We start from the raw sequence: 53,268 nt of genomic DNA on the forward strand, positions 1-53,268 counted from the left end.
CACTTGGGGATAACCTTGCGAAAGTAAGACTAATACCCAATGATATCTCAAGAAGACATCTGAATGAGATTAAAGATTTATCGGTGATGGATGGGGATGCGTCTGATTAGCTTGTTGGCGGGGTAACGGCCCACCAAGGCGACGATCAGTAGGGGTTCTGAGAGGAAGGTCCCCCACATTGGAACTGAGACACGGTCCAAACTCCTACGGGAGGCAGCAGTGAGGAATATTGGTCAATGGGCGAGAGCCTGAACCAGCCAAGTAGCGTGCAGGATGACGGCCCTATGGGTTGTAAACTGCTTTTATAAGGGAATAAAGTGAGTCTCGTGAGACTTTTTGCATGTACCTTATGAATAAGGACCGGCTAATTCCGTGCCAGCAGCCGCGGTAATACGGAAGGTCCGGGCGTTATCCGGATTTATTGGGTTTAAAGGGAGCGTAGGCCGGAGATTAAGCGTGTTGTGAAATGTAGATGCTCAACATCTGCACTGCAGCGCGAACTGGTTTCCTTGAGTACGCACAAAGTGGGCGGAATTCGTGGTGTAGCGGTGAAATGCTTAGATATCACGAAGAACTCCGATTGCGAAGGCAGCTCACTGGAGCGCAACTGACGCTGAAGCTCGAAAGTGCGGGTATCGAACAGGATTAGATACCCTGGTAGTCCGCACGGTAAACGATGGATGCCCGCTGTTGGTCTGAATAGGTCAGCGGCCAAGCGAAAGCATTAAGCATCCCACCTGGGGAGTACGCCGGCAACGGTGAAACTCAAAGGAATTGACGGGGGCCCGCACAAGCGGAGGAACATGTGGTTTAATTCGATGATACGCGAGGAACCTTACCCGGGCTTGAATTGCAGAGGAAGGATTTGGAGACAATGACGCCCTTCGGGGTCTCTGTGAAGGTGCTGCATGGTTGTCGTCAGCTCGTGCCGTGAGGTGTCGGCTTAAGTGCCATAACGAGCGCAACCCCTCTCCTTAGTTGCCATCAGGTTAAGCTGGGCACTCTGGGGACACTGCCACCGTAAGGTGTGAGGAAGGTGGGGATGACGTCAAATCAGCACGGCCCTTACGTCCGGGGCTACACACGTGTTACAATGGCAGGTACAGAGAGATGGTGTTCTGCAAAGCGCATCTAATCCTTAAAGCCTGTCTCAGTTCGGACTGGGGTCTGCAACCCGACCCCACGAAGCTGGATTCGCTAGTAATCGCGCATCAGCCATGGCGCGGTGAATACGTTCCCGGGCCTTGTACACACCGCCCGTCAAGCCATGAAAGCCGGGGGCGCCTAAAGTCCGTGACCGTAAGGAGCGGCCTAGGGCGAAACTGGTAATTGGGGCTAAGTCGTAACAAGGTAGCCGTACCGGAAGGTGCGGCTGGAACACCTCCTTTCTGGAGAGACGAATTTCCTATGAAGATATAGGAATCTGATTAAAAGTTCGCTTCTCTTCTTGTACGCACCATCTGTTTAATTAAATAAGAGATAGAGAATGTTCGGCAGAGATGCTACTCTTTACCAACACAGTCCTATAGCTCAGTTGGTTAGAGCGCCACACTGATAATGTGGAGGTCGGCAGTTCAAATCTGCCTGGGACTACTTCTCAATTGATATCTCGACTTGGGGGATTAGCTCAGTTGGCTAGAGCACCTGCTTTGCACGCAGGGGGTCAACGGTTCGAATCCGTTATTCTCCACCAAGTCAACAACCTTTTTGGTTATGAATTGACATAAGATCTTTGACATATTGACACAAGCAAAACTGTAAGTAATGAACTTTAGTTCAGACTAAAGTGAATCAAATCGCAAGATGAGATTTCACAAGTTAGAATACAGCTGAAAGTATGAGCTACTTATTCGTTATCCGGAAACGAGTAACAAGAATACAGTCGTAAAGAAAGTAAGAAAGGGCGTATGGCGGATGCCTAGGCTCACGGAGGCGATGAAGGACGTGATAAGCTGCGATAAGCTTCGGGTAGGTGCAAATAACCTTTGATCCGGAGATTTCCGAATGGGACAACCTAGCCGTCTGAAGGACGGTTACTAGCACTTAAGTGTTAGAGCTAACGCAGGGAACTGAAACATCTTAGTACCTGCAGGAAGAGAAAATAAATGAATGATTCCCCCAGTAGTGGCGAGCGAACGGGGAACAGCCCAAACCAGTGGCGTCGCAAGGCGTTGCTGGGGTTGTAGGACCGCGACATTGTATGCAAATCGTGAACAGAACACTTTGGAAAATGTGACCATAGACGGTGATAGTCCAGTATGTGAAGCGAAATGCAGCATAGCGGTATCCTGAGTAACGCGGGACACGAGGAATCCTGCGCGAATCTGCCGGGACCATCCGGTAAGGCTAAATACTCCCGTGAGACCGATAGCGAACGAGTACTGTGAAGGAAAGGTGAAAAGAACCCCGAGCAGGGGAGTGAAATAGTTCCTGAAACCATGCGCCTACAAGCGGTCGGAGCATCTTACGATGTGACGGCGTTCCTTTTGCATAATGATCCTACGAGTTACCGTCACTGGCGAGGTTGAGTGTCACGAGACACGTAGCCGCAGTGAAAGCGAGCCTGAATAGGGCGCACAGTCAGTGGGGGTAGACGCGAAACCAAGTGATCTACACTTGGCCAGGATGAAGTCCCGGTAACACGGGATGGAGGTCCGCACCAATAAGCGTTGAAAAGCTTCTGGATGAGCCGAGTGTAGGAGTGAAAGGCCAATCAAACTTGGAGATAGCTCGTACTCCCCGAAAGGCATTTAGGTGCCGCGTCGGATGGTCACCGTGAGAGGTAGAGCGACCGATAGGACAAGAGGGCTTCACCGCCTATCGAGTCCTGACGAACTCCGAATGCTCACGGTCTGCAGTCCGGCAGTAAGGGGGCGGGTGCTAAGGTCCGTCCCCGAGAGGAGAAGAATCCAGACCGCCGTCTAAGGTCCCGGAGTTCTGCCTGAGTTAGTCTAACGAAGTCTGGTCCCTATGACAGCTAGGATGTTGGCTTGGAAGCAGCCATTCATTCAAAGAGTGCGTAACAGCTCACTAGTCGAGGGTCCGGGCATGGATAATAATCGGGTATAAGGCAGACACCGAAGGCGCGGGATAGCAATTTTAAAAGTATCGGTAGGGGAGCATACTCACAGCGTCGAATGGTGTACGTAAGTTATCCTGGAGCGGTGAGTAAAGCAAATGTAGGAATAAGTAACGATAAGGAGGGTTAGATTCCCTCCCGCTGTAAGACCAAGGTTTCCCGGGCAATGCCAATCAGCCCGGGGTCAGTCGGGTCCTAAGTCTAAGCCGAACGGCGATGGCGATGGCAGAGACGGTTAATATTCCGTCACTGCCGCATGGGGCGACGTGGAGACGGAGCAGTGAAACCACCGCGGGGCGACGGAAGTCCCCGTTGAAGGGTGTAGGTGTTGAGGATGGCAGGCAAATCCACCATCCGAGCTGAACTTGAGAGTACGGAGTCCTCCTCGGAGGAATCTGATAGTGTGGGTAATCATACTCCCGAGAAAATCCGCTAAGCTTAACCCATGCGGCACCCGTACCGCAAACGGACACACGTGGTCGGGTAGAACATACTAAGGCGTTGAGAGATTCATGGTTAAGGAACTAGGCAAATTGACCCTGTAACTTCGGGATAAAGGGTCCTCGTGATGAGCGAGGCGCAGAGAATAGGTCCAGGCAACTGTTTAACAAAAACACAGGGCTGTGCAAACTCGAAAGATGAGGTATACAGCCTGACACCTGCCCGGTGCCGGAAGGTTAAGAGGAGATGTCACTCGCAAGAGGAAGCATTGAATTGAAGCCCCGGTAAACGGCGGCCGTAACTATAACGGTCCTAAGGTAGCGAAATTCCTTGTCGGGTAAGTTCCGACCTGCACGAATGGTGTAATGATCCGGACGCTGTCTCAACCATGAGCTCAGTGAAATTGTAGTATCGGTGAAGATGCCGATTACCCGCGATGGGACGAAAAGACCCCGTGAACCTTTACTACAGCTTAGCATTGACCTTGGTCATCCGATGTGTAGGATAGGCCGGAGGCTTTGAAGCGGGAGCGCCAGCTTTCGTGGAGCCATCCTTGAAATACGGCCCTTTGGCTGTCTGAGGTCTAACGCGTGATTACGCGGACACTGCTTGGTGGGTAGTTTGACTGGGGTGGTCGCCTCCAAAAGCGTAACGGAGGCTTCCAAAGGTGCCCTCGGGTCGATTGGTAACCGACCTCAAAGAGTGCAATGGCATAAGGGCGCTTGACTGGGAGGCAGACATGCCGAGCAGGCAGGAAACTGGGGCATAGTGATCCGGCGGATGTGTATGGAAACTCCGTCGCTCAAAGGATAAAAGGTACTCCGGGGATAACAGGCTGATCCCCCCCAAGAGCTCATATCGACGGGGTGGTTTGGCACCTCGATGTCGGCTCGTCACATCCTGGGGCTGGAGAAGGTCCCAAGGGTTGGGCTGTTCGCCCATTAAAGTGGCACGCGAGCTGGGTTCAGAACGTCGTGAGACAGTTCGGTCTCTATCTATCGTGGGCGTGGGAGTTTTGAGTGGTGCCGTCACTAGTACGAGAGGACCGTGATGGACAGACCTCCGGTTTACCAGTTGTGCCGCCAGGCGCACCGCTGGGTATCTGAGTCTGGATTGGATAAGCGCTGAAAGCATCTAAGTGCGAAGCCAGCCGCAAGATGAGAACTCCATTGAGGGTCGTCAGAGACGATGACGTTGATAGGATGCAGGTGTAAAGACAGCGATGTCAAAGCCGAGCATTACTAATTGCCCGAACACTTTCTTTAGAAAGTTCATAGTTTCAGCTGTTGACTCCCGATTGAATCGAGAGGGACGGTGGTTCTTTACGATCAAATACAGTTTGCTTGTGTGCAAATACGTCATACCCCATTATCAGGTGGTTATTGCGGTGAGGTCCCACCTCTTCCCATTCCGAACAGAGAAGTTAAGCTCACTTGCGCCGATGGTACTGCAATGCAATGCGGGAGAGTAGGTAGCCGCCTTCTTTTATTTATTTTAACCTCGATTACGTCCTGTAATCGAGGTTTTTTGTTTATTCACCTTCTATTTAACATAATAAAGAGGCTCATATTTCTCGTATTTTTGGCGAACTGTATGATTGCCTGAAAATATGAAAAATATGAGCCTTAAAAAGCGCAACAATTTTGCTCTTTAGGTATAAGTATATTCCATTTTCTCTTGGGTATTAATTCTCCTTGATGAATACCAATTTCTTAGGAATTTTAACCCATTTACGATTTCGCGCAATCTTGATGCTGCTTCCTTCTTTTTGCTGGAGCTCGTAAGTGCCATCTGAGAGTAAAACTAGGTCAGCCACAAGATCTTCGCTTCCATAATCATTAATAATGGAGAGGTGAGCTATCTTGCCATCTACATCCGCATCAGTGATCAGCCATTTTCTGCTATCCAGTCTATCTCCAAAGTAACCAGGCATCTCTCCAAACACTTCCTGCCCCGGAACTTTGAGATTCTTGTGGTAGAAGTCGATGCTCATATAGACGTTCAACTCCTTGTTAGTCAGTTTACCTTTGAATAAAGTACTATCGTTTTGTGCCATGCATACTATGCTGATAAGGCACAATAATGTTATTAAAAATCTTCTTTTCATATATAAAATTCTATTAACTGCACAAAGTTATTCATTTAAATCAAGAAAATATTATTTTTTTTATGATTTTAATGAGATATATTTGTTTTTTTGCAAATATTTACCTATATTTGCGGTGTTTTATTGATATTTATATGGAAAAGAACAGATTATTTCCAGATTATATATTTGAGTCTAGCTGGGAAGTGTGTAACAAAGTTGGTGGTATATACACTGTTTTGTCGACACGAGCTTTGACTCTTACGGAAAAGCTACAGGACCGACTCATATTTATTGGTCCTGATTGTTGGGGAGAGAAGGTAAATCCTTATTTCTCTGAGGATGATACGCTTTATGCGGAGTGGAAAACAGAAGCTCTTAAAGAGGGCTTGAATGTAAAGGTAGGTAGATGGCAAATCCCTGGTGAGCCTGTGGCAGTCTTGGTAGATTTCCAACCTTATTTTGAACAGAAAGACCAAATCTATGGCCAGCTTTGGAATGATTATCAAGTGGATAGTCTTCATGCTTATGGTGATTATGATGAGGCATCCATGTTCTCTTATGCTGCTGCATTGGTTGTAGAAAGTTTCTATAAGCATGTTGTGGGCAAGGGTAAGAAGGTTATTTATCATGGAAATGAATGGATGACCGGTCTTGGCGTGCTCTATGTGAATAAGTATTTGCCAGAAGTTGCTACTGTATTTACTACACATGCTACTAGCATTGGTCGCAGTATTGCAGGTAATAATAAGCCTCTCTATGACTATCTTTTTGCCTATAATGGCGATCAGATGGCACAGGAGCTCAATATGCAGAGCAAACATTCAATTGAAAAGCAAACCGCAAAGTATGTTGATTGCTTTACTACGGTAAGTGATATTACAGCCAATGAGTGTAAGGAACTCTTGGATAAGCCTGTTGACTATGTATTACCTAACGGATTTGATAATAGTTTTGTACCTAAAGCTTCTACATTCACCAAGAAACGTAAGGAGGCAAGAAAGCGTTTGCTCGATGTAGCTAATGCATTGATGGGTACCGACTTGGACGATGATACACTTATTGTTTCCACCAGTGGTCGTTACGAGTTCCGCAACAAGGGCATTGATGTCTATATCGAGGCGATGAACCGTTTGCTTCGCGATAGCAATTTGAAGAAGAATGTTTTGGCATTCATCGATGTACCTGGTTGGGTTGGTGATCCACGTCAGGATCTTCTTGAGCGTTTGGAAAGTGGAAAGAAGTTTGATACTCCACTTGAAGTTCCGGAGATTACCCATTGGTTGCATAATATGAGTCATGACAATGTCTTGGGTATGTTGAAGTACTTCAATATGCATAATAACAAGGAAGACAAGGTTAAGTTGATATTCTTGCCTTGCTATTTGACTGGCGATGATGGTATCATCAACAAGAGTTATTATGATGTCGTTTTGGGTAATGATCTCTGCATCTATCCTTCTTATTATGAGCCATGGGGTTATACTCCATTGGAGGCTGTTGCATTCAAGGTGCCATGTATCACCACCGACTTGGCTGGCTTTGGTCTTTGGGCGAACTCAGAGAAGGGAAGTTATAGCGAGATAGAGGATGGTGTGAAGGTAATCAAGCGTACCGACTACAATTATTCAGAGGTAGCTGATGCTATCAAGGATACTGTAGCCAAGTATTCTGGTATGACCAAGACTCAGGTGAACAAGTGCCGCAAGAATGCCGAGAAACTCTCTGAGAAGGCATTGTGGAAGCATTTCATCGAGTATTATTACGATGCCTATGACTTCGCATTGCGTAAGGCAGAGAATCGTATGAAGCAATAAGAATTCTCTCTCTTAATAGGGAGAAATCACAATATAATTAATGAGATATAAATAGTTTAATATAAATCGAAACACAATGAAAATTAAAGCAGACTATGCTAATGCTCCTCAATGGAAGGAGACTACTATTAAGTCTAGCCTTCCTAAGGAATTGAAGTGCTTGGACGAGATTGCTCACAATATGTGGTGGGCATGGAACTATGAGGGTCGTGACTTGTTTAAGAGTCTCGATGCTGATTTGTACGAGAAATGCAACGCTAACCCAGTATTGCTTTTGGAGCGTTTGAGCTACGATCGTAAGGAGGCTATTGTTAAGGATAAGGAGACAATGGCTAAGGTTAAGAACGTCTACAAGATGTTCCGTGAGTATATGGATGTGAAGCCAAACTCAAAGCGTCCTTCTGTAGCATACTTCTGCATGGAGTATGGTATCAACCAGGTGGTTAAAATCTACTCTGGTGGTCTTGGTATGCTTGCTGGTGACTACTTGAAGGAGGCATCTGATAGCAACGTGGATATGTGTGCCGTTGGTTTCCTCTACAGATATGGTTATTTCAAGCAGTCTTTGAGCATGGATGGTCAGCAGATTGCCAATTATGATGCTCAGAACTTTAATTCTCTTCCATTGGAACGTGTTCTGGATGAGAATGGCAACCCTGTTGTTATTGATGTACCTTATACAAACTATCAGGTTCACGCTTATGTATGGCAGATGAACGTAGGTCGTATCAAGTTGTATCTCCTGGATACAGATAATGATATGAACTCAGAGTTCGACCGTCCTATCACTCACTCACTCTATGGTGGTGACTGGGAGAATCGCTTGAAACAGGAAATCTTGCTTGGTATCGGTGGTATCTTGACTTTGAAGAAACTCGGCATCAAGAAGGAGATTTATCACTGCAATGAGGGTCATGCTGCACTCTGCAACCTGCAGCGTCTCTGCGATTACATCGAGGAGGATGGCTTGAACTTCAACCAGGCTCTCGAGTTGGTTCGCGCTTCTTCTCTCTATACTGTTCATACTCCAGTTCCAGCTGGTCACGACTACTTCGACGAGGCTCTCTTCGGTAAGTACATGGGTGGCTATCCACAGCGCCTTGGTATCTCTTGGGATGAGTTCATCGGTATGGGTCGTGAGAATGCAGACGATCACAACGAGCGTTTCTGTCTCTCTACCTTCGCTTGCAATACTTGTCAGGAGGTTAACGGCGTAAGTAAGCTCCATGGTTGGGTAAGCCAGCAGATGTTCTCTAACATCTGGAAGGGTTACTTCCCAGAGGAGAACCACGTAGGTTATGTAACCAATGGTGTTCACTTCCCAACTTGGACAGCAACAGAGTGGCGTAAGCTCTATGATACATATTTCGACAAGAACTTCATGAACGACCAGAGCAACGAGGAAATCTGGCATGCTATCTACAATGTTTCAGATGCAGAAATCTGGAATACCCGTATGACATTGAAGAAGAAGCTCGTAGCTTACATCCGTGAGAAGTTCACACAGACATGGTTGAAGAACCAGGGTGATCCTGCTCGTGTAGTATCTTTGCTCGAGCGTATCAATCCTAACGCTCTGATGATCGGTTTCTGCCGTCGTTTCGCTACATACAAGCGTGCTCATTTGCTCTTCACCGACTTGGATCGCTTGGCTAAGATTGTTAACGACCCAGAGCATCCAGTATTGTTCTTCTTCTCAGGTAAGGCTCACCCAGCTGATGGTGCTGGTCAGGGCTTGATTAAGAGAATCTTCGAAATCAGCCAGCGTCCTGAGTTCCTTGGCAAGATTATCTTCCTCGAGGACTACGATATGACTTTGGCTCGTCGCCTGGTTTCAGGTGTTGATATCTGGATGAATACTCCTACACGTCCATTGGAGGCTTCTGGTACATCTGGCGAGAAGGCTGAGATGAACGGTGTTGTCAACCTCTCTGTACTTGATGGTTGGTGGGTAGAAGGTTACCGCGAGGGTGCTGGTTGGGCTCTTCCTGAGAAGCGTACATACCAGAACCAGGGTTACCAGGATCAGCTTGATGCTGCTACTATCTACAACCTCTTGGAGAACGACATCATCCCAATGTACTATAACAAGAACAAGGAAGGCTTCAGCAAGGAGTGGATCCAGGTAGTAAAGAACTCTATCGCTACTATCGCTCCTCACTATACTATGAAGCGTCAGTTGGATGACTACTATGATAAGTTCTACAACAAGGAGGCTGCCCGCTTCAAGAAGTTGAGCGCTAACGACAATGCTTTGGCTAAGGAGATTGCACTCTGGAAGGAAAGCGTTGCTGAGCGTTGGGATGGTATCCACGTAGTATCTAAGGATGACAGCAAGTTGATGGCTGCTGAGACAGGTCAGAAGATCAAGGTTCAGTATGTTATCGATGAGCAGGGGTTGAACGATGCAGTAGGCTTGGAGCTTGTTGTATTGAAGGATCAGCCTGAGGATGGCAAGCAGATTTATGCTGTTTATCCATTCAAGATGGTTGGTCATGAGGGCAACAACTTCACATTCGAGGCTGAGATTGAGCCAATCAATGCTGGTTCATTCAAGACAGGCGTTCGTATGTATCCTAAGAATGAGAAGTTGCCACATCGTCAGGACTTCTGCTACGTTAAGTGGTTGGACTAATAGGATAGCGGATTTCTATTCGCATCATATAAATATAATGAATCCTGCATCTCGCATAGAGGTGCAGGATTTTTTTTGTTTCTTTTCTCGGATTAGAAAGAAAACCGGGTATTCTTTGTAATCAGAAAATAGAAGAAGAATCAGAAAATAAACAAAAGAAAAGGAGCCTTCCCGCTCAAGAAGAGTAGGGAAGGCTCCTTTTTTTGTTTATATATAATAATGTGGGAATTATTATACGAGATACTGAGAAGAAATACTCTCGTTGTCCTCTACGCGGCGGATAGTCTCAGCAAACATATCAGCGATGGTGAGCTGCTTAACCTTGTCGCAACGCTTGGTGTAAGGGATTGAATCTGTGAAAACAATCTCCTCGAGAGCAGAATTCTGTACGCGTTCCGAAGCAGGACCACTCATTACGCAGTGAGAAGCACAAGCGCGAACAGTCTTAGCACCAGCCTGCTTCATAATATCAGCAGCCTTTGTGATAGTACCTGCGGTATCAACCATGTCATCGATGATGACTACGTTCTTGTCCTTTACATCACCAATGATCTGCATGCTGGCAACTACATTTGCACGAGCACGAGTCTTGTTGCAAAGTACGAGAGGGCAACCGAAGTACTTGGCATAAGTGTTGGCACGCTTAGAACCGCCTACGTCTGGAGAAGCAATTACCATATCCTCGAGGTGCAAGCTCTGCAGGTATGGCAGGATAACGCCAGAAGCATAGAGGTGATCTACTGGAACATCGAAGAAGCCCTGAATCTGGTCTGCATGGAGGTCCATGGTGATGAGGCGGTCGATTCCGGCAACGCTAAGCAAGTCGGCAACCAATTTAGCACCGATGCTGACACGTGGCTTGTCCTTACGATCCTGACGAGCCCAACCGAAGTAAGGCACAACAGCGATGATGTGGCGAGCTGATGCACGCTTGGCAGCATCGATCATCAAAAGTAACTCCATCAAGTTGTCTGAATTAGGGAAGGTGCTCTGCACGAGGAATACATCGCGACCGCGGATAGATTCCTCGAAAGAAACGCCAAACTCACCATCAGAAAACTTGGTTACTACCAAATTACCCAGTGGGCAACCTAAACTAGCGCAGATTTTCTCTGCAAGGTATCTCGAGTTAGTACCTGAGAATACCAAATAAGAGTTCTTGTCACTCATTTCCTTTAGTGTTTACGTGTATTAATAGTTATGTATTATTCTAGATGATATATATATGAATCATTGCGAACTGGTTTTTAGCTGATAGCTTTTCTCAGTCTTTCGAAATGCTGAATCAGCTCCTTGAAGTCAGTCTCATTATGGATATCAAAGCGGTTCCAGATGTCTCCGCAGATTACCACGCCTCCAAATCCCAGGTCTTTGGCCATTTTGAGATTTTCCAGGCTCATGCCTCCCAGGGCGTATACCTTTTTGTCTATGAGACCAGCCTTTGCAGCCATCTCTAACTGCTGTGTAGAGAATGAGGATTTCTCGTCCTTGAATTCGATGCAGTCGAATATGTTTTTTAGAAAAACATAGTTTGACTTCTTCTTCATCTCCTTCAGCTTTAATAGGTCAGTACAGGTGCGGCTGTATTTGCCCTTGTAGCCATCAGGGACAGGAGCAAGAGGATCATCGATGTGTATTCCCGCCAAGTCGTATTCCTGCTTGAGGTAATAATGGTCGTGAACCGTAACCTTGCGTCGGTAGTCTTCTGGCAATAAAGTGAGCAAGCGCTCAGAGTATATGGGCGATGAACCTGGCTTGAAGAGATGCAGGTTGTCCATCCCCTCGTCGAACAACGAGGTGAGTATTTTATCTTCCTCCACAAAGAATGTGGACTTGGTCATTATTGCTAATTTCATTGTCAAAATGCATTTTATACTGCAAAAGTATTAAAAATTTCGCAATCCTGCAATTATATCGGGATAAAAAGCTATCTTTGCACCATAAAATTAATATTTATCAAGAAATGAGAGTAAATTTATCGACTTTTTGTGAGATTCACACCCCAATTTATGTTTTGGAGGAGGAGAGACTGAGACGCAACCTGAGTCTTATCAAAAGTGTGGCAGAACGTGCCGATGTGGAGATTATTCTTGCCTTCAAGGCTTATGCACTGTGGAAGACTTTTCCGATTTTCAGAGAGTACATTCATTCTACTACGGCGAGTTCTTTGAGTGAGGCGAAACTGGCTTTCGAGAAGTTTGGAAGTCCGGCGCATACATTTTCGCCGGCTTATACGGATTATGAGATTGATGAGATAGCCCGCTGCTCGAGTCATCTTTCGTTCAACTCGCTTTCTCAGTATGAGCGTTATCATGAGCGTGCCCGATTGGCAAATCCGGAAATCAAGTACGGATTGAGAGTGAATCCTGAATATTCTGAAGTGGAAACCTTATTGTATAATCCATGTGCTCCGGGAACCAGATTTGGCGTATCGGCAGATAAGTTGCCGGAAACCTTGCCTTCCGACATAGAGGGATTCCATTGTCATTGCCATTGCGAGAGTGGGGCAGATGTCTTCGAGCGCACATTGGCACATATCGAGGAAAAGTTTGCTAAATGGTTCCCGCAGTTGAAGTGGATTAACTTTGGAGGTGGTCACTTGATGACTCGCAAGGATTATGATGTTTTACACCTTATTAATATATTAAAGGGATTTCATGCCCGTTATCCTCATCTGAAGGTTATCCTGGAGCCTGGTAGTGCCTTTGGATGGCAAACTGGTCCGTTGGTAACCCAGGTAGTAGATGTGGTAGAAGATAAAGGTATCAAGACTGCGATTATTAACGCCAGTTTTACCTGCCACATGCCAGATTGTCTCGAAATGCCATATATGCCGGCAGTGAGAAATGCTGAAACTTTGGAGGTTGAAGACCCGATGAAGGCTCCGGAGGGCGAACATATATATAGAATAGGTGGCAATAGTTGCCTGAGTGGTGACTTCATGGGGTACTGGAAATTCGATCATGAACTGGAAATTGGCGAAAATGTCATCTTTGAAGACATGCTCCACTACACCACAGTGAAGACAAATACCTTTAATGGCATCACTCATCCGGCTATCGGAATCGTACATTTGGACGGAAATTTGGAAATTTTGCGCGAATTTGGATATGAGGACTATCGCGACAGGATGGATTGATGACTGGTTATTTGATGAAGTTTGTCCCTAAAATGGACGAATAATGCTTGAAATACGCCTAAAAATGCACGTTTTTCCTCTAAAATGAAGAAAAATGTGCATTTTTTATAAAAAAAACGCTGAAAAATTTGGTGGGTTCAAAAAAATGTAGTACTTTTGCACTCGCATTCAGAGGAACGCTCCTATGATAGTTAGGAAATAAGCGGAAATAGCTCAGTTGGTAGAGCACAACCTTGCCAAGGTTGGGGTCGCGGGTCCGAGTCCCGTTTTCCGCTCGAACATTTTGGACAACATGTCATTCTGTATTAGGTATGGAATTTCAAGACAATGGAGAGGTGGCGGAATTGGTAGACGCGCTACTTTGAGGGGGTAGTGACAATTGTGTCGTGGGAGTTCGAGTCTCCTCCTCTTCACTTCTTGAAGTTGTACAAGCGGAAATAGCTCAGTTGGTAGAGCACAACCTTGCCAAGGTTGGGGTCGCGGGTCCGAGTCCCGTTTTCCGCTCCATTCTTTTACATATCTAGTTAGAAGGGTGTGTATTTTTGAGCCCAAGTGGCGGAATTGGTAGACGCGCACGTTTCAGGTGCGTGTGTTTCACAACGTGCAGGTTCGAGTCCTGTCTTGGGCACTGATGTTCAAAATGGCATCTAAATGTTGGAGAGGTGGCGGAATTGGTAGACGCGCTACTTTGAGGGGGTAGTGACAATTGTGTCGTGGGAGTTCGAGTCTCCTCCTCTTCACCATTTTCATTATTTTTGTTAGGCGGAAATAGCTCAGTTGGTAGAGCACAACCTTGCCAAGGTTGGGGTCGCGGGTCCGAGTCCCGTTTTCCGCTCTATTTTATTTGAAAATAGAGAAACATACCTATTATGAATTTATATTTAAGATATTTCGATCAGGAGACATTAGTAAATAATGTCGATGAAGCAATAGATTTTTTGAAAGGTATCCCGGAAATTGGTATGGATGCTGAGCTGGAGGCTGATATTAGAGATTACGCCGCTAGCGATGTTTGCTATCCTAAACGTTATAAAGTTCGTCCTCGTATTTATTTCATTGTTATCAAGACGGCTGCTGCTACGATGCAGGATTTCAAGGATAAGAAGGCCTTGCGTTCGTCTGCGCCTGCAGAACGCCAGGAGAATCCTGTGATGCTGAATCTTACACAGGAGTTGGCTGGCTGGTACGAGGGATCTTTGGATTTCAAGCGTGTTGTGATGGTGCCTGCTACGGGAAAGTTTGAATACCGAGATACTCACTTCGTGGCTCATGTCAAGGCTATGTCGGGGTTGGATTGCTACACTCGTATTGTAGAGCACTTGAAGGAGAGAGTTGACTCTCGTAGTCAGTTCCCTTCAGCTAAGGGTAAGAATTTCCATTTCCGCTATCTGGGAATGTGGAAGTAAAAAGATAATTATTAGAAAACTATGAATAAGGTAATGTTGATTGGTAATGTGGGCAAGGAACCTGTTGTGCATTATTATGATGCAGATCAGGCGGTAGCTCAAGTGTCTTTTGCGACAACGGAGAAAGGTTACACCCTGGCTAATGGTATGCAAGTACCAGATCATACCGATTGGCATAACCTCGTGTTCTTCCGTGGTCTTGCAAAGGTGGTGGAGAAGTATGTACACAAGGGCGACCGACTCTATGTGGAAGGCCGGATCCGCTATCGACTCTATGATGACAAGCAGGGTAAGCGACATAATATCACCGAGATATACGTTGATAATATGGAGATGCTGACCTCGCGGTCGGGAGCTTCAGCTCCAACTTCAGCTCCTGCTTCATCTTCAACCCCATCTCCTGCAGAGACTACTGAGAACAAAGATTTACCATTTTAAATTTTAAGCTCAGAAATTGGATATATCGACCATAACGGATGCTTTTAGTGATGTGCTGCTCTTGCAGCCATCTACTGGTGTTTTTGTAGCTGCTATATTGGCAGCTATCCTGCTTGGTATGTCAGCTTTTGCCAGTGGTTCCGAAATCGCTTTTTTTAGTTTATCACCAGCTGATATTGCGGAACTGGAGGACGAAAAAACTGACTGTGACAAGAAAATTCAGATGTTGCGTGAGGATTCAGAACGTACATTGGCTACCATTCTGATAACCAATAACTTTGTGAATGTCACCATTATCATGCTCCTCAACTATGTTTTTGCCGGAATCGTGGAGTTTGGTCCTAAAGCTTATTGGCTTCAGTTCCTTATTATCACGGTAATCCTTACATTCTTGCTTTTGCTCTTCGGAGAGATCATGCCTAAGGTTTATGCCCGACAGGATCCTCTCAAGTTTTGCCGTAGATGTGTGGGCGGCATTATGTTTGCACGCAAGGTGTTCTGGGCATTGGAGAATGTACTGCTGAAGAGTGGAATCGTTGCTGAAAAGATTATACAGAAAGAAAACCATGTCCTGAGTGTGGATGATTTGGAACAGGCTCTGGAACTCACCGACAAGGAAGATATCAAGGACGAACAGAATATGCTGAAGGGTATCATCCGATTTGGTGATGAAACAGCCAAGGAGGTGATGACCACCCGTCAGAACATCGTTGACCTGGATATTCGCAGCACCTATCCTGAGGTGTTGAAGTGTATTGTAGAGAACAACTACAGTCGTATTCCGGTATATCAGGATAATACGGATAATATTCGTGGTGTATTGTATATCAAAGACTTATTACCACATCTTTCAAAGGCATCCAACTTCCGTTGGCAGAGTCTGATCCGTCCTCCTTACTTCGTTCCTGAAACCAAGAAGATAGATGATCTGCTTCGCGAGTTCCAGGAGAATAAGGTTCATATCGCCATTGTGGTAGATGAGTTTGGCGGTACTTCCGGTATCGTAACCCTGGAGGATATCCTGGAGGAAATCGTTGGCGAGATCAATGATGAATATGATGAGGAGGAGAAGTTCTATTCGAAATTAAATTATAATACATTTATCTTCGAAGGCAAGACCTTGCTTTCAGACTTCTGCAAGATTCTGAATGTAGATGATGAAGAGTTTGAGGAGGTTGAGGGCGATGCAGATTCCCTGGCAGGTCTGCTCTTGGAAATCAAGGGTGATTTCCCAAGCATGCACGAGAAGATAGATTATAAGAATTATACTTTCGAGGTGATGAATATCGAGGAGCGCCGCATCAGCAAGATTAAGGTGACGGTACATCCGGTAAGAAACGAAGAGGAGAATTCCTCCAAGTAATTCCTCCTCCTTATATTTGTAATATTTTGATTATATAGTATGGCAGTTGTCAATATACGAGAAGTTTATCCGGGAGTGAGTCTCGGCTTATGGCAGATGGATGAGACTGTAGAACAGTTGTTTGAAGCATATCCTCTTCTGCAGGCTTACCGTTCCCAGATGGAAGAGAAATATAAGAACGATGGCAGGAAACAGGAGTTTCTTGCCATTCGTGCATTAATGTATGAGATGCTCAAGACGAACGGGGCTTCCAAGGGCTTGCTTTCTCATGCAGGTGACATTACCCACAACGAGGCTGGCAAGCCATTGTTCCGTGGTTATCATATCAGCGTTTCGCATACCAAGGGTTATGCTGCGCTTATCCTTTCCAAGAATCAGGAAGTGGCGGTAGATATCGAATACTTCAGCGATAGGGTAGAGCGCATCGCTTCCAAATTCCTGCGAAAGGATGAGAAGGCGGAAGATCTGGATGCCAAGCTGGTGCATTGGTGTGCCAAGGAAACGGTCTTCAAGTTATTCTCAGAGGAAAAACTGATGTTTGAGGATATGCGGGTAAAGCCATTTGATACGATGGCAGACTGGTCGTGTGATGTGGAGAATCTCAAGAGCAGAAAGACGGCGCATGTGGATTTCGAATTAACCATGGAGTTTGTTCTTACCTATGCTGCGTTGTAGTATCCTGACCATCTTCCTGGCATTCAGTCTGTTGGCTGGAGCACAGGATTGGAAAGTAGTGAGAGAGAATTCCCAGAAGGCTTTTCCTAAGACAGTGGCTGCGGGTAACTACAGTGGCATTGCTCATCTGCATGATGATATCTATGCGGTGGTAAGCGACAAGTCGGATAGTGCTCTGTATTTCAACTTCCGAATTCAGGTGAATCCCAAGACCGGCGAACTGGAACAGGTAGAGAACCTTGGGTTTATCGAGAGAACAGATGGAACTCTGAACGACGGTAAGCCTTGGCAAGGGCAGGAGAAAGGCTTTGACCACGAAGCCGTCGTGAAGGTTTCTGATTCTACCTTGGTGATAGCAAGCGAAGGATATTGCCGTTTAAAGGAGTATCCTATTCTGCCTATTTCGGCGGATGCTGCCAAGGTTGGCTATCCGCAGAACCTTTGGGAAAGCAGATGGCCTTCTTCTGAATTTTATCCTAATTATAATTTTGAGTCTCTGGCTTTTGATTCCGTCCATCAGTATCTCTGGACAATACCTGAGAGCACGCTTCGCAAGGACGGACAGCCTGCTACTCCTCAAAACGGATTGGCCAATCAGCTTCGTTTGATGAGGCTTGATTGGGGAAAGATGAAGGAAGATAGTAACAAGGAAGAGTATAGCGAGCAAGTGAATAGCAAGAAAGACTCTCGTTATATGATGACCTATGCCTATCAGATGGATCAACCTTCTACCCATAAGAAAGCAGATATCTATGTGATGGGTGTGAGTGAGCTTTGTGCCTTGCCCGATGGACAGCTTCTGGTTCTGGAGCGTGAGGCATTTATTCCTAAGATCAAGATAGGTGCTTTCTGCAAGTGTAAGCTCTATCAGATTAATCCTTTGAATTCTGAGAATTTTTCTATGAAAGAGAATATTTCATCAGATACTCCTTTCTTGAAGAAGAAATTGCTCACGGAATGGAAAACCGGCTTGTCTCTTTCCAAGCGTTCCTTTGCCAATTACGAAGGCATGTGTCTGGGACCCAAGCTGGAAAATGGTTCCCAGGTTGTCATCCTGCTGTCTGATTCGCAGGATCAATACGCTGGAGTATTGAAAGACTGGTTCAAGACGATTGTCATCAGAAAGGAATAAAGTTGTTATGTTGTAATCCTCAATCTCGTCCATAACCATCTAGGAATGAGTCGCCAGAGGAAGACGAGGATATCATATCTCCAGTCTATCACCTTAACTTCCTTTCCGTTTTCGATGGCATTCACGATATGCTTTGCCACATCTTCCGGTTTGAGCTGCAGTGGATAACTGCTGCCTGCGATGAGGTCGGTCTTTACGAAACCTGGTCGGATATCTGTGATGGCGATGCGGAGATGACGCATCCGTGCCTGCTGCGACAGGCATTCCAGATAATGGTTCTGGAATCGCTTGGTGGCAGAGTAGGCAGGGGCTGCACCGAGACCTTTGGTCCCGGCGATGGAAGTGATGCAGGCAATGCGGAAATTCTGATAGGCATGGTTTGACTTCTTCTTACTTTCAGGAACAGAAAGCTTACTCTTATTGGTTGGAGTAGAAGACTGGGCGGCAAACCAGTTGAATGCCGTATCCACCATTCTTGTGAATCCCAAGCCGTTTGTTTCCACGGTCTTCAATTCCTTTTCTATATCCAGCGTATTATTCTGCCAGCCAATGCCGGAACTGTGGAAGTAGAGATCCATGCCTCCCAACTTATCGATGAGTTCGAGAAGTTGGGCAGGAGCATCGGTAGAAGTTACGTCTATTTGCTGATAGCAGGTAATGCCGCCCTGCGAAATCAGAGCCTGCAATCTTTCGATTCTTCTTCCGGCTATTCCTACCTGCCATCCTTTTGCTGCAAGCAGTTTCGCCACTTCCATTCCGATGCCCGATGTGGCACCCATTACAATTGCTTTCTTTGCCATATAGTCCTATTATTATATAAGGTGAAGTCTTGATATTCCTATTTTATAAAGGTGAAGTTTTGTCTAACTCTATCTAAATATCTAAATTACGTTTACTCTTCAGCAAGTCTTCCGCCTTCTTCACGCTTCCTGCTTTCAGTATCAGTTGCTTCACTTTCTCGTAATCCGTATATTCCGGATTGCGTTCCATGAAGATGCGGCAGGCGCGGTCGATGAGTTTATGATTGATAAGCTTGGCGTTCACCATCTTGTTGCCTTCCACCCGTCCTTGTCTTATCTGAAGAGAAGTACTGATCATATCCAGAATCATCTTCTGCGATGAACCGGCTTTCATGCGGGTACTTCCTGTCACGAATTCCGGTCCCGTGATTACTTCTACGGGATAATCGGCAGCCTGGGCGATGGGAGCGTGGGGATTGTTGACGATGCACCCCGTAGGAATGCCTTCCTCCTTGCAATGTTTCAGGATGGCGAGCACGAAGGGAGTAGTGCCGCTTGCCGAGAAGCCCAGCACGAAATCACGCTTTGAGATATGCTTGTCGCAGAGCTGATGCCAGCCATTCTCCAGGTCGTCTTCTCTTGATTCCCTGGTTTGGGTAAGGCAGCCGATGCCTCCCGGGAAAATGGCCTGTATCTGTGAACCGTCGATGCCATAAGTGTTCTGCACCTCGATGGTATCGAGTGTAGCCAGTCTTCCGCCTGTTCCGCAACCGGCATAGAAGAGTCTTCCACCCTTCTTCAGCTGCACTTCGATGGCGGAAATCAGTTGGTTAATGGCAGGCAATGCTTGTTCTATTGCCACAGCCACCTTCTTGTTTTCAGCATTGATATGGGCGGTGAGTTCTTCCACGCTCATCTTTTCCAGATGTTCGTAGAGCGAGCTTTGCTCAGTTATTCTTTTATCTACTTTGTTTGACATATTACCAAAATCTTTAGATTGTAGAATGTCTTGGAGTATCCTATGTATAATTGCTGATCATATTTTATAGCCATCGTTCTCTTCTTTCTGTTTAGCGATACAAAGGTAATCTTTTATTCTTAAACTACCAAATAAAAATGGCACTAATATGGATGAGTGGTGTTATTGATATAGATCGACCACTCTACCATCTCTTCAAATTCGGTCTGATGACTATAGCTTGGTTTTCTTAAGCGGGTGCAAAGGTACTACTTTTTTGAATCCACCCAATTTTAGGGGGATAAATTTGCTGAAAATATTTAAGGTAGATAATAAATCTCCTTTCACGGAATGCGGATTGCGTTGAAAATGAGAGAGTTAAGTGTGAAAGGAAAAACTTCTTTATTTTGAGATGATAATTGATGGCTAAGCTTAAATTTGGCGATGTGCCTTGCTTTTTATGAGTATGGTATAGGTGGGGCAAGGATCTGGTATAGTCAATAATAGATGTTTTGATAATGAATAATGAGCGTCTTGATAGTGAATAGCAGGTATTTTGATAATGAATAGTGGGTGTCTTTGTTATGAATGTTGGGATGAAGCATAGTAACTAGAAGGATGAGGGATAGATATTGGCAGGCGAAAAGAGGCGATTTATCGGCTGGATGACTAAGGTCGTCTATATGGATGACTCGGGTCATCTATATGGCTCACTCCCGTCATCTATATGGATGACCCGGGTCATCCGATACAAAGAAGCCTTTTCTATTCCTTTTGTGATAGTTGCTTTCTCCTTTAGACTAAGTTGCCTTCTCCTTATATTAATAGTCCTTTCGGCTGATTATTATTGTTGTTTCAGCTCAAGGTAAATGGTGCGGTGGTAAGCGCAGTTGGTTCTTTTGTCGTTTCCCCTGATTGCAGTAGTTCTATTGGAGTGCAGAATTCTCCTTTCACACTTAAGTAACTGATTATGAGTATACTATGATAATTGTGAAAGGAGAATGGAATTTTAATTGCTGTTTTGTTTGCAGGCATCTAAAGAAGAAAAAAGCATGATTTAATAGAAGTTTTTCGATGAAAGATGCGCTCGTTTCAATAAATTGTTGTATCTTTGCAAATGGATTTGGCTACAGCCATTTCCAAGACATCGTTGGTAAACAAAAGCATTCGCTATTATTTCGCGTTCAGCCAAAAGCCTCGGAAACTTATTGGAAATAACGTAACAAGGAATAATTGTGATAAGGCATTCGGTATGGGGTGCCTTAATCAACCGTATATTTAGCAATGCATCTACGCCATAGGCGTGGTGCATTCTTATGGGTTGATTGAGGTTTCCATTCCGAGGCTGCCTCATAGCTGAACGCAATAAGAGCATCACGCCCTTTTTGCGTCTTGGCGTGATTGATAGTTGTATGCACTTATTGTATCGTATAACTAACAATCAAGCATTATGGCAAACAAGAATTTGAATGCCGCTAAGGTGGCAAAGAAAGATGAATTCTATACTCAGCTTTCTGATATAGAACGAGAGTTGCAACATTATTGGAAGCACTTCCGTGGAAAGGTGGTGCTCTGCAACTGTGACGACCCTTACGAAAGCAACTTTTTCAAGTATTTCGCTCTTCGATTCAATCAGTTAGGATTAAAGAAACTTATCTGCACCTGTTACAATGGTTCGCCTGTAACAGGCAATGAGCTGGCAATTCATTTCGATGGCTTCGATGATGACGAACCAAAGAAGATTGCCTATAAGGTGGAGATTACGGAAGTGAAAGACGAGAATGGCGATGGGGCTGTCGATTTATCAGATGTTCAATATCTCTTGAAGAGTGACAGGAATGTATTGTCGATTTTAAAGACAGGTGATTTCCGTTCGCAGGAATGTATAGAATTATTAAAAGAAGCTGATATTGTCGTTACCAATCCTCCTTTCTCTTTGTTTCGTGAGTATATTGGACAGTTGATGGAGTATAAGAAAAAGTTCTTGATAATTGGTAGTCAAAAATCAATAGGTTGTAAGGAGATTTTTCCTTTATTTCAAGAAAATAAAATTTGGTGGGGATATGGTTTTAAAGGAGCCGCTGCTCATTTCTTTTCTCCTTATGAAGATACGGCTACGGCTGGAGACCACAAAAAGGATATGATTCGGGTTTCTGGTGTTACTTGGTTTACAAATTTAGAAATACCAAAACGTAGTGAAGAAATGGATTTAGTATGCCGATATTCTCCAGATGAATACCCTCGTTATGAAAATTATAATGCAATAGAGGTTGGAAAAACTACAGACATTCCATTTGATTATCCCGGAATTATGGGCGTACCTATTACTTTTTTGGATAAGTATTGTCCAGACCAATTTGATATAGTTGGCTCTAATAGCAGTACAGATTTATGTAAAATGTTAGGTGTGCAACCTTTGGGGCAGGATTGGATAAATCGGTATAGAGCGGCAGGTGGTACTGGGCACAATACAGCAAATATGGTAAGAATCGTATATAATGACAAAAGTGGCAAGCCAAAAGTCGCTTTCCAAAGAATATTCATCCGTAACAAACATCCGCAAGCATCATGTTAAAGATAGAAGAAATGAAAATAACCGTTGGCGAAATCACCAAGGGTTACATTAATAATGACGAACAAGGAGTAAGAGGATATAATGGCCTCTTGGATATTCGTCCACCTTATCAGCGTGAGTTCATTTATAATGAGCAAGAGCAATGTGCAGTTATTAATACCGTCTTGCATAATTATCCCCTCAATATCATGTATTGGGTAAAAAGGAGCAATGATGCAGAATGCCCATACGAGGTGATGGATGGTCAACAGCGTACTTTGTCTCTATGTGAGTATGTGGCAGGAAAGTTCTCTTTTGATTTCAAGAACTTCTTCAATCAACCTGCAGATATTCGGAAGAAGATTCTCGACTATAAATTGACCGTTTATGTCTGCGAGGGAGAAGAATCGGAGAAGTTGGAATGGTTCAAGACTATAAATATTGCCGGTAAGCCTTTGAATGAGCAAGAAATAAGGAATGCCGTCTATGCAGGCCCATTTGTGAGCGATGCCAAGAAGCATTTCTCCAAGACCAATTGTGCTGCATATCGTTTGGGTAAAGACTTGGTGAATGGTTCGCCTATTCGCCAAGACTTTTTCAAGAAAGCCTTGGAGTGGATGGCAGACCACGAAACTCGCAATGGCAAACCTCAGTCTGCCGTTGGTTATATGAGCCTACATCAGCATGACATCAATGCCATGCCTCTATGGACTTATTTCCAGAGCGTATTGCGTTGGGCTATGGATACCTTCAACATGAAGAAATTTAAGAAAATCATGAAGGGCTTGGATTGGGCAAAATTCTATGACGAATATCATGAGAAGGTACTCGATATCAAGGCGATGGAAAAGCAGATCATCGACTTGATAGGAGATGATGAAATCCAAAAACAGCAAGGCATCATCCCGTATGTTTTGACAGGTGATGAGCATTACCTCGACCTCCGTGCTTTTCCCGACAAGATAAAGCTTGCCGTATGGGAAAAGCAGAACCATAAATGTGCCATTTGCGGCAAAGAGTTCGATTACCAATTCATGGAGGGCGACCATATTACGTCTTGGCGTGAAGGTGGAAGAACAGAGGTTAAGAATTGCCAGATGCTTTGCAGAGAATGCAACCGAAGAAAAGGTAGTAAGTAACGATCTCTAATACAAATATCCTTCACCATAAATCTTTGATTTCGTTGAATATCAAAGGCTTATGGTAAGGGATGTCTTTATTTGTTATATCATTTTATCCATCAATCCAAATGCTTAAAGCTTTTGATAGCTTGAACTCTGGCAGTTGTGCTATGATGCAACGACGCAAGAATTTGAATACTCCGTTATAACATTCCATTATTATCTTGCCATCCAAACTCAAAATGGCATAAGTATTATAGATTGGTACTTCGTGGTTCCAACTACCATTTACCCGATGGTAGTCATTATCGCTTCCTATTTGATAAGTTTGGAAGCTTTTCTTGCTTAGTAAAGCTAAGCGAGATGAAGTGTTAGGAATACTATTAAGTTCTTCCAATACATCAGGAGCATCATAGTTGTTGCCATCTTGGTAACGCAATTGATAGAACTTCTCCAAGAAAGGGATGAACTCTTTGTCTAACAACTTTTCGTCAAGTGTGTAAACATAATAATCCTCTGTTTCTTGGCGAACGTAAATGTCTTCAAGGTGATACTCTTTTTCTATCTCCTTGAAAATGTCTTCGAGTGGCATCTCGTCAAGATGCTTCGATATTTCTTCCTTTCCAATGGCTGTTTTTATCTTCAGCCCGATTGCTAAATAACATCCCATGATTTTGTATTTTTAAGTTGTGTTAATAAGATAAAGTTGTCACCTTGTCATATTGCAATTCCTTCCTTATTTACGTTATGATTGAATAAGGTATAATGGTTCTTCTCCCATTCTTTTTGGGAGAAGAGTACAGGGTTGATGATTTCATCAATATCCCAGCCTAATTCTCTTAGTGGATAAGAGTACTTATCGTAATCTTGAAGCGTAACTTTTGGTTTGTCTAGAAGAATCAATACATCCCAATCACTTCCTTCATGTTCTGTACCTCTAGCGTGGGAACCAAACAAGATAGCTTTTGCATGAGGATCAATCTCATGCAATCTATTGTGCATTGCTTCTATAATTCGTTTCTTCTCCATATCTATCAATATTAATATATATGCTGCAAAAATACGAGTTTTCTTTCTAATCACCAAATTTTTAACATAAAATTCTGTCTAATATCTTAAAATAAGTGTTTGGTGAGTTTTTTATATCTATGGTATCTGTGGCTTTATCTGCTTTCATGGTTAATTATCTGTAAATAAACAATCCAATAGAATTGTAATCAAATAAAAATATGTACTTTTGTATCCGAATAGCGTATTTAAAAAGAGATCCGATGGCTTGATGAATCGGAGAACAGATAGAAAGAGTAATATTCAGAATAGCTTATGAATAAAGAAAAAGACGATTTCTTCCTCCATTCCAACGAGGTGAATCATATCAACAGAGAAGATTACGATAAGATTGAATTATTGGTGAATGCGGCAAAGGCCTTTGCCCGCAGCACCTACCAGTGTGTCTATATCATCGACTATTTTCATCAGGACTTCATCTATGCATCAGACAACCTCGCTTATCTCTGCGGATTGGAACCGGAGCAGTTGATGGAGGCTGGTTATCAGATGTATATCGACCATGTTCCGGATGCCGACCTGCAGATGCTGCTCGAAGTGAACAAGAAAGGTTTTGATCTTTTCAATGAATTGCCTGTGGGCGACCGTCTGGACTATACCATCTCGTACGACTTTCATCTTACCAATGGCAGGCATAGCCGATTGATTCATCATCACCTTACTCCGATACTTCTTTCTGATGATGGAAGAATCTGGCTTGCCCTCTGCACCGTATCATTGGCAGCAACCGATGAACCGGGACATATCATCATGCAGAAGAATGGTGAGCGTAGCTATTTTGAATATTCCACATTGCGCCACAAGTGGGAAAAGAAAGAAGGCATAACCTTGAGCGAGACAGAGAGAGATGTTTTGAGATTGTCTGCCCAAGGTTACACGATGAATGATATTGCCGACCGACTATGCAAGTCGGTGGATACGATAAAGGCTTGCAAGCGCAACCTTTTCGCCAAGATGGGCGTGAAGAACATTGCCGAAGCGCTGTTTCATGCCACAAACTATCAGATGATATAATCGCAATCATATCTCTTCCAACAAAGGCGAGAGATAGAACTTGGGGAAGTATTTCACCTCCTTGCCTTCCAAAAGGTTTACGAGGATGTTGGCACAATAGCCAGCGGCAATGTATGCCCCGATGCCCAGTTGCGGGAAAGACTCCTTGGAATAGTGCCTGATGGCTTCATCTATCCAAGGTACAGGCATCTGCCAGAACATACCGTACTGCGAGATATACTTGCCCAGTGAGCTCCGGAAATCATCCGTTCCTTTTTTCATTACTTCGCTGAATGGATAGCCTTTCGGTTTCTCTACAGCGAGAAAGGCAGCCTTGCCAAGATTGACGGCATGGATAACTGTAATGCCCCGTTCCTTGCATTTCTCATCGAAAGCGAAAGAGGCTTCGTTGTCATGCAAGGTTGCGTTCACCGCATACCGGATGCCCGACAAGTCGTATGCATCCACATCTTCCATCGTCAGCGTATCCTTTTCTATGCGATAGATTTGAAATCTATCTTCCTGCCGAGAGCTTTTATGGAAGTCATGGTGCAAGGCACAGGAAGCTATCAAGCCTCCCATGTCTGCGCCACTAATCAACAATTTTATTGGGTTGTTCATTTATAGAGAGATTTTTTGTCATTACACCATTACCGGATGCTGCAGATAGACAGATTACATTCTGTTCTTCTGACTTTCTCCAGCACCCGTACCCTTATATTTGCTTCTTGTAGTGTTGAACTTATATCGTACAGTAAGCGACACTTTGCTTGTTGACAGTCCATCATACACCATTTCCTTTATTTTGCCAAAATGAGCAATCATATGGCTATCGTTTGTCCCGAACAAATCATAGATGAAGAGCTGAAACGACAAACGATCCTTCAAGAAAGCCTTATACGCGGAAACATTCATGCAAAACATTGGCTTGTACAGATACTGGTTCTTCTCATGGCCTTTCGTGATATACGACATCATCCACGTAAACATTCCTAATTTGGTGTTGAGGGTGTTGTCAAAACGGAATGAAGCCATTGGCTTATTGAGCGATTTCCCATCGTGCGTCTCCATATCAAACCATTGCTTGTCAATGGATGCGGTAAACGAAGGATACCAAATGCCAAACGAAGGGCGCAAGTTGATGGATGCCTCTACGTCATTATACGAATTCCCATTCACAGGCTTCATCAAGCCTATTGCAGGATTATCCTTATAAGTCTCCACTGTGGATATAATCGGATTGGAAGTATGGCTGTAGGTCATGTCGAATGTCAACCATTTGTAAGCCAACTCGTAGTTGAGATTTCTACTTATCTGAGATACCAGAAATGGATTTCCCGTTTCATACGTGTATCGGTTATCATACTGAATGCCACTGCGTAAATTATGATAGGAAGGACGATTAATGTCGGCTGCATAGCTCAGCTGCATCTGTACCTTGCCCACAGGCATCGATAAGCTGAGCGATGGGAACCAATTGCCATACGACTTGCTTTGCCCAGGCACATACTTGCCATATTCATAGTAATTGAAGTCGATGTACTCGTATCTCATACCTGCCTCCAAACTCAGATTACCGAAATCTCTTGAATAGGTCAAGAATGAGGATGTCATGCTTTCTGTAATACGGCTGTCGTCATCCGATACCAAGTTGGTTGGCACAACCTGATACTTTGAGGTACGATGGGTATTGGAATATTCACCACCCAAAGACAGATTTCCTCCTAATAATGGGTAAGAAAGCACCAGCTTGGAAGCGAGCAGATGATAGTCCTTGTTAGTCAAGCTATGAGCCGTTTGGCTTTGTGCATTCATCTCCACTTCCTGGTATTGCTCTTTGGTAACATCGTTCTGGTATTCCTTCGACCATAGCCAGTCGGTATTGAAATCGATGCTGAGCTTACCAATCTTTCCTACATAGTAAATATTGCTTGAAAGATTATTCTTCTGCCAAAAGAAATCAGCATGACTATCAGAACTTTCAGACAATTCTTCGTTTTGCAATATCAAAGAACTCATATCGCCGTTCCATGTTTGTTTAGGATTTCTAAGAAAACCAAAGTTGGCGCCTATCGAGTTGTTGGCATCCAACTGATAGCTGGCATCCAAGCGGAAGTTCATGGCTTCGAGAATACCTACTTGTCTGATTTCACTCTTCTGGTTCCAAGCCTTGTCAAGATAAGTCTTCTGCTGCAAGTCTTTGTTGTCGGGTTGATATTGTCTTGCCCCAAAGGCGTATGCGCCCAGCTCCAAGCCATTCTTGCGATAGCTCATATTCAATCGGCTATATCCACCTAAGTTTTTCTTTTCATCATATTCACCTGCGGTTGAGGCATCAAATCCGAAGCCCTCGCCTTGTATCTTCTTAGTTGTGATACGGATGACCGCCTTGGTGCTGGCTGCGTAACGAGCACCAGGGTTAGTGATGACTTCCACCGACTTGATGTTGTCGGAATGCAAACGGTCCAGCTCGCTCTTGTCTCTCATCTGTCGTCCATTGATATAGATAACAGGCTCACCGCGACCGAATATCTTGATGCTGCCATTCTGGGCAGAAACGTTAGGGATGCGGTCGAGCAGGTTCTCCATGGTTCCTGCCTTCTCAAGTACGGATCCGACAACGGTTGTCGTCATTCCGCCATTCTTCAGGATAGTCTTAGGCAGGGATGACTTCACGACAACTTCGCCGAGCATCTTACTGTCTTCTTCCATCTTGATAATGCCCACATTCTCGCCAGTGCAATCCATGCAGATAGTCTTATAACCTACGGATGTCACCTTGATGATTCCGCTGTTGCAGGAAGAGTCGATGGCAAAGCTGCCATCCTCTCCACTCACAGCACCCTTGACGAAAGCTGAGTCAGTTCTATTCAATAATACTACATTGGCAAACGCCAAAGGTTCTCCCTTGGTATTCATCACCTTGCCGGTGATATTCTGCGCCATCATCGGAGTCATAGCCGAGAGGCACAACGCTGTGGTAAAAATTACTTTTTCCTTCATATTGCTACAGTTTTGCTTGATTCATTTATTTTCTGCTGCAAAAGTATAGCTTTATAGGAAAAAGCCTTTGACACAAAAGTGTATTTCTCAAGAGTGCGGCTTAAGAATTACACTTTTGTGTATAAAAAGAAAGGATAAATAGCGTTTGGTGATAGGGGATAAATAAGGTAAAAGCATTTTTTATCTTATGCTTTTTCGATTATCCAATTTTCGATATTCCCAGTTTTACTGTCGAAGTTGATGCCGACCTTGGTCATTGGCTTGCCGCTTAGCGCAAATCGTTTGTGATAGTTCTTCAGGTTGATTTGCCGCATTGCAGACTTCGCACTCCTGTCCAACTTAATCTCCAACAGGAAAAGGTCTGTATGGGTGAGCAATACGATGTCAACTCTGCCGTTGGGTGTATGAACTTCAACGTCCACCTGATAGTCTGTAAGCAGAGAGAATATGATGAAGAGCATTTGCTGGTAATGTCCCTCATAATGAGCGTTGTTGCAGTAAGGAACGGTTCCCAGAAATGTCTGGAGTAAGGTTAATGCCTCCTCCATATTCTGCTTATCCAATGCCTGTGCGATACGACGGGCAGTATTGGTTGTTGCAAGTGTATTTTGTGTGACGTATGATGGAATCAGTGCCTTGGTCAGTCCCATTTTCACCTCCTTGTTAGGAACATCAAGAACGTAATAGTTGTAGTCTTCATGATATTCCTTGATTGTGATATATCCACTTTGGTAAAGCAGCGGCATGATGGTTGGCATATTCTCCGTAGGAGCATCAAACTCACTGGCATCAGCCTCCACTCGGGTGATGATATCTGTAGGAACTACCTGATATTTGCGCATCATATTGATGAGATAAGTTGGAGTGCCGGAAGTAAACCAATAGGATCCGAACTTGTTTTCAGCAAAGCAATTCAGCAGGCTATATGGATTGAAGATATCGGGTGAGAATCTTGTAAAATGATAGCCGTCATAATTCTCTTTTAACTTGTCGATGACTTGTTCTTTCGTTATGTTTCTTCTTCGGGCAAGTTCGTCAATATCTTCCGACATCTGCATCAGAAGTTCTTCTTTGGTGATGCCACAGATACCAGCATAATCATCATTCATGGATATGTTGGTGATGTTGTTCAGTTCGCTGAAGATGCTGACTTGCGAGAACTTGGTGATGCCCGTCAGGAAGACAAAGCGCAGTTTAGCTTCGCTGTATTTCAAAGGACTGAAGAAGTTGCGCATGATATTGCGTAAGGTATCCAATTGTTCTTGCTCGTGAGCCACATCCAGCATGGGTGCATCATATTCATCAATAAGTACGACTACCTGTTTTCCGGATTTCTCGTATGCAGTATTGATCAGTTCTGTCAATCGGTTATTGGCATCAATTTGTGGCTGTGTGATACCCCATATCTTCTCTTCTGTTTCCAGAATGAATGCGAGATATCTCTCCAGCTGTTCTTTATTCATGTGTTTGCCTCCGCTCAAATCAAAGTGGAGCACAGGATATTCTGTCCACTCCTTTTCCAGCTTTTCGATGGCAAGACCATTGAATAAGTCTTTCTTGCCTTCAAAGTAACTCTGGAGGGTGGTGAGAAATAGGGATTTTCCAAAGCGGCGTGGACGTCCCAAGAAGAAATAGGTACCGCTGGTGTGAGTCAGGCGGTAAACGTATTCCGTCTTGTCGATATAGAGCTTGTTTTCCTTGCGGATTCGCTCGAAAGTCTGTATGCCTAATGGATATAACTTAAGTGCCATAATCTTCGATGTTTATATTTCCACCGCAAATTTACAATTAATATTTGATATATGCAAATAATCAAGCGCTTTTATGTTCTTTAACGATTTTTCGTGCAGTATTCATGCTGGTTTCATATCTATATATAGATAAATTGTGCAAAATAATATACTCATGGATTCAAATATACAAACTTTAGTATTTAAAGCAAAACAAGGAGATAATAGTGCTTTCAGCACATTGTATCAGATATATTATCCTAAAATGAAAGGTATATGTATCAATATTCTTAAAGAGGACAAGGATGTCATTGATGACCTTGTCCAAGATGCATTTATACTAGCGCTTGTATCTTTGAAAGATTTGAAGAATCCTAACAGATTCGGTCAATGGCTTACAAGTATAACTTCTAATCTTGCATTAAAATACAAAGAAAAGGGTAATACATTTAGATATATTTCTTTATCAGACATAGATGAAAGTGTGATTGACAGCTGTGATGATTGTAGAAATACAGTATCTTCTATCCAATACGAGGATATTATGGCTGAAATCGATAAATTACCAGTTGGATACAAAAAGGTTTTCAAGCTTTCTGTGCTAGATGGTTTGTCTCATCAGGAAATTGCAAAATTGCTTGATATCGCTCCACACAGTTCTTCTTCGCAATTAGCGAGAGCTAAGGCTTTGTTGAGAAACAAATTGAGCCAGAGAACAATACTAATTATGGTATTGGTTCTCATCATTATTCCTGTATATAAGCAACTTATAACCAAAAAACAGCTTATTTCAGAAAATGATACCAATATAACACGCAGACGTAAAATAAAAGGTCCAGTTAGTCCAGCATCAAAGAACGATGTTGACTCTACAAACTGTACCCCAAAGCAGAATTCATGTACTCATTATCACAAGATACTAACCATAGAGACTATAGCAGCAATGCGTGATGACACAACGGAAATAAAACATAATATAATTGCAAATATAACAGATACATTGCGAGATGAAAAGCAGTTTGCTGTAAATAGAACTGATAGTATCTTGGTAAAAGATTCTATCATCGCCCCTAATCTCTATAAGGAATCATGGATTACAGAAAATCTTGAGGTTCACAAAAGGAATAAGTGGCAATTACTGGCTGCAGGTTCTTTGGGTACGACTCTTGTACAGAGTGTATGTAAGTTTATGAAAAGTAACGATATTACTAATGATTTGCCTTCTGGTCCGGACCAGCCAACAGACCCAACCAACCCTTCTGGGAAGTATTTCACGACATGGGAAGACTATGCAAAAGAGCTACATCGCATATCCCAGGCAGACCCTACTACAGAAAATGTAGCCATGGCAGATATTGCAGACCACAATAGTGGAAAAATAGTAGAAGTAGAACATCATGACAAGCCAATAACATTGAGCATTGCTGTAAATAAAAACATAGGTAAAAGATGGAGTTTAGAGACAGGACTTCAATATTCTTATCTGAAATCATATCTCATTCTTGGTACTGGCAGCTATCGTGTTGACAAGGAACAAAAGCTCCACTATCTTGGTGTTCCTTTCAAACTGTCTTATCAATTTATGAAGTTCAAGAGATTGTCAACTTATGGTTCTGTAGGCACTGGTATTCTGATTCCTATATATGGAAAAACGGATGCAGATTATATCGTCGGAGATAAGTCTGCATACACAACAGATTGGAAACTGACGCTCCCGATACAGTGGTCTGTTAATACAAACATCGGAATCCAATATCAGTTTGCACCAAATCTGAATCTGTTTATAGAACCAACCATGAATTGGTACATTCCAAATGGTAGCTGTATTAAGAATGCTTGGACAGAACGTCCATTCACATTTACCGTTCCGTTTGGAATAAGGTTCTCTTGGTAAAAAGTCTCTTTTCGCATGCAGTCTTTTTGGCAAATTTGTATCTATATGATAAAAGGTCAAAACATTATATAGATATGCAGAAAAGACATACAGATAGAAAGATGTACTTCCATGACTTGGAAATTACCTCTAAAGAGTTTTACGTCAGCTACTTATCAACTTTCAAAAAGTTGACTTCGAAAAGTAGAGTATTAGAGGTGGGTTGTGGCGAAGGAGGCAATTTAGTCCCTTTTGCCCAACTTGGCTGTAGAGTTACAGGAATAGACATAGCAGAATGCAGAATAATAGATGCGAAAGCATACTTTTCGGAAATCTGCGAAAATGCCACATTCGTGTGTTGCGACTTTATGAAATACCATGCGCCAATCAATGAAGAGGAAAAGTTTGACGTGATACTATTACATGATGTAATAGAACATGTTCCAGCGAAAGGAGAATTTCTGTTACACCTCAAAAGTTTTCTAAAGTCAACAGGCGTTCTCTTTGTCGGATTCCCTGCATGGCAGATGCCGTTTGGTGGACATCAACAGATTTGCCGAAGCAAACTCTGTTCGCACTTTCCATTCATACATTTGCTACCAAACTCTATGTATAATTCATTATTGAAACTATGCAAAGAGGAAGAGGGTACTATAAGCGAGCTGATGAGCATAAAAGAGTGCAGGACAAGTATAGAGTTATTTGAAAAATTGATAAAAAGATGTGAATTCTCTGTTGTTGACAAGAAGTTTTGGTTTATCAATCCTCATTATAAGCAGAAGTTCCAGCTTACTCCATCGCTGTTGCCTCGTTTTGTTTGGAAAATTAAGTATGCAAGAAATTTCTTCACTACTTCTTGTTGGTACATATTGAATTTGAGCAATACGTAAAAGTAATACTCTCTTGTAGAGTGATAGAATATAAAAAAGTAAAAAGAGAAATCTCATGCAAGTTTTGAAAACTAGTTGCGTTTATTAATTAGTTATAACCCTTTAATATAAAGAAGCGTATGAAAATTAGAATGATTCTTATGGCATTAGCAGCTTTGCTCTGTTTGACAAGTTGTAGCGATGATGATTCTGGAATTCAGCTCACTGAAGACGAAGTAACCGGTGATATAATTACTGGTAAGCAGATTGTTATTAACACTCTTACAACCTATACCGATAGTGGCAGCAAGGTGAATGTTAATGGAGCTAAAGGTAAAGTATCAGCAACTTCTTCTGATGATAGTGTTGCCAAGGTTTCGTGTTCTTCAAATGAGTCTGAGAAGGAGATATACGTAAGTGGCGTTTCTGAGGGAAATGTTACTATAACCGTAACCGACTCAGACGGAAACTCTGCTATCTTAAAGGTAGAAGTAAAAAATTGGACTGCCCGTTGGAAGATATATAGAACGATGTATGTGGTAAATAGAAAATGTTTAGTTGAAGGCGTTTCTTCCGAGGATTCCGCAGCTATTGCAGCCGATGCCATAGAGAACGACAAGTTCTATAAATATTATACTTTCCGTACTCCTACTAATAATCCTTTTGGTGTTATAACCAAAAGACTTACCATAACTGATAGTGAAGGAAATACTCGTATGGAGGGAGTTCTTAACATCCAACAAAATGCTGATAATACAGAAGTTTGGTATTTGTTGCCTTTCAAAGATTATAGAGCAGTTGTCTTGGCTACATTCTATAGTGACGGTGAGAGTATCTTTAAAGATGTGACAGATAATTATAAGAAGACTTATCCTCACATTAAAAAGGTCGAGCTACAAGCCATTTGTGCAATAGAGGAATTGGAGCCGGACAAATAAGTAAGAGTGTTTCTTGTAACATTTTTGTGGATAAATCCCGAGGAAAGATTTCTAAAGATACGTTTCCTCGGGATTGTTGTATTTATACAATCCCAAGAGGCTTACGAGGATATCTTCAAGGCAGATTAATATGCACCTAAAACCTTCCAGTCGTCTATGAGTTTGAATAGTCGGGGCATGGCTGGCTTGTAGCTGTCGGGATAGGTGAGGGAATAGACGAAGAGTATTCTGCCACTTTTGATGAATTTATCGTAATGACTGTAGCCATCTACTCTTACTCCGTTTTCATAGACAGGACCGGAGAGGATGAATGCCTTATTCGATGCCTGCATCGTCCTTTCCGAATGAAGCTTCTGGGCTAGAGAATCGGCACAAGCCTGGAGGGTGTTGCTATAGTTGGGGGTAACGTAACTCTCCAGGATGATGTTGGCATGATTAGTGAATGAGAAGCGGGCATAGCCCGGGTATCCCGATACCGAAGTATCCTCCTGCTGGAAGAAGCAAGGATACTTGACAACGTAGCCGAAGTCAGGGTCATTGTATTCCTTCATGGGCGCCATCTCTACCTTGGTCTTGAAATCCGCCATCGGTATATGCTTCTCTTTCGTAACCTCATGATGATAGTTGATGATGAAGTTTATCATCATCAGCAAGACAACTGCTATCAAAAAAATCTTCTTCATATCTTTGCTACTTTTATATTTTAGATGCAAAGGTATGAAGAAGATGAGAAACTGCCAAATAATAAGTATGACATTTGGCTGACATTTCTGAACTTATCTGATTGTCAGTCGGTAAGACTTGCCTCTTTCCGATTCTATCATGAGGTTGCTATTCAGCTCAATCACCGGTTTGATACGGCGAATCAAGGTATAGAGCGTTTCGCTGGCATCCGGTTTCTTGGGCCAAAGAGCATCACAAATCTCCTGTTTGGAGAGTTGGTGATGCGTATTGTCGAAGAAGAGTTGCATCAGCTGGTGCTGCATCGGAGTAAACTTGATGGCTTGTCCGCTTTCCTGATTGTAGAAGGAATCCTCGTCTTGAGAATAGCACATGGTGCCGAACATATCAGTCTCATGATTCCAGGGTTGTTTTCTGCGATGATAGTATAGCGATGCAATAGCCCAAATCATAGCCATGAGGGTAAGCGTCAAAGATGTCCGCTGGTTGCTCATACTCAAAACATCTGCCATCGAACAGTTAGCATAACTTTGGATAGAATGCTCGTTGAGAAGCATCTCTTTGCTGCTGAGCAGGTTGGCGCTATTTACCAACTGGGAATTGTTCTTGCCTCTTCTTCTGTCTTCCATCACATAGCAGAGATTACTGGTCGATTTCAGCAGGTCGATGCTGAGATGTGAGCGGTAGCTCTGGATGGTATCAGGCGTAATCCATTGATATTTATTTTCCTGAAGAGTCAGAGCCAAAGCTTTGTTCATATCTTGTACAATGGCATACTGTGCCTTGCGGTAGTTGCTTACGCTGGAGAATGCCGCAGACATCACAAGGATGGCGAAGATGAGGATGGAATGATATGCTTTCAGTTTCATATTATCTATTCTGTTTAAATGATATACTGTTTAAAGATTCAAATGCAAAAGTACAGAAATTCTATGAAAGATGGTATAAAACTAGATATAATATTCGTTAATTGATAAATGTCAGACTCATGTCAGTCATATTTTTCGCTTCGGTCTTCTCTTTTTAATACCTTTGCAGCAGAAAACAAGTTTTAGAAAAAGTATATGATGACAATGAAGAAAAGTAAATTGTTAACAGCTATGGTGATGCTGTGGGCATTGATCTCTTGTGTAGAAATACGTGCCCAGGAGATCCAGAAGGTATCGAATGATTCTATAGCCTTGCAAGAGGTTGTTGTGAAGGCGGCACGAGTAGTCAACAAGGAAGATGGCAAGTTGATATTCCCAAGCGATATTCAGAAGCAGCGTTCTTTTTCTGGTTTTTCGCTTTTGGGAAAGTTGGCTTTGCCTCATATTAGGGTTGATGAGGCTGGCCGTTCCATTTCTGCTACCGATAATAAAGGAGAAGTGCAGATTCGTATCAATGGCATTCTCGCCAATATGCATGACGTGCAGATGCTGGATGTAGCTTCTATTATGAGTGTAGATTATATCGACAGCCCTGGCGTAAGATATGGAAAGAATATTGCATACGTGATAGATATTCATACCCGCAGGGCTTCATCGGGTGGCAGTTTAGGCTTCAACCTGACCAATGCGCTAACTACCAAGCTCGGTTCGAACGATGTCTATGCATCTGTCAATAGGGGCAAGAGCCAATTGAATATTTTATATGAGCAGACTTATGTGGATAATAAGGCATCCGAATATAATGAGGATGCTCAATATCTTCTACATGATGGTTCTGAGTATCAGATATCTCGAAAAATCATGAATGGGGCAACTCGAAATTATGATAATACATTGCAGTTGAAGTATAATCTGGCTGATTCTGCCTTATATGTATTCCAGACAACGCTTATCACGGATTTCAGCAATCAGCCTTATATATCGAATGAGATGTGGTTTTCTGAATCTGGAAAGCCTGCGTATCCTGTTTACAGAACCAGCAAGGGTAGGGATTTTACTCCTGCTCTCGATTTGTATTTCTATCATCAGTTGGGCAAGCATCAGTCTTTGTCGGCAGATGTTTTGGGTACTTATATCCACACCAAAGGAGCCTATTATGAATGTGAGGGCGAACCCTATCAATATCAGGTAGATGGAAAGACCTATTCGCTCATAGCCGAGGCTATCTATGAAAACCGGTTGAAACCCTTTACTTTTTCTGCAGGAACCAACTTGAACTGGAAATATATGGATAATCAGTATTTGGGTGATGTGATTAGCGAGAATGGTATCCGTTCATTGGGGATTTATGGTTTTGCACAAATCAAGGGAAGTTTGGGACAATTCAAGGAAGGAACATCCCGTTTAACTTATGTAGCTGGCTTCGGGTTGAGTAATCAGTCTTATCGACAGGGAGATGAGGATTTTAGTTTTTGGCTTTGTCGTCCGAAACTCACATTGGCTTATTGCTTGACATCTTCGTTTCAGATCCGCTTGGGAAGTGAATTATCACAGCATATTTCGCAGATAGCTATGATTTCGGATATCCGTATTCGAAAGAACAGTATGGAATGGACTGTGGGTAATCCTTCGCTTAAGCCTAACAGTAGATATGAGAACTGGGTTGCGTTCTCTTTCAGTAAACCAAGGATTAATACTGATTTTACCTTGAATTATCGCATCAATCGTCATTGTAATTTGGCGAAATACACCCGCACGGATAATGATCAGTTTCTTTATACCCAGGCGAATCAGCCTCATTGTAATATGTTGTATCTTACGAATGATACCCGGTTTGACATTATCCCCGACCACCTTATATTATCTGTGAATGCAGGTATTTACCGTTTTTTCAATAAGGGCGATGAGTACAGTCATTGTTATACCGCTTATAATTATGGTGGAACATTACAGGGATATTGGGGAAAATGGACTGTGATACTGTATGCTGATAACGGTTGGAACTTTATGGAGGGAGAGCACATCGGGCATAATCCTCCTTCATTGGCTGCCTCAGCCAGTTATCATATGGGTGATTTCGATTTTACGCTCTATATGCATAATCCGTTTATGGCTCATCCGAAATCCTATTCAGCAGAAATCGTCAACGCATTACTCCGTAAGCAGGTTTGTGGTTATGACAATTCGGGAGGTAATTTGTTCCGTATCGGTGTTGCCTGGAATATCAATCGGGGAAAGGAATACCGTAAGATACAGCGGAATATCAACAATGAGGAGCGCGAAACGGGTATCTTGAAATAGGTGGCTTTGCTTTCTATATGGGTTGCATGGGCAACAGCCGGAATTTATTTCTTCCCTTTATTGATGATATAAATTCCGGCAGTAGCCAATGCGCCTGCTATCAGATACTTCCAGTAGAAGGTTTCGCCCAGACAGAGACAGGAGGTGATGGCTCCTACTACGGGGATGAGCGAATTGTATATCGCTACCTTTCCTACGGGATTGCAGCTCAATAGTTTATTGTAGAGAGCGAAACTGATGGTTGAGATGGCGATGAGTAGCAGAAGGATTGTGATGCCCCAGAGGCTGATGACTGGCAGATAGCCACCCATTAACAATGCAGGAATCACCAGCAAGGCTCCACCGATGCTCAGCGAATAACTGGTTCCTACGAAAACATCCACTCTTTTGCTCAATCCTCGGGTCAGCAGGGAAGCACTGGCTCCACACAGGGCATTGAGGATAATCATACCATCGCCCAGGAATGTGAAACTTCCGCTTTCCTTTCCGCCAAGGTTCAAGGCTAGGATACCCAGGAATCCGATGATGCAGCCCAATGCCTTTCGCCACGTCATCCTGTCGCTCTTGAAGAAGATGCAGGCAAGGATAATCACCGTGAAGACGCTCATAGAATTGAGTATCGCCGAACGTGCTCCAGCATTATGCGAGAGTCCGAAATAGAAGAAGGCATAATGAAGGGTGGTGTTGAGGAGTGCATAGAGGAGAAGGAACCAGACATTCTCTTGAACAGCTTTCTTCTTGAATCCGAATTTACGGTGCGAGCTTCTGGCGATGGCCAGGATGATGATGCCGGAGATGAAGAAGCGGATGCCGGCAAAAAGCATCTTGCTTCCGGTCATGTCTGCTGTAATCTGATATTCCTCCATTCCCATTTTGATCAATGGGTAAGCCCATCCCCACGAGATTGCAGCCGTAAGGGCGAACAGGCTTACCCATACCGGGCGCTGAAATATACTGAGTGTATTTGTTTCTTTCTTTTCCATTTATATTTATTGTAGGAGTCTTGAAGGGCTATTTTACCTCTTCAAACTCCCAGTCTTCTACTGTTCTGGTTTGAGTACTGAAGCTGATACCTATTTTATATATTTTTCTTTCATCTGCGGAGTAAGGAATCATATAACCTTTCTCGTCTATTTGCTCCAAAGCCTCTTGGGCAGGTTTGTTGATCTTTATCTCAAAGACAAAGATTGCTGTAGGAGCAAACATTACTGCATCAGCTCTTCCCCTGCAACTTTTTACTTGTGTATAGGTTGCCACATTCATCATTGAAAGAACGATGTAGAGAATAGTCTCATAATAATATTCGCTCTTTTGCATATTCTCCAATACGCTCTTTCCACCCTCTGGGTATGGAATAGAAGCAAAGTAAGCCTTCATCTGTTCCATGGCTTGGTCTATGTTACCCGTCAGCAGGTCACGATAGAAGAGTGCTGCAAAACCTAAGGATTGGCTATCGCTCTTGCCGGAATAGATGGGAAGGAGATTCTCCATTAATCCTGCCCTTACCTCTTTGTTTGGAATGCCTAGATAATATCCATTGCTCAGCGGGTCATACTTTTTGATGGTAAGATAGCCGCTTTGGTAGAGCAAAGGCAAGGCATCGCTCATCTTTTCCGTAGGACGGTCGAAGGATGAGGAAAAGGCAAACATATCGTCAAGTGTTGTGACATCTGTATGGAAATGTTGCATCTGATGAATCAGGTAGGTTGATGTACCCGAAGCATACCAGTAGTTGTCGATGAATCCTGCCGCAAAACTTCTCATGAGACTGTATGGATTGAAGATATCTTCACCTTCCCGGCTGAAGTGGTAACCATCATAGTTTTCTCTTAGCAATTCTCTCATTCTTTTGTATGATACATGATTTTTGCTAGCCAGCAAAGCAATATCTTCTTTCAGAACGGTGTCCAGTTCATCCTTGGTGATGCCGCAGATGGTAGAAAACTCCGGATCCATACTGATGTTGGTAAGATTATTGATGGTGCTGAAGATGCTGAGTTGAGAGAATTTTGTGATTCCCGTGATAAAGGCAAAATGAATATGCGAACTGTTGGCTTTAATAGGCGCATAAAACTCCTGCATGATAGTTCTTACAGCTTCCAGTTTGGTCTCATCATGCAACACATCAAGTAGAGGAGCATCGTATTCGTCAATAATGATAACGACTTTTCTGCCGGTCATCGATTCTGCCTGTTCTATGAGCTGGGTTAAGCGGTTACCGGCACTTTTCCTCATATCTTCTATTCCGAATTGCTTTTCGAACCTGCGTAATTGCATGTCGAATTTTTCAGGAAAGAGAGATAAATCGCAGTTCTTGAAGGTTGACAGATCGAAATGGAGTACAGGATATTCTGTCCATTCTTTCTCCAAAGTTTCGATAGCGAGTCCTTTGAAAAGCTCTTCCCTTCCTTCAAAGTAAGAGTGCAGCGTACTGCTTAGCAGGGACTTACCAAAACGGCGTGGACGGCTGAGAAACACATATTTGTATTTCTTTGCCATATTGTAAATGAGGGCGGTTTTATCTACATAGATCATACCTTCCTCTATGATGTCGCTGAAGGTTTGCACCCCAACGGGATAGATTCTTTCCTTTGCCATAATCATCGAAGTTTATATTTCCACCGCAAATTTACAATTATTATTTGATATATGCAAATAATCAAGTGCAATATTTGAAACAGCAAAATAAATATCCTCCTTATCTTTTCTTTTTTAGGATAAAATGAGTACTTTTGCAAAAAAAAGTTGGATTCATAGGTTAGCATTTTCTCTACTCGAGGGTAATAGCTAGTAAAAATCGTGATGGAAAAGAAAGAAATATCAACACTGTTCAGGCAGAATTACGGGCGGATGTATGGGATGGCTGTCAGCATCCTCTACGATGAGCAAGAGAGCAAGGATGTGGTTAGCGACATCTTTGAACGATTGCTCGAATCTGATACCGTATTGTTGCCAGATACCGTCGAGCACTATCTGCTAACGAGTGTTCGAAACAGTTGCCTCAAGCGCATTTCACAAAAAACGAACCGGCAGCGTATCGCTATGCTTTATGCCAGCGAACAACAGATGACTGCATCTCCAGAAGAAGATGAACTCCAATTGGAGCAGATGCTGCATTTTGCCAAGACCCATCTCACCCCACAACAGCAGTGCATTTTCAAGATGCGATTCCTGGGAGGGATGAAGTATGGAGAGATAGGAGAGGAACTGGGTATCAGCCGAGTGGCAGTCTGGAAACATCTTTCCAGCATTACGAAGATGATTAAAGAACAATTTAAAAATTCAGAGTTATGACCAACAAGAGTAATGACGATCAGTTAGTTCTGCTGAAGCGGGCTTTTGCCTATGAGAAGGCGAAAGACTCTGTGGATGTGGATAAAGCTTGGAAGGAGTTTGAGGCAAAGCTTGCTGATACTGATTCCAAGCAAGGGGATGAGGCTTTGGATATTTCCGAAAAAGCGTATCATCCGATAGAGCAATCTTCCTGGTTGAAGATAGCAGCCGTCTTTATGGGATTGCTGATGCTTTCGGGCATTTCGTATGCGGCTTATCATATTGTGAACCGTGCAGAAAAGAACGAGACGGCTTTGGTGACAGATAGCGTGAAGACACCGCAAAAACAGAAGGCAAAGGTTGCGGTAGATGACGCTTGGCTGAAGATAGAACCAACCAAGAAAGCCCCTGTTATCTTTGAGGATATTGAGTTGTCTGGCATCTTGGAGTATATTGCCGATAAGATGCAGGTAAAGGTGGAGTACCGCAACCAGGCAGCAGCACATATCCGTTTTTATCTGCAATGGGATAGCAAGGATTCCCTGCAGGATATCATCGACAAGATCAATCACTTTGATAAGGTACATCTTTCCTTTGATGAGGCTAATCAGATGTTGATTGTAGAGTAAATACGCATGATTTGTTCCTATCCGACAGGAACTGTGAAAAAGAGAGAAACTATGAAGAGAATCATATTTATGATATTTCTGTGTATGGCGCTTATGGCAGGCTATGCACAACGCTTGTCGCATACTTTCGACAAGGCTTCGTTCAGTAAGGTCTTGGTCTGGCTAGACAAGGCTCAACCCCAATATAAAATCAATTTTATCTACGATGAGTTGGAGGATTTCACCGTCAGTACTTCTTTCAAGAACAAGGATGTCCGTGATATCGTAACCCAGGTAATTGGCTTTTATCCCATCCGTGCCACCTTCGACAAGGATGAGATCTATTTCGAGTGTGTCCAGAAGGAACCCCAGAAGCTGATAGGAAGGGTGTTGAATGATAAGGGCGCACCGATGGAATTTGTCAACATCGCTCTTCTGGATGTCAGGGATTCCAGCTATGTGAATGGGGGTGTGAGCAATCTTTCTGGCGACTTCGTGATTCCTGTTCATCAGAAGCAGGTCATCGTCCGTTTCTCCTATGTTGGCTACAAGACCCAGTATAAACGGGTGAATGTGGGCAAGATGGGCAGTATCCGGTTGTTCCGTGATGCCTATACATTAAATAAGGTGGTGGTGAAAGCCTACAAGCCTTTGTTCCAACGCAAGGAAGACAAGACCGTTTTCAATGTGAGTGAACTGAAGAATATCGGGGCTATGAATGCCACGGATGTGTTGAAGTATGCTCCAAAGGTGATGGTGCAGGATGATGCTTCCGGAGGAGTGAATATCAAGGTGAATAATACAGAGGCAACCATTTTCGTAAATGACAGAAAACTGGCAGGAACGGAACTGAAGTCTTTCCTTTCAAGCATCAAGGCTGATGATATCCAAAGCATTGAGATACAAGATACGCATGGTGCTGAGCATGATGCCGACATTAAGGGTGGTATTGTTCATATCAGGACAAGGATTCGGGCTGGTTTTAATGGAAGTATCACGGGATATGTGGGAAATCTAAGCCCAGAATCGAGTAAGTTTTATTCCTATTATCCATTATTGAATTTTAATTTGGGAACGGAGCGTTGGAATGTTTATGCCTCTACTTATTATATCTGGGCAAGAAATGCCCTATATGGTGAGACGCAACATCATTTTATGGAGACAGATACCCATCATCTTGTTGCTCAAACGTATGATAATAGGCAAAAGTTATATTTCTATCGTGTGGGTAGTATCTATGCCATTGATAAGAAGCATCATCATCTCTTTGGCGCTGAGCTGAATGGAAATATCAATAATGGGCATGCTGTTAGTGCGGGTGATTACTGTAAGTTTACTGATGCCAATAAGATGACGTATCAAGGTGTTTCTGATATGAACGACCATAATAAAACGGATTATCTGAATGCGGTGCTTTCTTACAATTGGAAAATAGATGAGAAAGACAGTTATCTAAAGGTATTAGGCAACTATAATTATAAGCATGCCAATAAGGGCAATAGTTTCGTAGCATCTTATGAAGATTATGAGCCTTTGCATACGGATGAGTATAATCAATCAACCTCGAATGCCAATACAGGAAGTTTGCAGACGGATTTCCGTTATAATTTCCCTAGCAGTTTGGCGCTTCGCTTAGGTTCTAAATATGAGAATAATATCAGAACCACAGGATTGAACATCAGGAACAATCTCGTGGAGGGAGATTTGACTTCAAGCGATTGGAAGTATCAGGAACAGGTTGCGGCTGCTTATCTCGGGTTGTCGAAGAACTTTGGAGAGAAGGTGTTTGCTTATCTGAGTATGCGAATGGAGAATACTTGGCAGAAGGGCATCAATCGCTTGACTGATAAAACAGAGGTGGATAAGCGATATACCAACTGGTTTCCTTATGCATACCTGTCTTATAAGTTCAATAACAAGAGCAGTATGAGTCTTACTTATAGCAGCAGTATCAACCGTCCTTCGTTTGGTGATCTTACCAATAACAAGGAACGTATTTCAGCCGTTCTTTATACAACTGGCAATCCGAATGTGCAGCCATCTATCAGTAACTCCCTTATATGGGAGTTGACGCATGGTAACCATTCTCTGTCTTTCTCGTATAAGCATAGGAAAGATGTGATAGCTGAGTATTTTGAGACGATTGGTGACAAGACTTATCGTGATATAACCAATTTTGGCTCAGAGACCATCGTGGGGGCTGATTATGCTTTCAATGGGAAAATCTTGCCTTGGTGGAATCTCAACATGGGGTTGGCTGGCTATTATGACGATATTCCAAAGAGTTATAATGTAAAGCACATTTGGGTGGTAAAAGGCAATTGCGTCAATTACTTCACCTTCAAGAAGATTGGTAGTATTTCTGTGGAGGGAAAATATTCTACGAGCACGATAGATGCAAACTATAAAAGTCATCCTCTTGGCTACGTGTGTTTAGGGTATAATCGAACATTCTTGAAGGATGCCTTGTCGCTGGGTTTCAGCGTATTTGATGTCTTCCATACTTTTCGTCAGAAAGGCTATCAGCTCAATCCTGTCCTCGACTATGAGTTCTATCAGAAGGCATACTCCCGTTATAGCCTGACATTGACTTATAGCTTCCACAATAAGTATAAGGCTCGTAAAGGTCAGATTCAGAATGATAACTCTATTATCAATCGACTATAAAAAATGGGGAATCTGTTTTTGCAGGTTCCCCTTTTTCCTCTTTATCAATTCCTTGTTTTTCTATCTTGCAATTTCTTCTACAAGTCCCCCAGATGCCTTTCTATCGGAATACCGCGGTTCTTGTCCTTGTCATCCTTGTTGATGTCTATCCAGTTGCGCAGGGTATCCATGGCGATGCGGGTGGCATGGCGAAGATGATCGCCATCCTTCAGTCTGCCCACGATGATGCTGGAGAAGATGTCGCCGGTGCCAGGGAACTGAACGGGGATTTCTTCGTAGGGCAGGAGGAAATACTCTTCTGTAAGATGATTGAAACCTACCACGGCATGCTGACCCTCTACGATGCATGAGGTGATGAGTACGGAGTGGGAACCGATGGCTCTCAGTTTATCTATCAGTTCATAGGCTTCCTTCTCCGAGATTCCCTCTTCCTTGTATTCCGAATCCGTCAGCAGGCAAGCCTCGGTATAGTTGGGAAAACAGAGATGCGATACGCTCAGCATCTCCTTCATGCATCTCACGGTACTCTCACTGGCTCCACCATAGAGTTTGCCGTAATCGCCCATCACGGGATCCACATAGATGTCGGTGCCCAGTGCTGCCTGTTCTCTGCAATAGCGTGCCACCAGCTTCGCCTGACGCTCCGAAGCCATGAAACCCGTGGTGATGGCATCGAAGTGAATGCCCAGTTCGTTCCACTTCTGCAAGGCTTCCTCGATATACGAAGTGCATTCCAGTATGGCGTACTTGCCGTATGGGAAGGTGTTGCTGATGAGCATGGTGGGCAGATTGAACACATCCAGTCCCATATAAGAGAGGATAGGCATCTGAACTGCAGCAGATACCTTTCCGTAGCCACACATGTCGCTGATAATAAGGATATTACTTTTCGCTTTCATTCTTTCTTTTTTCTACTTGCTTTTCTTTCTTATCCTGATTATCTCTTAATAGCTGGCTGTACACTTGATGCCCAATGCTTCTACACGGTCCTTGATGGCATCGAGTACTTCCTTTGGTGCCTTTTCCAGCAACTTGTCTGGTGTTTCACGGGCGATGGTATAAACCATTACCTGCTGAGGCTGGATATCTTTCACTGCCTCCAGCCAAGGAGCTACGAAATGCTCGCTGGTATTGTCCAAACCGTCACCTCTCAGGAACATGGTCTGGATGATGACGTGCCCCTTGAACATTTTCAGATATTTGATCACATCCTTCACGTCGTAGTTAGGCTGCTGAGGGCGGTCCAGCTTCTTGATGTAATCCATATCCACGGTATCCAGTTTCAGGATGTTGTTATCCACGAGCATCAGCGCCTCTCTCACTTCCTCCTTATATATATAGGTGGCGTTGCTGAGTACAGATACTTGTGCTTCAGGGAAATATTTCTTGCAGAGTTCCATCGTATCTTCCACGATTCCCTTAAAGTCTGGGTGTCCCGTAGGTTCACCGTTTCCTGCGAAGGTAATGTCATCCAGAGGCTGGTTGTTGTCGTGGCGCTCTTTCAGAACCTTCTCCAATCCTTCTCTTACCTCCTCGCGGGTAGGGCGCTTTTTCTTAGGACGGAAGTCGGCGTTGAATCCGCATTCGCAATAAACGCAGTCGAATGAGCAGACCTTGCCATCAGATGGCATAAGGTTGATGCCCAGTGAAACTCCCAGACGGCGGGAGTTTACCGGACCGAATATCGGTGATGGATAAATAATCGTTGACATAATCTTATTCTCCTTTATCTAATCTATTCTTTATTTTATCTTGGTAATACCTATTTTTATACCAATCTTATTTACTTGTTCGTAATTTGGTGGGCAAAAGTACTAAAAAATGTTGGAATGAACAAATAAATCAACTGAAAATCGATTTATCCTTACCATTTGTCTTCTATCTCCGATAGATTGTGTACTTTTGCATTCAAATCCGGGGAGATTCTTGGTGATTTCGATTCGGATTTAAAGGAAAAAACAAAAAAGTTGATGTTTTGCTTAGTTTTTCGCTTGGCTCAACTGTATAGATAGTATATGAACAGAAAAAAGGACATAGAACAGTTATTCCGTCAGCATTACGCGAAGATGTACAATCTGGCCAGATGCATTCTTTCGGATGATGACGAGAGCAAGGATGTGGTGAGCGAAGTATTCGCCCAGATTCTTGCCGATGATGTGGTTCTGGTGCCTGGGAGTGAGGAAGGTTACTTGATGCGGAGCGTACGCAACCGCTGTCTCAACCTGATAGCTCATAAGAGCGTGAAGGAAAGGGTGGCGAAGCTGCTGCTGGATGATGCTGACGTGATTCTCTCGGAAGAGACCGACGAACGGCTCGACCGGCTGATGCTTCTCATCGAAGACCTGGAACCGCCTATCCGGCAACTCATTTTCCGCCTGCGCTATCTTCAAGAGAAATCTTATCAGGAGGTGGCTGATGAAGTGGGAGTGAGCAAGGTGACGGTATTCAACCATCTCTCGAAGGCGATGGACTGGATTAAGAAACAATTTAAATGAGCAAGACAATGACAAACATGAGTAAAGACGAAAAGCGGATGATGCTCTTTGACATGCAGGAGCATCCCGAGAAATATACCGACGAGCAGGTGGAATGCCTGCTTGCCGATGAGGAAGTGAAGGAGTTCTTCCATGAACTGGCGATGGCGAGAATGGCTGGCAAGAAAGCCAATCCGAAGGAGGTGGATGTGGATGGGGCTTGGAAGGAGTTTGTTCAGGCACATCACGAGGGTAAGTTGGCGATGGATGCCGGCAAATCCAAGAGCGTTTATCGCAACCGAATGAAGATTGCTGCATCCATCGTCGGCATCATCTTCCTTTCGGGGGTAGCCTTGGCTGCGATTCACAATGGCTGGTTGGGATTCCCGGCTTCTGATCAGACAGCGGATAACAAGGCTGCGACAGAACAGCTGGCAACAACCCAGGCGCTGACGAATGACAGTCTTCGTGCTGTAACAGCAGAGAACAAGGATTCGCTTGATATGAAGCCGGTGGTGTTTGATGATGCCGAATTGGGAACCATTCTGGCTCAGCTATCCGGTTTCTATCATGTCAAGGTGGAGTATGTGGATGCCGGTGCCCAGCACATCCGTCTCTTCTTCAACTGGAACAAGACGAAGACTTTGGAGCAGAACCTGGAGATTTTGAATGCTTTCGACCGCATACAGATAGAGTATATTGACGGTACATTGATGGTGAAATAAGATAGGAGGATATATTTATGAGAGATTTTTGGAAACCAATGCCCGTTAGCGGCAAGCCTGTCAGAGAGCTTCTTTTTCTCTTCCTGTTGCTTTTGGTTCAGCAGTCTTATGCCCAGCGCATCACCCGACAATATAATAATGTGTCGTTCTCTGCAGCGTTGAAGGATTTGAATGCCCGCCAGCATAAGTACACCATCAACTTCGTGTATGATGAACTGGAGGATTTCAGGGTAACCAAGAGCATCAGAAACCAGAGCGTTCCCGATGCCATCATGCAGCTGATAGGATTCTATCCCATCAGGATGACGCAGGTGGAGGATAATATCATGGTGGAGTGTACGCAGAAGACAACCCTTCGTTATAAGGGACGTATTATAGATGAGAGTGGCAATGCTGCCGAATATGCAAATATAACCTTGTTGTCGCCCATTGATTCCACAATCGTAGGGCATGGTGTGAGCAATGAGAATGGAAGTTTTGTCATTCCTTGTAATTCCCGGAAGGTGTTAGCCCGTATCACATACGTTGGTTATAAGACAATCAGCCGTATATACAGCAATCCGGAAATGGGAATCATCAAATTGCAGCCCGAAACGATGATTATCAAGGGAGTTGTCGTGAAGGGTGAAAGACCTCAGTATAAAATGTCGCCTGGAGGAGTGGAGGTTGCCGTAGAGCATACCTTGCTTTCTAAGATGGCAAACACTTTTGATGTCCTGAATCTGTTGCCCCGTGTCTCTGTTGATGGGCAAAAGATATCCGTGTTTGGAAAAGGCACACCGATTGTCTATATCAACAACAAGCGAGTGAATGACAATAATGAGATTGTAAACATCACTCCCGACAACATCAAGTCGATTTCCGTGATTACAAGTCCTGGAGCAGAATATGATGCCGAGGTAGAATCGGTAATTCGTATCCGCACCAAACAGCGCTATGCCAATGGGTTCAGCTTGCGTGCAGATGCTTTTGGTAAATACAACAAATGGATGTCGGATTACGAGCTTGTCAGCGCCCGGTATCAGACCAGGAAATTCGAGATAGCCAATAGTTTATGGATGAGGGGCTATCATATTGGTGAGGATAATCACCTGAAAACAGATATCAATTTGCCCGACAAGCATTATCACAACGACCAGCATTTTAATTCGGATACCAAACACCGCTTCTTGTCGGAATATCTCTCAGCCGACTATTCGCTCAACGACAGCAACTCCATTGGCGGCTCTTATCGCTACTATGGTATGTTGAATGGCAGGACGAATAGTGCTAGCCAACAGGATGTATTTCTGAATGGTGTGGCACAGGGTAGCATTGAGCAGAATGAGGTTGCAAAGCCTCACCTTAGTTCACATGAGGCAGAAATCTATTATGTGGGAAAGATAGGACAGGTAGGCATCGATTTCAATGGCACATACTATACTGTCAATAATAGACGTAATGACGAGAGTATTGAAAGCAGCAAGGAGTTGGGCAATCAGGAGGTACACTCAAGCAATCGTCAGAATAGCGATATGTGGGCAGGCAAGTTGGTTGTGAATATTCCTTTGTGGAAAGGAAATATGTCTGTAGGAACAGAGCTGTCGAAGACCGACTCTCATGGAACGTTCCTGAATGAAGAGCAGTTGGTGCCATCCACAGAGACGGATATCCATGAAAGGAATGTTGCTGGCTTTGCACAATATGAACTGCCCCTCAGCAAGTGGACCATTGGTCTTGGTGTGCGTTACGAGAATATCATTCGCAACTATTTCTCTGGTGGAGTCAAGCAGGATGATGTGAGCAGAAGATACAGCAACTTCTTTCCTAACCTCAGCATATCATGGAACAAAGGTAACTGGAATTGGCAGTTGAATGTCAACGAGAAAATAAATCGTCCAAGTTATCGGCAGTTAGGCAACTTCATGCAGTTTGACAACCGTTTCCTTTATGAAGGCGGAAATCCTACCTTGCAACCGGAGAAGGTGTTCAATGTTGAGGCAATGATGACATATAAGTGGCTGAATGTTTCCGCAGGGTATAAATATCTGAAGGATGTGATAGAGTGGACCAAGTATATCTATCCTGGAAAGGAATTTGCTTATAGTACGTCGTTGAATTTCGACCATAAGCATCTGCTTTATGCTTCTGTCAATGTTTCGCCAAAGCTTGGCATCTTCCGTCCTAGGTGGGGATTCTATTATAAACAGCAGTTCTTCGATACCAGGAAGTATGGTGCCAGCAAGGCATTAAGCAGACCTTTGCTGTTGTGCTTGCTCGACAATAATTTCGTTCTTTCAGAAACCATGAATGCGGCTATCAGCCTGAATGCAGAAACCCCCAATGCAGATGGATTTCTTATGATGAAGAGTAATTACAGCGTCGATCTGCGGTTCGACAAGTCGTTTGCCAATCGCACATGGATCATTTATCTTTCTGCAAATGACATCTTCAAGACTACAAAGGAACGTTGGACGATGTATGGACAGGGTTCGGGTACCATGAAAGACTGCTACAACTATACTCGTAGCATCTCTTTGCAGGTTACGTATAATTTCAATGCCAAGCGCAGTAAGTATAAGGGTACGGGAGCCGGCAATGAAGAAAGGAGCCGCTTGTAGTTTTTGTTAGGAAGAAACTCTCTTAATAAACAATGAATATATGACAATCGGTCAAGTGAAGGCAAAACCATATTGGTTTGCTCTTTGCTTGACCGATTAAAATTTTGTCTTGTGATGGAATCTTTACAGGTGTGGCGTAATCAAAAAAAGCCTTTAAGGGGATTTGTTCCTTCCCTTAAGGAAAAATATATTTTCTCTTAAGGATATTTTTATTTTTCCTTAAGGGAAAATTCTAAATCTTTTTATGCCCCGTTTTTCTAGCATTTCAGGCGAATATGTATTTCCTGGAATATTGTTTACATAGATATGTCTTTTATCTCTGTTACTTTCTCTTTTGGGAGGTTGAAATAAGTATATTAACGAAATAAAAAGGCAGAAGTTTAGCATATCTCTATTTGTTTTTGTACCTTTGCACAGGTTTTTCGAAAATAATCTATGTTTTGCTTAGTTTTTTGCTTGGCTCAACTGTATAGATAATAAGTAACAGAAAAAGAAAGACTGATGTATATGAAAAAATGGATTATGATTTGTGCTTGTGTGGCTGTTTTTCAAACCGCATTAGCCCAGCGCATCACCCGACAATATAATAATGTGTCGTTCTCTGCAGCGTTGAAGGATTTGAATGCCCGCCAGCATAAGTACACCATCAACTTCGTGTATGATGAACTGGAGGATTTCAGGGTAACCAAGAGCATCAGAAACCAGAGCGTTCCCGATGCCATCATGCAGCTGATAGGATTCTATCCCATCAGGATGACGCAGGTGGAGGATAATATCATGGTGGAGTGTACGCAGAAGACTCCCACCAAGATGATAGGCCGCATCATAGACAATAAGAATCGCCCTATAGATTTCGCCAATGTAGCCCTGCTGAATGTTAGGGACTCTTCATTGATAAATGGCGGCGTGACGAATGAGAACGGCCAGTTCGTGATTCCCTGTGGAGCCACAAAGGCGATAGTAAGAGTAAGTTGCGTGGGCTATATTACGGCAAGCAATACCTTTAATATAGGTAAGATAGGGACGATAACTCTGAAGGAGGCAACAATGAACCTGCAGAAAATTGTAGTGAAGGGACATCGCCAGCCTTTCAGAATGACTTCTGAAGGATTGGTGGCTCAGGTAGAAGGAACCTCCTTGGAGAAAATGGGCTCGGCAGAAGATGTATTGAAACATCTTCCGAGAGTGATGCAGAAGAATGGAGAAATAGAAGTCTTGGGCAAAGGTAAACCTTTGATTTATATCGATAACAAGAAAATCAAGGGAACCATTGACCTCGATAGATTGAGTTCTTCTGACATCAAACATGTGGAGGTGATAACCGAGCCGGGTGCAGAATACGATGCAACCTATCAGTCTGTCATCAGAATCAAGACGACAAGAAAGAAGGGAGAAGGACTGGGATTGACTTATCGGCAGGTCTATCAGCGCAATCATCAGGACAATCATCGTGAAGTACTCGATTTGAATTATCGCTATCGGGGATTGGATATCTTCTCCAATTTGTATGGCGGTTTGTCTCAGGGCTATCAGGATCAGCATAATGATAACAGACTCTACGGCAAGACGCTCATGAATATCAACGAAGACATGATTATCAAAAACAAGAGTTACTATACCAGTGGAAGTCTTGGTTTTAATTATGTTTTTAATGATAAGCATTCCGTGGGTGCCACTTACGAGGTGAACATCAATCCTTATAGTCGGGGTGGATGGAATTCGCTGATGGATGTCTGGAAAAATGGCTCCAAGACAGAAAGCTATACAAATGATATGTATTGTCGTTTCAAAAGCCGACCTACGCAGGATATTACGGCTTATTATGCCGGACAGATAGGAAAGGTGAGCATAGAATGGAATGGGGAAATATATCTTCGTAAAACAGGACAGACTCAATATTCTGAAGAAACAGGAATGGAGGGCGGAGATTCTCGTACGATAGAATCTGATTTCACGGCTGATAGTTGGATGTATGCATCTAAGCTGGTACTGAGCTTTCCGGTATGGAAAGGTACCCTGAAGATTGGTAATGAGTTTACCGAAAGTTGCCGTGCCAATCTTTATACTATAGATGAACAGGGAACTGACTTGCCAGGCAAGACGGACGACCAGGTGAAGGAAAGTAATCTTGCAGCCTTTGTTTCTTATGGATTGAGACTGAACAAGGTAGAACTGAATGCTGGCCTCAGATACGAACATGTTTCTTCCAATTACTATAATACAGGTGGTGATTATTGGAGCGAGGAAAATAAGGATTATTTCGTGCCCAATCAGAGTCGTAAGTACGACCATTTCTTTCCGAATGTGTCCTTGACCTTTCCTATCGGGAATGTGAAAATGAATATGGTTTATAAGGTGACGGTGAGTCGTCCTTCCTATAGTCAGTTAAGTAGTAACGTGCAATATAATAGTCGCTATTATTATCAGGGTGGAAATCCATTGCTCAAGTCAACCTTCGAACATGGCATAGGGATTAATCTGGGATATAAATGGTTCCAGTTTTTTGCCAATTGGCGTTATCTTGTAGATCCTTGCTTTCAGGTGATAGAACCGTATCATGACAATGAGTTAATCAGTATGTACACCTTTCGTAATTTGAATCATACTCAGGTTTGTTACGTGGGACTGACGGCATCGCCAACGATAGGATGGTGGCATCCTACGTTGGACGCTGGTATGAGAAAGCAGTTCCTGACCATTGGTGGTAAGGCATACAGCAAACCGATATTCATGGGCTCTTTCAATAATGCGTTTTCACTACCATGCGGTTGGACGCTTAATCTTGATATGAGTTGGAACACGCAGGGCCATTCTGCACTTCCGCTTTATATGGCACAAGGAGGAGTGGACGTCTCTTTGCGTAGAAGTTTTCTTCACGACCGCCTGAATGTCATTTTGGCGGGCAATGACCTTTTTGCGACGATGCGCAATTCCACAAGATTGGTATATGGTACCAGCGATATCTATACCAGAAAATATACGGATTGTACTTCCCTGAAAAAGGTTGTCACT

The 53,268-nt window shown here is 43.4% G+C and carries 38 protein-coding genes, 8 tRNA genes and 3 rRNA genes; 33 read left to right on the top strand and 16 right to left on the bottom strand.

The window, feature by feature from the left end; genetic code table 11:
* The 5 genes from DW657_RS07115 to rrf all read left to right on the top strand — a co-directional run.
* Positions 1-1,388 (top strand): 16S ribosomal RNA (locus DW657_RS07115); the annotation flags it as partial.
* A gap of 131 nt (positions 1,389-1,519) precedes the next feature.
* A tRNA-Ile gene (locus DW657_RS07120) sits at positions 1,520-1,593 on the top strand.
* A gap of 23 nt (positions 1,594-1,616) precedes the next feature.
* A tRNA-Ala gene (locus DW657_RS07125) sits at positions 1,617-1,693 on the top strand.
* 194 nt (positions 1,694-1,887) lie between these two features.
* Positions 1,888-4,785 (top strand): 23S ribosomal RNA (locus tag DW657_RS07130).
* 106 nt (positions 4,786-4,891) lie between these two features.
* Positions 4,892-5,004 (top strand): 5S ribosomal RNA (gene rrf / locus DW657_RS07135).
* Between the two features lie 200 nt (positions 5,005-5,204).
* Here rrf and DW657_RS07140 read toward each other — a convergent pair.
* Positions 5,205-5,627 (bottom strand): hypothetical protein, encoded by a 423-nt coding sequence (locus DW657_RS07140; RefSeq protein WP_118311959.1) that lies wholly within the window; start codon positions 5,625-5,627, stop codon positions 5,205-5,207.
* A gap of 134 nt (positions 5,628-5,761) precedes the next feature.
* On the opposite strand from DW657_RS07140, the gene DW657_RS07145 reads away from it, so the two are divergent.
* On the top strand, positions 5,762-7,423 hold the full coding sequence (locus tag DW657_RS07145) for a glycogen/starch synthase (protein WP_118311960.1): 1,662 nt from the start codon (positions 5,762-5,764) through the stop codon (positions 7,421-7,423).
* A 76-nt stretch (positions 7,424-7,499) separates the two neighbouring features.
* Positions 7,500-10,058 carry an alpha-glucan family phosphorylase gene (glgP, locus tag DW657_RS07150; protein WP_117663661.1) on the top strand — a complete coding sequence of 853 codons (2,559 nt, stop codon included), beginning with the start codon at positions 7,500-7,502 and terminating at the stop codon, positions 10,056-10,058.
* Positions 10,059-10,289: 231 nt separating this feature from the next.
* Here glgP and DW657_RS07155 read toward each other — a convergent pair whose 3' ends face one another.
* Both DW657_RS07155 and DW657_RS07160 read right to left on the bottom strand, forming a co-directional pair.
* Positions 10,290-11,228, bottom strand: a complete 939-nt coding sequence (locus tag DW657_RS07155) for a ribose-phosphate pyrophosphokinase (RefSeq protein ID WP_117663660.1) — start codon at positions 11,226-11,228, stop codon at positions 10,290-10,292.
* Between the two features lie 77 nt (positions 11,229-11,305).
* Positions 11,306-11,914, bottom strand: coding sequence for a thiamine phosphate synthase (locus tag DW657_RS07160; RefSeq protein WP_089544501.1), 609 nt, complete (start codon positions 11,912-11,914; stop codon positions 11,306-11,308).
* A 107-nt stretch (positions 11,915-12,021) separates the two neighbouring features.
* Between DW657_RS07160 and nspC the strand changes: the two genes are divergently transcribed.
* From nspC to DW657_RS07220, 12 genes are all read left to right on the top strand, one after another.
* The gene (nspC, locus tag DW657_RS07165) at positions 12,022-13,197 is read left to right on the top strand and encodes a carboxynorspermidine decarboxylase (protein ID WP_089544502.1); all 1,176 of its coding nucleotides are present in this window, start codon (positions 12,022-12,024) and stop codon (positions 13,195-13,197) included.
* A gap of 202 nt (positions 13,198-13,399) precedes the next feature.
* A tRNA-Gly gene (locus tag DW657_RS07170) sits at positions 13,400-13,472 on the top strand.
* 54 nt (positions 13,473-13,526) lie between these two features.
* Positions 13,527-13,610 (top strand) — tRNA-Leu (locus tag DW657_RS07175).
* An 18-nt stretch (positions 13,611-13,628) separates the two neighbouring features.
* Positions 13,629-13,704: transfer RNA gene (locus tag DW657_RS07180), tRNA-Gly, on the top strand.
* 39 nt (positions 13,705-13,743) lie between these two features.
* Positions 13,744-13,825, top strand: a tRNA-Leu gene (locus DW657_RS07185).
* 28 nt (positions 13,826-13,853) lie between these two features.
* Positions 13,854-13,940: transfer RNA gene (locus DW657_RS07190), tRNA-Leu, on the top strand.
* 19 nt (positions 13,941-13,959) lie between these two features.
* Positions 13,960-14,032: transfer RNA gene (locus DW657_RS07195), tRNA-Gly, on the top strand.
* Between the two features lie 34 nt (positions 14,033-14,066).
* Entirely contained in the window at positions 14,067-14,603 is a 537-nt protein-coding gene (locus DW657_RS07200) for a hypothetical protein (protein ID WP_089544503.1), read from the top strand.
* Between the two features lie 21 nt (positions 14,604-14,624).
* Positions 14,625-15,041: a single-stranded DNA-binding protein gene (locus tag DW657_RS07205; RefSeq protein WP_118311961.1), complete on the top strand. Its 417-nt coding sequence runs from the start codon at positions 14,625-14,627 to the stop codon at positions 15,039-15,041.
* A gap of 16 nt (positions 15,042-15,057) precedes the next feature.
* On the top strand, positions 15,058-16,404 hold the full coding sequence (gene gldE / locus DW657_RS07210) for a gliding motility-associated protein GldE (RefSeq protein WP_089544505.1): 1,347 nt from the start codon (positions 15,058-15,060) through the stop codon (positions 16,402-16,404).
* A gap of 39 nt (positions 16,405-16,443) precedes the next feature.
* A complete protein-coding gene (locus DW657_RS07215; RefSeq protein WP_118311962.1) occupies positions 16,444-17,079 on the top strand; it encodes a 4'-phosphopantetheinyl transferase family protein in 636 nt (211 codons plus the stop codon).
* Positions 17,066-18,211 (top strand): esterase-like activity of phytase family protein, encoded by a 1,146-nt coding sequence (locus DW657_RS07220; RefSeq protein ID WP_118311963.1) that lies wholly within the window; start codon positions 17,066-17,068, stop codon positions 18,209-18,211. The genes DW657_RS07215 and DW657_RS07220 overlap by 14 nt, the downstream gene beginning before the upstream one ends.
* Positions 18,212-18,216: 5 nt before the next feature.
* Here the strand turns inward: DW657_RS07220 and DW657_RS07225 are convergent, their stop codons facing one another.
* A complete protein-coding gene (locus tag DW657_RS07225) occupies positions 18,217-19,011 on the bottom strand; it encodes an SDR family oxidoreductase (protein ID WP_118311964.1) in 795 nt (264 codons plus the stop codon).
* Between the two features lie 73 nt (positions 19,012-19,084).
* The gene (locus tag DW657_RS07230) at positions 19,085-19,930 is read right to left on the bottom strand and encodes an N-acetylmuramic acid 6-phosphate etherase (RefSeq protein ID WP_118311965.1); all 846 of its coding nucleotides are present in this window, start codon (positions 19,928-19,930) and stop codon (positions 19,085-19,087) included.
* A 1,429-nt stretch (positions 19,931-21,359) separates the two neighbouring features.
* Here DW657_RS07230 and DW657_RS07235 point away from each other — a divergent pair.
* Positions 21,360-22,484 (top strand): adenine-specific methyltransferase EcoRI family protein, encoded by a 1,125-nt coding sequence (locus DW657_RS07235; RefSeq protein WP_118311966.1) that lies wholly within the window; start codon positions 21,360-21,362, stop codon positions 22,482-22,484.
* A gap of 11 nt (positions 22,485-22,495) precedes the next feature.
* Positions 22,496-23,602 (top strand): DUF262 domain-containing protein, encoded by a 1,107-nt coding sequence (locus DW657_RS07240; RefSeq protein WP_233546652.1) that lies wholly within the window; start codon positions 22,496-22,498, stop codon positions 23,600-23,602.
* A gap of 94 nt (positions 23,603-23,696) precedes the next feature.
* Here the strand turns inward: DW657_RS07240 and DW657_RS07245 are convergent, their stop codons facing one another.
* Both DW657_RS07245 and DW657_RS07250 read right to left on the bottom strand, forming a co-directional pair.
* Complete coding sequence (locus DW657_RS07245; protein ID WP_118311968.1) at positions 23,697-24,254, bottom strand: hypothetical protein; 558 nt, start codon at positions 24,252-24,254, stop codon at positions 23,697-23,699.
* Positions 24,255-24,301: 47 nt separating this feature from the next.
* Positions 24,302-24,613: a nucleotidyltransferase domain-containing protein gene (locus tag DW657_RS07250; protein ID WP_118311969.1), complete on the bottom strand. Its 312-nt coding sequence runs from the start codon at positions 24,611-24,613 to the stop codon at positions 24,302-24,304.
* 294 nt (positions 24,614-24,907) lie between these two features.
* Between DW657_RS07250 and DW657_RS07255 the strand changes: the two genes are divergently transcribed.
* The gene (locus DW657_RS07255) at positions 24,908-25,666 is read left to right on the top strand and encodes a helix-turn-helix transcriptional regulator (RefSeq protein WP_118311970.1); all 759 of its coding nucleotides are present in this window, start codon (positions 24,908-24,910) and stop codon (positions 25,664-25,666) included.
* 6 nt (positions 25,667-25,672) lie between these two features.
* On the opposite strand, the gene DW657_RS07260 is transcribed toward DW657_RS07255, so the two are convergent.
* The 3 genes from DW657_RS07260 to DW657_RS07270 form a co-directional block, all read right to left on the bottom strand.
* Positions 25,673-26,266: a hypothetical protein gene (locus tag DW657_RS07260; protein ID WP_147381903.1), complete on the bottom strand. Its 594-nt coding sequence runs from the start codon at positions 26,264-26,266 to the stop codon at positions 25,673-25,675.
* Positions 26,267-26,320: 54 nt separating this feature from the next.
* Positions 26,321-28,648, bottom strand: coding sequence for a TonB-dependent receptor domain-containing protein (locus DW657_RS07265; RefSeq protein ID WP_118311972.1), 2,328 nt, complete (start codon positions 28,646-28,648; stop codon positions 26,321-26,323).
* A 185-nt stretch (positions 28,649-28,833) separates the two neighbouring features.
* Complete coding sequence (locus tag DW657_RS07270) at positions 28,834-30,399, bottom strand: ATP-binding protein (protein WP_118311973.1); 1,566 nt, start codon at positions 30,397-30,399, stop codon at positions 28,834-28,836.
* Between the two features lie 154 nt (positions 30,400-30,553).
* On the opposite strand from DW657_RS07270, the gene DW657_RS07275 reads away from it, so the two are divergent.
* From DW657_RS07275 to DW657_RS07285, 3 genes are all read left to right on the top strand, one after another.
* Entirely contained in the window at positions 30,554-32,272 is a 1,719-nt protein-coding gene (locus tag DW657_RS07275; protein WP_118311974.1) for a sigma-70 family RNA polymerase sigma factor, read from the top strand.
* Positions 32,273-32,346: 74 nt separating this feature from the next.
* The gene (locus tag DW657_RS07280) at positions 32,347-33,141 is read left to right on the top strand and encodes a bifunctional 2-polyprenyl-6-hydroxyphenol methylase/3-demethylubiquinol 3-O-methyltransferase UbiG (RefSeq protein WP_118311984.1); all 795 of its coding nucleotides are present in this window, start codon (positions 32,347-32,349) and stop codon (positions 33,139-33,141) included.
* Positions 33,142-33,260: 119 nt separating this feature from the next.
* On the top strand, positions 33,261-34,058 hold the full coding sequence (locus DW657_RS07285; protein ID WP_118079266.1) for an Ig-like domain-containing protein: 798 nt from the start codon (positions 33,261-33,263) through the stop codon (positions 34,056-34,058).
* Positions 34,059-34,183: 125 nt separating this feature from the next.
* On the opposite strand, the gene DW657_RS07290 is transcribed toward DW657_RS07285, so the two are convergent.
* Complete coding sequence (locus DW657_RS07290) at positions 34,184-34,741, bottom strand: hypothetical protein (protein ID WP_118311975.1); 558 nt, start codon at positions 34,739-34,741, stop codon at positions 34,184-34,186.
* Positions 34,742-34,834: 93 nt separating this feature from the next.
* Positions 34,835-35,608, bottom strand: a complete 774-nt coding sequence (locus DW657_RS07295) for a helix-turn-helix domain-containing protein (protein ID WP_233546654.1) — start codon at positions 35,606-35,608, stop codon at positions 34,835-34,837.
* 204 nt (positions 35,609-35,812) lie between these two features.
* On the opposite strand from DW657_RS07295, the gene DW657_RS07300 reads away from it, so the two are divergent.
* Positions 35,813-37,909, top strand: a complete 2,097-nt coding sequence (locus DW657_RS07300; RefSeq protein WP_147381904.1) for a hypothetical protein — start codon at positions 35,813-35,815, stop codon at positions 37,907-37,909.
* 44 nt (positions 37,910-37,953) lie between these two features.
* Here the strand turns inward: DW657_RS07300 and DW657_RS07305 are convergent, their stop codons facing one another.
* Both DW657_RS07305 and DW657_RS07310 read right to left on the bottom strand, forming a co-directional pair.
* Positions 37,954-38,892 carry a DMT family transporter gene (locus tag DW657_RS07305; protein ID WP_118311977.1) on the bottom strand — a complete coding sequence of 313 codons (939 nt, stop codon included), beginning with the start codon at positions 38,890-38,892 and terminating at the stop codon, positions 37,954-37,956.
* Between the two features lie 28 nt (positions 38,893-38,920).
* Positions 38,921-40,507 carry an ATP-binding protein gene (locus DW657_RS07310; RefSeq protein ID WP_118311986.1) on the bottom strand — a complete coding sequence of 529 codons (1,587 nt, stop codon included), beginning with the start codon at positions 40,505-40,507 and terminating at the stop codon, positions 38,921-38,923.
* A 204-nt stretch (positions 40,508-40,711) separates the two neighbouring features.
* Between DW657_RS07310 and DW657_RS07315 the strand changes: the two genes are divergently transcribed.
* The 3 genes from DW657_RS07315 to DW657_RS07325 are packed head-to-tail and all read left to right on the top strand — an operon-like array spanning position 40,712 to position 44,457.
* Positions 40,712-41,203 (top strand): RNA polymerase sigma factor, encoded by a 492-nt coding sequence (locus tag DW657_RS07315; RefSeq protein WP_118311978.1) that lies wholly within the window; start codon positions 40,712-40,714, stop codon positions 41,201-41,203.
* Positions 41,200-41,811 (top strand): FecR domain-containing protein, encoded by a 612-nt coding sequence (locus DW657_RS07320; RefSeq protein ID WP_118311979.1) that lies wholly within the window; start codon positions 41,200-41,202, stop codon positions 41,809-41,811. The genes DW657_RS07315 and DW657_RS07320 overlap by 4 nt, the downstream gene beginning before the upstream one ends.
* 51 nt (positions 41,812-41,862) lie before the next feature.
* Complete coding sequence (locus DW657_RS07325; RefSeq protein WP_158577329.1) at positions 41,863-44,457, top strand: outer membrane beta-barrel family protein; 2,595 nt, start codon at positions 41,863-41,865, stop codon at positions 44,455-44,457.
* A gap of 77 nt (positions 44,458-44,534) precedes the next feature.
* Here the strand turns inward: DW657_RS07325 and DW657_RS07330 are convergent, their stop codons facing one another.
* Positions 44,535-45,356 (bottom strand): bifunctional hydroxymethylpyrimidine kinase/phosphomethylpyrimidine kinase, encoded by an 822-nt coding sequence (locus DW657_RS07330; RefSeq protein ID WP_117663641.1) that lies wholly within the window; start codon positions 45,354-45,356, stop codon positions 44,535-44,537.
* A 45-nt stretch (positions 45,357-45,401) separates the two neighbouring features.
* Positions 45,402-46,169, bottom strand: a complete 768-nt coding sequence (locus DW657_RS07335; RefSeq protein ID WP_117692488.1) for a radical SAM protein — start codon at positions 46,167-46,169, stop codon at positions 45,402-45,404.
* A gap of 303 nt (positions 46,170-46,472) precedes the next feature.
* Here DW657_RS07335 and DW657_RS07340 point away from each other — a divergent pair, with 303 nt between their 5' ends.
* The 4 genes from DW657_RS07340 to DW657_RS07355 all read left to right on the top strand — a co-directional run.
* Positions 46,473-46,952 (top strand): sigma-70 family RNA polymerase sigma factor, encoded by a 480-nt coding sequence (locus DW657_RS07340; RefSeq protein WP_117663639.1) that lies wholly within the window; start codon positions 46,473-46,475, stop codon positions 46,950-46,952.
* The gene (locus DW657_RS07345) at positions 46,949-47,656 is read left to right on the top strand and encodes a DUF4974 domain-containing protein (protein WP_118311981.1); all 708 of its coding nucleotides are present in this window, start codon (positions 46,949-46,951) and stop codon (positions 47,654-47,656) included. The genes DW657_RS07340 and DW657_RS07345 overlap by 4 nt, the downstream gene beginning before the upstream one ends.
* A 17-nt stretch (positions 47,657-47,673) precedes the next feature.
* Positions 47,674-50,256 (top strand): TonB-dependent receptor domain-containing protein, encoded by a 2,583-nt coding sequence (locus DW657_RS07350; RefSeq protein ID WP_233546656.1) that lies wholly within the window; start codon positions 47,674-47,676, stop codon positions 50,254-50,256.
* Between the two features lie 507 nt (positions 50,257-50,763).
* On the top strand, positions 50,764-53,268 hold a 2,505-nt coding region (locus DW657_RS07355), incomplete at its 3' end, for an outer membrane beta-barrel protein (protein ID WP_158577330.1).

It is taken from the genome of Prevotella sp. AM23-5 (assembly GCF_003473645.1).
Classification (GTDB): domain Bacteria; phylum Bacteroidota; class Bacteroidia; order Bacteroidales; family Bacteroidaceae; genus Prevotella; species Prevotella copri_A.

Coding starts and splice junctions, on each gene's coding strand:
- DW657_RS07140 (WP_118311959.1), bottom strand. CDS start 5,627: ATGAAAAGAAGATTTTTAATAACATTATTGTGCCTTATCAGCATAGTA.
- DW657_RS07145 (WP_118311960.1), top strand. CDS start 5,762: ATGGAAAAGAACAGATTATTTCCAGATTATATATTTGAGTCTAGCTGG.
- glgP (WP_117663661.1), top strand. CDS start 7,500: ATGAAAATTAAAGCAGACTATGCTAATGCTCCTCAATGGAAGGAGACT.
- DW657_RS07155 (WP_117663660.1), bottom strand. CDS start 11,228: ATGAGTGACAAGAACTCTTATTTGGTATTCTCAGGTACTAACTCGAGA.
- DW657_RS07160 (WP_089544501.1), bottom strand. CDS start 11,914: ATGAAATTAGCAATAATGACCAAGTCCACATTCTTTGTGGAGGAAGAT.
- nspC (WP_089544502.1), top strand. CDS start 12,022: ATGAGAGTAAATTTATCGACTTTTTGTGAGATTCACACCCCAATTTAT.
- DW657_RS07200 (WP_089544503.1), top strand. CDS start 14,067: ATGAATTTATATTTAAGATATTTCGATCAGGAGACATTAGTAAATAAT.
- DW657_RS07205 (WP_118311961.1), top strand. CDS start 14,625: ATGAATAAGGTAATGTTGATTGGTAATGTGGGCAAGGAACCTGTTGTG.
- DW657_RS07215 (WP_118311962.1), top strand. CDS start 16,444: ATGGCAGTTGTCAATATACGAGAAGTTTATCCGGGAGTGAGTCTCGGC.
- DW657_RS07220 (WP_118311963.1), top strand. CDS start 17,066: ATGCTGCGTTGTAGTATCCTGACCATCTTCCTGGCATTCAGTCTGTTG.
- DW657_RS07225 (WP_118311964.1), bottom strand. CDS start 19,011: ATGGCAAAGAAAGCAATTGTAATGGGTGCCACATCGGGCATCGGAATG.
- DW657_RS07230 (WP_118311965.1), bottom strand. CDS start 19,930: ATGTCAAACAAAGTAGATAAAAGAATAACTGAGCAAAGCTCGCTCTAC.
- DW657_RS07235 (WP_118311966.1), top strand. CDS start 21,360: ATGGCAAACAAGAATTTGAATGCCGCTAAGGTGGCAAAGAAAGATGAA.
- DW657_RS07240 (WP_233546652.1), top strand. CDS start 22,496: ATGAAAATAACCGTTGGCGAAATCACCAAGGGTTACATTAATAATGAC.
- DW657_RS07245 (WP_118311968.1), bottom strand. CDS start 24,254: ATGGGATGTTATTTAGCAATCGGGCTGAAGATAAAAACAGCCATTGGA.
- DW657_RS07250 (WP_118311969.1), bottom strand. CDS start 24,613: ATGGAGAAGAAACGAATTATAGAAGCAATGCACAATAGATTGCATGAG.
- DW657_RS07255 (WP_118311970.1), top strand. CDS start 24,908: ATGAATAAAGAAAAAGACGATTTCTTCCTCCATTCCAACGAGGTGAAT.
- DW657_RS07260 (WP_147381903.1), bottom strand. CDS start 26,266: ATGAACAACCCAATAAAATTGTTGATTAGTGGCGCAGACATGGGAGGC.
- DW657_RS07265 (WP_118311972.1), bottom strand. CDS start 28,648: ATGAAGGAAAAAGTAATTTTTACCACAGCGTTGTGCCTCTCGGCTATG.
- DW657_RS07270 (WP_118311973.1), bottom strand. CDS start 30,399: ATGGCACTTAAGTTATATCCATTAGGCATACAGACTTTCGAGCGAATC.
- DW657_RS07275 (WP_118311974.1), top strand. CDS start 30,554: ATGGATTCAAATATACAAACTTTAGTATTTAAAGCAAAACAAGGAGAT.
- DW657_RS07280 (WP_118311984.1), top strand. CDS start 32,347: ATGCAGAAAAGACATACAGATAGAAAGATGTACTTCCATGACTTGGAA.
- DW657_RS07285 (WP_118079266.1), top strand. CDS start 33,261: ATGAAAATTAGAATGATTCTTATGGCATTAGCAGCTTTGCTCTGTTTG.
- DW657_RS07290 (WP_118311975.1), bottom strand. CDS start 34,741: ATGAAGAAGATTTTTTTGATAGCAGTTGTCTTGCTGATGATGATAAAC.
- DW657_RS07295 (WP_233546654.1), bottom strand. CDS start 35,608: ATGAAACTGAAAGCATATCATTCCATCCTCATCTTCGCCATCCTTGTG.
- DW657_RS07300 (WP_147381904.1), top strand. CDS start 35,813: ATGAAGAAAAGTAAATTGTTAACAGCTATGGTGATGCTGTGGGCATTG.
- DW657_RS07305 (WP_118311977.1), bottom strand. CDS start 38,892: ATGGAAAAGAAAGAAACAAATACACTCAGTATATTTCAGCGCCCGGTA.
- DW657_RS07310 (WP_118311986.1), bottom strand. CDS start 40,507: ATGGCAAAGGAAAGAATCTATCCCGTTGGGGTGCAAACCTTCAGCGAC.
- DW657_RS07315 (WP_118311978.1), top strand. CDS start 40,712: ATGGAAAAGAAAGAAATATCAACACTGTTCAGGCAGAATTACGGGCGG.
- DW657_RS07320 (WP_118311979.1), top strand. CDS start 41,200: ATGACCAACAAGAGTAATGACGATCAGTTAGTTCTGCTGAAGCGGGCT.
- DW657_RS07325 (WP_158577329.1), top strand. CDS start 41,863: ATGAAGAGAATCATATTTATGATATTTCTGTGTATGGCGCTTATGGCA.
- DW657_RS07330 (WP_117663641.1), bottom strand. CDS start 45,356: ATGAAAGCGAAAAGTAATATCCTTATTATCAGCGACATGTGTGGCTAC.
- DW657_RS07335 (WP_117692488.1), bottom strand. CDS start 46,169: ATGTCAACGATTATTTATCCATCACCGATATTCGGTCCGGTAAACTCC.
- DW657_RS07340 (WP_117663639.1), top strand. CDS start 46,473: ATGAACAGAAAAAAGGACATAGAACAGTTATTCCGTCAGCATTACGCG.
- DW657_RS07345 (WP_118311981.1), top strand. CDS start 46,949: ATGAGCAAGACAATGACAAACATGAGTAAAGACGAAAAGCGGATGATG.
- DW657_RS07350 (WP_233546656.1), top strand. CDS start 47,674: ATGAGAGATTTTTGGAAACCAATGCCCGTTAGCGGCAAGCCTGTCAGA.